The organism is Novosphingobium sp. GW835-FHT14H07, assembly GCF_058793515.1.
Genome location: NZ_JBXAFX010000002.1, coordinates 280,895 through 329,152 on the forward strand (window position 1 = coordinate 280,895; position 48,258 = coordinate 329,152).

The following is a 48,258-nucleotide window of genomic DNA, read 5'->3' on the forward strand; positions in this document are numbered from 1 at the left end:
TGACGTGGGATCGCGAGGCGGATGTTGTCGTGCTCGGTTCGGGCGGTGCAGCACTGACGGCGGCGATTGCGGCGCATGACCACGGCGCGAAGGAGGTGGTGATCCTCGAGCGCTCCGGAATGGTCGGTGGCACCACTGCGATGTCCGGTGGTATGCTGTGGATTCCGGGCAATCATCACCAGCTCGCCGCAGGGATCGAAGAGTCGGACGAGGACGTCGTTGCCTACCTTGACGGTCTTGCGCCGGGGGCGCTTGACCCCGAAACCCTATGGGCATTCATGCAGGGCGGGCCTGAGATGTTGCGCTATCTGGAAGAGAATACGCCAGTGCGGATGTGTTCCTTTTCAGACTTCCCGGACTATCAGCCCTATTCCCCGGGCGCGAAGCCCGACGGCGGGCGCTCGCTCGACAACGAGGCATTCAGCTTTGCCCGGCTGGGCAAGTGGGCAGCACGGGTGAACCCCAGCAAGATGGCCTACCCCTTGCGCGGCAGCCTGATCGAGGCGACGCGCGGCACGCTGGACGAGGCTACCCTGGCCGAGCGCGAGGCGGGTGACTATCGCGGGCTGGGGCAGGCGTTGGTCGGTTCGCTGTTCCTTGGCGTGATCGAACGGGGCATTCCGGTGGAATTCGAGAAGCGCGCGCGCAAGCTGGTCAAGGATGGTGAGCGGGTAATCGGCGTCGTGGCCGAGGACGCGAACGGCAAGGACTTTCGCGTGCGGGCGCGGCGCGGCGTGGTCATCGCCACTGGCGGGTTCGAATGGAACGAGACGCTGGTGAAGGCCTTCATTCGCGGACCGCTGACCGGCCCGGTGAGCGTGCCCGAAAACGAAGGCGATGGGCTGCTCATGGCAATCGAAGCCGGGGCGCAGCTTGGCAACATGCAGAACGCCTTCTGGATGCAAAGCGCGCTGGAATTCAAGCCACAGCACCGCAATGCCAAGCCGAATTACATGCTGGGATCCGATGAGCGCGCACGCCCCGGGGCGATCCTCGTCAACCGCAAGGGCAAGCGCTTTGTCAACGAGGCGGCGAATTACAACGCGCTGGGCAAGTCGCTCCATGCCTTCGTGGGCGGCACGCATGAGTATGCCAACCTGCCTTACTGGCTGATCATCGACCAGCGTTACCGCGACAAGTACCCGCTGTTCAATTCGCAGCCGGGAAGCCCGACACCGAGCTACGCCATCAAGGCGGCAACGCTGGCCGAACTGGCGGAGAAGGCCGGCATCGATCCGGCAGGGCTGGAGGCCGAAGTTGCGCGCTTCAATCAGATGGTTCGCAACGGTCATGACGACGATTTCAACCGCGGCGATACCACCTATGACAACTTCTACATGTGGGGCGACATGGCGTTCGACCCTCCCTACCGCACGCTCGGGGTGATCGATCAGGGACCGTTCTATGCGGTGAAGATGGAGGCGGGAGCCTTGGGTACGGCAGGCGGCCCGAAGACCAACGCCGATGCGCAAGTGTTGGACTGGAGCGGCAATCCCATTCCCGGACTATACGCGGCGGGCAATGCCATGGCGGCCGTGCTGGGCGAGGTCTACGGCGGTGCCGGCGGTACGCTGGGGCCGGGGCTGACCTTCGGCTATCTGGCGGGCAAGCATCTCGGTTCGCACATCTCCAACCATTGATCCATGTTGGCTTGCGGCGTGCTTGCCAGCATGGCCATCGCACAGGGTGACCGCTTGGTCCTTCGGGGCGGAACTGGTGGATGAACAGAAGCTTCTCTCGGCTCAAACCCTGAGGAGAGACAGCAATGCCCGCATCCGCCATTTTCGACAACCACGCACAAGCGGAACGCGCCGTCGGAGATCTCCGCGGCCTTGGCGTGCGCGACAGCCAGATGTCAGTCATCGCGCACCACGGAGGCACGACCACGACACGCTCTGGCGATGGCGAGGTGACGGACGAACATCACCGCAATGTGTTGCGCGGCATAATCGGCGGCGGCGCATTGGGCGCAGGGTTAGGCGTTGCAGCCTTGGCGATACCCGGCGTCGGACCCTTGGCTGCGGCTGGCGCGATCGCGGCTTCGGCGGTACCCGAGGCTATCGGCATCGGCGCGGCGCTTGGCGCGATTGGCGGTTCGTTGAACGAGGTGCTGACCAAGCACGGCATCGATGAGGCCGACGCGACCTACTACAACGACCACATGAAGGATGGAGCCGTTCTTGTGACGGTCGAGGACGACTTCGCCGACAGTAATCAAGTAACGGAAATCCTGCACCGCAATGGCGGCCACAACGCGACACGCCACGGATGATCTGACCTTAACGCAGCGCCGTACGCGGAATGCTGATGGCGCAGAATACACCTTCGGGGCGGAACTGGTAATCCAGTTTCCCCCCGATGCCGTGGGAGACCGACCGTTCTATCAGCCTTGTACCAAAGCCTTTTGCGGAAGGCTCTGCAACGGCGGGGCCGCCCGCTTCTGCCCATCTCAGCACCAGCGCCGCGTCGTCCTCGGACGAACTGCTGCAGGTAACCTCGACGCTGCCCTCGGTCGAGAGCGCGCCATACTTCGCCGAGTTCGTCGCCAATTCGTGCAGAACCATGCCCAGCGCCTGGGCCGTGGCAGACGTCAGAATGAGGTTGGAGGTTTCGTCCCCAAGTGCAAACTCAATTCCGTAAGGCGTCAGTTCGTCTGAGATGAGCGCCTGCAATGGCACGCCGTTCCAGCGGTTTTCCGACAGGTGACTGTGGGCGCGGCTGATGGCGGAAATGCGACCGATCAGGGCATCCTTGAATTCGCTGACTGTGCCCTGCGCTTTCATCATCTGGACGATCGACTGGACCACGGCGAGCAGGTTCTTGGCGCGGTGATCGACTTCACGCGTGAGCAGATCCTCACGTTCGCGCGCTTGCTTGAGGTCGGTGATCTCGACGCAGAAAATACCTACGCCCCGCCGAAATCCGTCCGGGCCGTGAACGGGGTAGAACACTTCCGACCAAGTGCGCTTCACGCCTGGCTTTGCCGGTGTCTCGCCGGTGATCTCCACCCCGCGCAGCACTTCGCCGCTTTCCAGGACCTTGCGCAAGAGCGGTTCCGCCGAGGAGCGCAAGTCGGGGAGAAGATCCCACACGCTTTGCCCTAGATGATCCTCGGCTGAAAACCCGTTCATATCCGCAAGTGCCGCGTTGATGCGCGCGAATTTGAGATCGCCATCGAGCAGGCCAAGGCCGACAGGAGCCTCGTCATAGATTGCCTGCAACTCGTCGATCACGCCAAGAAGATGGGCTTTCTGTTCGGCCTGATCGCGGCCTTCGCGTTCAAGCGCCTCTTTTGCCGCGATGAGGTTCATCGCGCTGGTGCAGAGCGAGTAGACGACTTCGAGCACGATTATGGTGCTGGGAATATAGACCAGCATGGCCACCGGCGCGCCCGGCTGCATGCCAATGCCCGTCCCGGAATTCAGGAACAGATAGCCAGCGCATATCCATGCCAGTGTCGCCGCGATATAGCCTGGTAAGCGGCCTCCGAGAAAAGTCGCGATGACAATTGGCGGATAGAAGGGCAGAAGCGGCGCAGGTGGCGGCGTGCCCATGGCGAGCCGAACCACGAGAGCGAATGCGATCAGGCCGATGGCGGACAGTACGCCAGGAACGGGGCGGCCGAGAAAAACATGGCACAGTGAGAACGGCCATCGACCAAACAGGTGCGCTTCACCTTGCTGGCGACCCGATTGCATCCCCCATCACCCTTTCGGCAGGTGCACGCGCAGCCGGATGACTGCGTATGCCCATCTTGCCCGAGTTTGCCTGCGTGGCAATCCCTGCGCGATGCTGAACCCTTGAAAAAGCGTCAATTATGGCAAAGTGAAACGCGGCTGGCGCGCATGTCACAACATAGGTTAGCGAACCTGCGATAAGACGCGACAGGTCATGGCTTGGCCGCGGTCGCCAATCCGTTTGCAGGCCACCAAGACAGCGTGTGCACATCGTGCGCCGAGGTCCAGATGCCCTTGGGCGTATAACGCAGTGCGCCGCTGCCCGCTCGCTTTCCACCACGCTGGGCGACGGTCATGGTCACCGGGTCGATCGCCGCCCAGACCTGATCGTCGGTGGTGCGCAGCCAGACCTTGCCGCCGCCGGTGTCGATGTCGCCCCACTTCAGGTTGGCCCCGACCTTGACCCGCCCGACGACCTGGCCCGTGGCCGGATCGGCGCGAACGAGCGTGCCGTCACCCTGTTCCTGCACCCACACGCCACCTTCGCCCGCAGCGAGGAAGCCCGGCATCGTGCCGAGCGCGGCGCGGGCGACGACGGTGTTGGTGGCGGGATCGATCTTCTGCAGCGTCTGCTTGGTAGCGCTGACCGCCCAGACGGCGTCATAACCGAAGGTCACGTACCAGGTATCGGGATCGACCGGGATGGAGGCGACGACGGTGTTGGTCTCGGGATCGACACGAGCGACCGCGCCTTCGGGCTTGCTCGCCAGCCAGATCGAGCCGGCACCATTGGCGACGATCAGCTCGCCCTGCTTCTGGTTGGCAATTCCGGTGGGGATCGTGGCGGTGATCTTCGCGGTTTCGAGATCGATCCGCACCAGCGAGCCATCGGCGCAGTTGGCGACCCACAGTGAACCGAACGCCACGGTCAGCGCACCGCAGGGGCGGGCGACGGCAACTTCCGCAAGTTTGCCGGTGCGTGACCACTTTTCGACCTTGCCGCGATTGGTCGCCCACACAGCGTCGCCATCGACGGCGAGGAAATCGGCGAAACCGGGAACGGTCTGCGCCTGTTCGACCTGCGCATGGGCGAGGGTGGGGACGAGGGCGGCGGCGGCGAGAAGCAGTTTGCGAAGCATCTGTTTTCTTCCTGACAGCTCCGGAAACCCTCCCCGCTGCGACTAATTTCGCCTTTGGCTCAATAAGTCTCGCTCCCCTCCCTCAAGGGAGGGGTGGGGGTGGGTTTACGACGCCTGTTTTGGCAAACGACGTGGACTTTGGGGCTTAGCTACGCGAGGCGATATAGGCGCGCCATCCGCCAAGGTGCGTAATGTCTTCGGCTCCGGTAAGGGCGCGCGGTTCGGCGACGAAGCCCTTTACGCTGCTGCCGTCCGCCAGCGTGACGGTGCCGATGGCGAGCGGCGGCGGAACCTCGACGGTGAAGCTGCCGAACTCGGCGACGCCCAACTCGTAGACCTCCAACTTGATTGCCGCCCCACCTTCATCGAATACTAGCGCGGGCTTCGGCGGCACGCTGTTGGCGATCGCGTAGAGCCTGTACGTCGGTGCGGTTTCAAAGGCGCCGACGAACTTCGCATTCCGGGAGGTCAACTGCCAGTGCAGCGGCATGCCTTCGAGGTGTGCGCCAACAACGGCCAGTTTCACGGTCTGCATCTTGCCCTCCAGATCGAGCGGGGGTGGGGGAGAAAGGTTGGCGGCAGCGAGCCACGCATCGGCGGCATCGAGCAGGGCGCGTTCTGTGGCGGCCGGGCCGATCAGGGTGATGCCAAAGCCGGTGCCGTTGTGGCGGGTGCCGGCCGGCACGGCGACGGCGGCCATGTCGAGCAGGTTCACGAAGTTGGTGTAGAACCCGAGGTTGCTGTTCAAGGCGACAGGGGCGACCGCCAGTTCGGCCACGCGATAGGTCGTGCCGGTCGTGGGGAAGGCCAACATATCGACGCTTTGCCACAACTGATCCGCATGGCGTTTCAGCTCGGCCATGCGGTACAAGCCGTTCCACAGTTCGACGGCGGTCTTGTCCCACCCTGCCTCGACCACGGTGCGCACGGTGGGGTCGACAGCTTCGGGGTTGTCCTTGAGAAGTGCGGCGATGGCAGCGGTGCGTTCGGCCACCCACGGTCCGCCATAGAGCAGTTGCGCGGCTTCGAGCAGCGGGGCGATATCGATTTCGACCACTTCTGCACCTTGCGCCAGCGTGGCGAGGGCCTGATCATAGAAGAACTCGGACTCGCCATCGCCAAAGAATGCCCGCTGATCGCGGCGAGGCACGCCGATGCGCCTGGGGTTGAGCGGGGCTTCGGTGAGTTGGCGCGACCATGGATCGCCAACGTCAAATCCGGCCAGCGCATGGTCGACGAGACGCGCGTCGATGGTGTCGCAGGCGAACACGGTGATGCAGTCGATCGAGCGGCAGGCCGGAACAAGGCCCCTGGTGCTCCAGCGGCCCTTGGTCGGCTTGAAGCCGATCAAGTGGTTGAACGCGGCGGGCACGCGGCCCGAACCTGCGGTATCGGTGCCAAGCGCGATGGGCACCAGGCCAGCGGCAACCGCGATGGCTGAGCCGGAGCTGGACCCACCGCTGACGTAGTCCCGGTTATAGGCATTGCGCGGAATGCCATAGGGGCTGCGCGTACCGACAAGGCCGGTAGCGAACTGATCGAGGTTGGTCTTGCCCACGCAGATCGCGCCTGCGGCCTTGAGCCTGGCAATGACCGTGGCGTTTTCCGCGGGCGCATAGGCGAAGGCCGGGCAGGCCGCGGTGGTCTGGAGCCCCGCCACGTCGATGTTGTCCTTTGCGGCATAGGGCACACCGGCGAGGGGGAGGACTTCGCCGGCTGCAATCCGGGCGTCGACTGCTCGGGCCTGCGCAAGCAAGTCCTCCGCCGTGGCGCGGCTGATCCACACTTGCGGCTGGATCGCATCGTAGGTGGCAATGCGGGCGAGCGTTTCCTCCATGACGGAGACGGCGGGCGTCGTGCCGGCATTGACGCCGGCAGCGATGGCTGCGGCGCTGCGGCGGTCGAGCACGGTCATGCGCTCCTCCGCAGGGCCAGCATCGGCGTGCCGGGCTGTAGCGGCTGTCGTTCCTTGATGTAGAGCGCAGCCACCGTGCCGGCGCCGGGGCTTTCGACCGGGCATTCCATCTTCATTGCCTCGATCACCGCGATGGTCTCGCCCGCCTGAACCGTGTCGCCGGGCTGAACGAGCAGCTTCCACACGCTGCCGCCGAAGGGTGCTTCGATCAGGTCCGCGCCCTCGGGCACGTCCACCGCGTTTTCTGCCGGAGCCTCGCTCTCGGCAAGCGCACTGACCCGGTCGAACTCGCCCCGGCGCTCCCACTCGGCGCGCTCGGCATCGAACGCGGCCGTGCGGCGCGCTTCGAACGCGGCGATGTCATCGGCGTTGTCGGACAGGAACTTGCGGTAGTCCGACAGGCGAAATTCCGACGGTTCGATCTTCAGGGAGCGCTTGCCGCTGGGGAAATCGCGGCGCCACTCGGCCAGTTCCTCGGCGCTGACCGGATAGAAGCGGATCTGGTCGAAGAAGCGCAGGAGCCAGGGCTTGCCCTCGATGAAGTCTGCCGTCTGCCGGTGCGTGTTCCATACCTGCACGGTGCGGCCGAACAACTGGTAGCCGCCGGGTCCCTCCATGCCATAGATGCACATGTAGGCGCCGCCGATGCCGACGACATTGGGCGGCGTCCAGGTGCGCGCGGGGTTGTACTTGGTGGTGACGAGGCGGTGGCGCGGATCGACCGGCGTGGCAACCGGCGCGCCGAGGTAGACATCGCCCAGCCCCATGACGAGATAGCTCGCCTCGAAGATCAGGTTCTCCACCGCCGCCACGTCGGGCAAGCCGTTGATGCGGCGGATGAACTCGATATTGTCCGGGCACCACGGCGCATCGTCGCGGACCGCGCTCATGTACTTCTCGATGGTCTCGATCGTGGCCGGATCGCGCCAGCTGAGCGGCAGGTGGACAATGCGCGAGGGGATGGCGAAGTCCTCGAGATCGCCGAGGCGCTCCTCTGCCGCCATGAGCGCGGAAAGGGCAGCGGCTTGCGTGAGACTGCGTCCATCGAAATGCAGCTGGAGCGAGCGGATGCCGGGCACGACGTCGATCACGCCGGGCAGGGCCATGCGCTCCAACTCCGTCATCAGCGCGTGGACGCGGATGCGCAGTTCCAGATCGAGGACGAGCGGCCCGTATTCGACGAGGATGTTGCGATCGCCCTGCTGGCGATAGACGACGCCGGGGCGTCCGGGCGCGGCCTCGATTGCCCCGAGGATCGGCGTCTGGGTGGCGGCATCGCAGGGGCGGCTGGAGGCGGGCTTGGCGCCAGTTGCGAGGTATTCCTGCTGGGCACGGTCGGCGGCGGTCGCCTCCTCCATTGTTACGGGCACGAAGCGCACCCGGTCGCCCGGAACGAACTGGCCGATCTTCCACCGATCAGCCGCGATCACCACGAAGGGGCAGACGAAGCCGCCAAGCGAGGGACCATCGGGGCCGAGGATGATCGGCATGTCGCCGGTAAAGTCCACCGCGCCAATGGCATAGGCGTTGTCGTGGATATTGGACGGGTGCAGGCCCGCTTCCCCCCCATCACGCCGCGCCCATTCGGGCTTGGGGCCGACAAGGCGCACGCCGGTGCGATTGGAATTGTAGTGCACCTGCCACTCGGCGGTGACCACCATGTCGATGTCGGCTTCGGTAAAGAAGTCCGGCGCGCCATGGGGACCGTAAAGCACGCGCACGCACCATTCATTGGGGAGAGCGGGGAGCGCGGCAGGAGCGAGAGGATTGCCAATCGGTTCATGAGCGAGGTGAAGGACGTCCCCGGCGACGAGGCGGCGCGCCGCGTGGCCGCCGAACTGGCCGAGTTCGAAGGTGCTGCGGCTGCCGAGGTAGGGGGCGATGTCGAGCCCTCCGGCGACGAGCAGGTAGCCGCGCATGCCGCCACCCTTTGCCCTGCCGACGACCAGCGTTTGCCCTGCCTTTGCCTCGAAGAGTTGCCCTGGAGTTACCGGTTTGCCCTCGAGAGTTGCGCCGAAGTCCGCACCGGTGAGGCACAGGGTTGCATCGGCGCCGAACTGGAGCGTGGGGCCGGTGACGGTCATCTCCAGCCCGGCGGTACCTTCAGGATTGCCGAGCAGGCGGTTGCCGAGGCGGAAGGACTGGTCGTCCATCGGGCCGGAGGGCGGTACACCCACGGCCCAGAGGTGCTGGCGGCCGGGCCAGTCCTGCACGGTGGTGGCCGTTCCGCCACTCAGCACGCGGATTGATTGGCTTTTGAAAACAACGTCTTCGAGTGCACGTGTTGAGACTTCACCTGAAGTGAAGGCAGGCGCGGCGACGACGCTGCGCAGCCAGCGCAGGTTGGTTTCGATGCCATCGACGCGGGACCGCGCCAGCGCCTCCTGCATCGCGGTGACGGCGAGATCGCGAGTGGGCGCGTGGACGATCAGCTTGGCAAGCATCGGATCGTACCAGGCGCTGACCTCGGTGCCCGCCATGACCCAGGTTTCGGCGCGGATGTCGGCTGGAAACTCGACACAGGTCAGGGTGCCCGAGGTGGGGCGGTAATCGAGCGCGGGGTCTTCGGCGTAGAGGCGGATTTGCACCGAATGGCCGCTGGGGGTGGTGGGGGCTCTATCGAGGAAGCTGTAGTCCCCGGCAGCGCCGCGGATCATCCATTCCACTAGATCGACACCCATGACCATTTCGGTCACGCCGTGTTCGACCTGCAGCCTGGTGTTCATTTCGAGGAAAAAGAATTCCTTGCGCTCGGAATCGTAGAGGAATTCTACGGTGCCCGCCGAACGATAGCGGGCTGCTTCGCCGAGGCGGATGGCGGCTGCGTAAAGCGCCTGACGGACCTCGTCGGGCAGGAGCGGGGCGGGGGCTTCCTCGACGACTTTCTGGTTGCGGCGCTGGAGCGAGCAGTCGCGCTCGCCCAAGGCGACAACGCGGCCCTCGCCATCGCCGAAGATCTGAACTTCGACATGGCGGGCGCGGCGGACGAAGCGTTCGAGGAAGACACCGGCGTCGCCAAAATTGCTTTGGCCGAGGCGGGCAACGGCGGCAAAGCCTTCGCGGATGTCGTTAGCGGTTTCGCACACGCGCATGCCGATGCCGCCACCGCCTGCCGTGGCCTTGAGCATGATCGGGAAACCGATGGCGTCTGCTGCGGCGAGCGCTTCCTCCTCGCTGGTCAGCAGGTTGCTGCCCGGCGCGAGGGGGACGCCATGGGCAGCGGCAAGCTCGCGGGCGCTGTGCTTTAGGCCGAAAGTGCGGATGTTGTCGGGCGTGGGGCCGATGAAGACGATGCCGGCTTCGGCACAGGCGGCGGCAAACTCGGTGTTTTCGGAGAGGAAGCCATAGCCCGGATGGATTGCACCGGCGCCGGTGCGCTTGGCCGCTTCGATGATCGCGGCGATATTGAGGTAGCTTTCCGAAGGCCGCGCAGCGCCAATGCCCACGGCTTCATCGGCCTGCGCAACGTGGAGAGAGGCTTCGTCGGCCTCGGAATAGACCGCGACCGAGCGCAGGCCCATCTTTTGCAAGGTGCGGATGATGCGTGTGGCGATGGCGCCGCGATTGGCGATCAGTACCGTGTCGAATGCGGGGGCCATGCTCATGCCGCGACGATCATGCGGACGGGGGTGGGGTTGAAGGCGTTGCAGGGGTTGTTGATCTGCGGGCAGTTGGAAACGACGACGATCACGTCCATCTCTGCGCGCAGGTCCACTGTGAGGCCAGGGGCGGAAATGCCGTCAACGATGCCAAGCGCCCCGTCAGCCTCGACCGGCACGTTCATGAAGAAGTTGATGTTGGAGACGATGTCGCGCTTGCCGCGGCCTTCCCAGAGGTTGGCCTCAAGAAAGTTCTCGACGCAGGCATGTTGCGACTTGGTGTGATGTCCATAGCGCAAGGTATTGGATTCGCACGAACACGCGCCGCCGATGGTGTCGTGATACTCGACCGCGCTGCCGGTGATGGTCATCAGCGGGCGGCCTTCGTTGGAAAGCAGCACGGTGCCTTCGCGCAGGAACAGGTTCCCCTGTGCGGCGACAGTATCCTGCGCGCTGTAGCGTTCGGAATCATCGGCGGCGCTGTAGATCAGGAAGTCGACCGCCTGGTTGCCTTCGAGATCGACGATGCGCAGCGTCTCGCCCTGCTTCACGTGGTGCGCCCACGGCGCGCGGGCGGGGACGATCTCGTCGTGGACGATCTTGCCGGAAAGGCCGGAGATGTGGGGATCGGTCATCGGTCCTGTCCTTTTCAGCGGCGGTAGTAGTCTTCGACATTGAGGAAGGCCCGCTGGCCCTCCGGCGTCGCGTTGCGGATGGGGTCGCTTTGGGTTGTCACAGGTCCGCGCCATGCGGTGAGGCGCAGCGGAGTGACACTGTATTCCGGCCTTGAATCAAGGACATGCGGGCAGTTCGTGACAACAACGATGATGTCCATCTCTGCGCGTAAAACCACGCTGCGTCCGGGCGCATAGGGGCCAACCTGCGGCGTGATCGTGCCGTCATCCTCAATGCGGATGCCCTTGAACAGGGTGACGCAGGGGTGAACATCACGGCGACCGAGGCCGTGCTTGGCAGCGCCCAGCAGGAAACGGTCGCGCCCGTTGGGATAGCTGCCGCTATTGCAGCCTTCGCCGTATTTGGCGGCATTGGTGGCGGCATTCGAGGTGCCGCAGAAGCAATCGTGCGTGCCGGCATCATCCGCCTCGATGCTCATCAGCACGCGGCCCATATCCGACAGGAGAAGCTTGCCGGTGCCAAGGTAGGCATTCCATTGGACCTTGACCGTATCGGCGAAGTTCAGCCGCTCCGTCGGCATTTCGGCGTTGAAGATGTTGAGCGAGGCGCAGGCATCGCCCTTTACGTCGACGAGGCGCAGCCGGGTGCCGCGGGCGATGCGGCGCGTGGCGTACCCGCCGGGGGCAACGGTTTCTTCCCAGAGCAGGTCATCGGCGTTGACGCCATCGGGAAGGTCTGCCGCGATTGGGGGAAGGATCGGCATGGCTTCCACGACCGTTCCCGCCATCGAGCGGGCGTGATCGCGGGCGGCGTTGGGGTTTGCCAGTGTGCTGGTTGGGGCGTCGGTCATGCGGCCGCTCCTTTCTTCGATCCGGGGCCAGCCTCGGACAGAGGCGGCAACAAGGCGGTGGTGGTGACAAGCTGGAGTTGCTGGACTCCGCGCACACGGCGCAGAGCGTCGGCAAGACCCTTGAGCCGGGCGGCGGGGCCTTGCACCAGCAGGACTTCCAGCGACTGGTCGTCCTTCAGAAAGACGTGCTGGGTGGAGATCACTTCGGTCTGAAAATCGGCCTGCGTGCTTGCGAGTTGCTGGCGCACGCGGCCCCGGTCGCCACGGTAGACGAGGGTGATGGTGCCGGCGAGGATCTCGTCCGGGCGAGTCAGTGCCTCGTGCGCTGCAAGGGCGTGGCGGATCAGCTCCGCAATCAGCTGCGAGCGCGAGGGGAGCTGGCGTTCCTCGACCATCATGTCGAGCTTGCGGAACAGGTCTGCCGGCAGGCTCATGCTGAGGCGGGCGAGGCTGGCGGGTTCGGTGGACATCACGCCGCTTCCGGTTCTGGTTCAGGCGCAGGCTCGTCCTTGCGCAGTTTCAGATCGTAGACTGCCGTTGCGCCAAAGCGGTGCGGGGCGTGGGGATCGTGGCGGCGCTTGTCGAGCGCGAGAACGCGGGTGCCGAGCGAGAAGGCTTCCTTGATGTCGTGCGTGACCATGATGACGGTCAAGCCGAAGTCCTTCCAGAGCTGGCGGATCAGCACGTGCATGTCGGCACGGATGCCGGGATCGAGCGCGCCGAAGGGTTCATCGAGCAGGAGGATGCGCGGGCGCATGATCAGGGCCTGCGCGATGGCCAGGCGTTGTTGCATGCCGCCCGACATCTGGCTGGGGTAAAGGTTCAGGCTGTCGCCGAGGCCGACCGCCTGCAGCATCGCCGTGGCTTCGTCGGCGGCACGCTTCTTCGCATCGCGGAACAGGCGCGCAAGCAGCGGAGCCTTGGTGCATTCGAGGCCGAACATCACGTTCTGAAGGACGGTGAGGTGCGGGAAGACCGAGTAGCGCTGAAACACCACGCCGCGATCTGGGCCGCATTCGCGGGCGAGCGGCTGGCCGTCGAGGGTGATCGTGCCGGAAGTGGGCACTTCCTGGCCGAGAACGACGCGCAGGAACGTGCTCTTGCCCGCGCCCGAAGGGCCGACGACCGAAACGAACGATCCTTCTGCGACGTCGAGATCGACCTTTTCGAGGACGACACGGTCACCGTATTCGACCCAGACGTTGCGGAGGGAAAGGAGCGCGCTCAATGGCTTGCTCCGTGTGCCCAGGGGAACGCCCTCTGGCTCAGGTTCTTGAGGCCCCAGTCCATGGCGATCGCGAGCAGGGCAATCCACGCGACGTAGGGAATGATCACGTCCATCGCGAGGTATCGGCGGACGAGGAAGATGCGGTAGCCAAGGCCGACATCGGACGCGATGGCCTCTGCCGAGATGAGGAATACCCAAGCCGGGCCGAGCGCGAGGCGCAGGGCGAGGATCAGGCGCGGCATGGCCTGAGGCAGGGCAACGCGGATGAGGATCTGCCATGAGCCCGCCCCAAGCGTCTGCGCCTTGGCCAGCATTTCGCGCGGGAGGGTGCCGACATGGCCGGCGACGTCGCGGATCATGACCGGCGCGATGCCGATGACGATCAGGGCGACCTTGGCCGTTTCACCGAGGCCAAGCGCGACGAACAGGATGGGCAGGAGCGCGATCGGCGGGATCACCGCAATACCTGTTACGAGTGGTCCGAAGGTGGCGCGCACCGGGGGCAGCGCGCCCAGGACAAGGCCGACCAGCAGCGCCATCAGTGTGGCGATGGCAAGGCCAAGGCCCAGACGCTGGAGGCTGGCGAGGGTATCGGCCCAGAACACCACGCTGCCCGTTAGCACGTCGACCTTGGTCATCTGCGCCCAGAGCGCCGTCGCCATGCCCGAAGGCAGCGGCAGGATCTTGTCTGCCGGGTTCCCCGCATGCCGGCCATAGGCAGCGAAGAGGTAGACGATGACCAGCAGCAGGATCGGCACGGCGCCGAGCGCGAGGCGCTGTTTGCGGTCCGGTTCGCGGTTTACCCAGCGCATGAGGAGTTGTCCCGAAGTATCTAGGAGATCAGAGCTTTCCGTCGGCGGCAAGCTTCATGAAGCTGTCATCGAAGCGCAGGGTGACGTGGGCTGGATCGCCCAGCGTCTTGCCGCCGGGGAAGGCCATGCCCACTGCATCGGCGGAGGATGCGCCGGGGAACAGGCCCTTGGAGAAGCTGAAGTCGCGCACGCGGGTCATCGTCTCGATGAGCTTTGCGTCCTGCGTGGCGGCTACCGCGTCCTTGGGCTGGGCGTAGAGGTAGGTGGTCTTGAGCTGGGCTTCGAAGACGTCCGGTGTCGTCCCGGCGAGCTTTGCCATCGCGGCGCGGGCCTGCCTGCCCTGCTCGTCCTGCGCAGTCATCACCTTCATCGTATCGTACCAGATGCCGGCGAGGGCCTTGCCGAGATCGGGGTTGGCCTTGAGCGTTGCGGTATCCACGACGAGGAGGTCGAGGATCTCACCCGGGATGTCCGCCGAGGTGAAGACCTTCGACACGCCGGGCTGCGCGGCCATGACCGAGAGTTGCGGGTTCCAGGCGACAGCGGCCGTTGCATCGGGCGAAGCGAAGGCGGCAACGATGTCCGCATCGGACGTGTTGATTGTCTTGACGTCGGTCAGCGCCATGCCGTTTTTGCCGAGCGCGCGGGCGAGCAGGTAATGCGAGACCGAGAGTTCGGCGAGGTAGACCTGGCGGCCCTTGATCGCGGCCAGAGCGTTTGCGCCTTTGAGCAGGATGCCGTCATTGCCGTTGGAGTAATCGCCGACGATGATCGCGCTGGTGTCCTTGCCGCCGGCGGCGGGGATGGTGAGTGCATCCATGTTGGCAACCGTCACGCCGTCGAACTTGCCGGCCGTGTACTGGTTCACAGACTCGACGTAGTCGTTCACCTGCACCACGTTGATCTTGATGTGGTACTTGTCGGCCCACTTCTTCACGATGCCGGCCTGCTGGGCATAGGGCCATGGCATCCAGCCCGCATAGATCGACCAGCCGATGCTGAATTCGGTGCGCTTTTCGGCGGCCTTCTCACCGCCCGAGCACGAGGCGAGGGCGAGTGCCGCACCGATCAGCGCGGTCTTGCCGACTTTTCCGATATGAGTCCGCAAGCGCGTCGCGAAGGCATGTAGCACCAGCCATTCCCCTTGATGGAGTGAAGCGTTGTCGCAGCCCCGGACCGGCTGGTCCCTGGTATTACGATTAGCTGCTTTGGTAATACCCGCCCGGCCGAAAGTGCGGATACGTCGATTGACGTAGCGCCCGGTTTGGCGGGTTGGGCCTAAGTGCGTTATATCTGCTTCGTTCAGGGGTTTTGCGGGCAAGCGACATGAACATCAGGAAATTTGCAGTCGATATGCTGCCGCCGGTGACGCTGGCGATTGTCGTTTCCTTCTGGGGACTTGCTCCGAAAGCCTGGGTGGAAAACACCTGGACCGCAATCATCATGACCGCGCTTGTGACGACATGGGTGCTGGGACTCGAGATGGTGTTCGAGCGTCATGCCGGGTGGCGGATGAATCGCCAGGAGTTCTTCACCGACCTGTTCTACATGGTGTTGAACGCGACGCTGATATCGAAGGTTTCACAGCTTGTTGGGGAAGCCCCGCTCATGGCTTTCAAGAAGGCAGCGGGCATCGAGACGCCTTGGGCGGCAGAGATGCCGTTTCTGGCGCAAGTGGCGCTGATCTTGTTCGTCTATGAGTTTGGCCAGTACTGGATGCATCGCCTAATGCACAATTCGACGCCGTTCTGGCTGACCCATGCGCCGCATCACCACATCACGCAACTCAACGCGATGAAAGGCGCGGTGGGCAACCCGATCGAACTGGTGCTGATCAGCCTGAGCATCGTCGTGCTGTTTGACGTATCGCAGGCAGCAGTGCTGGGCGCATTCGGCGCAACCAACGTGATCTCGACCTTTGCGCACGCCAATGTCCGGTCGGACCCGCCGAAGTTCTATTCTTTCTTCTTCACCACGATCCGCCACCACAGCTTGCACCACTCGGTGCCCTACGAGGATACGCGCTGCAACTACGGCAATTCGCTGATCCTGTGCGACCGGATCTTCGGCACCTACAAGGAGGGCGAGGCCAGTGTGGTCGGGCAGGACGATCGCAGGCGGCTGTCTATCCGCGAGCAGTGGGTCTTCCCCTTCGTGCCGCTGTTCAAGGCGTGGCAGTCACGGCGCGCCAATGCGCAAACGGGCAGCAATGGAGTGGTTTAGCGACGTCGGCGCCGGTCGGAGGAGCGCAGCCACAAGGGCTGGAAAAAATCCTGCTTACCCGGTTGACCGGACAGGCAGCCACAGCTAGAGGCCCGACCTGCCCAGCGGACTTCAGTTTCGCGCACCGGGGCGGAGTAGCTCAGCAGGTTAGAGCAGCGGAATCATAATCCGCGTGTCGGGGGTTCGAGTCCCTCCTCCGCTACCATCCCGGATTGTCCACCGGTGGCCCACTGAGGCCACTGGCAGACATTTTTCGAGGAAAATCAAATATTTTTCGCGTCCCGTTGCGTACGCCGGCGTCCCGGTGCGACCCGCTGCGGCCACCCACGGCGATTTGGATTGGGGGTATTTTGGGGGTATTTTTCGGCTGTCCCCAAAACAGGCGATACCCCCAGATGGCTTTGAAAGAACTTGAGGTCAAATACGCCACCAAGCGGCAGCGCCCCTACAAGCTGTCCGATGGAGAAGGCCTGCACCTGCTCGTCCAGCCGAACGGATCGAAGCTCTGGCGCCTGAAATACCGCTTCGACGGCAAGGAAAAACTGCTGAGCTTCGGCAAATATCCGACCGTCACGCTGGCGATCGCCCGCGAGAAGCGGACCGAAGCCAAGCGGCTGCTCGATCAGGGTGAGGACCCCGCCGAGGCCAGGAAGCGGGCGAAGAAGCAGAGGGCCGCGCTCAAGCTGTTCGAAGAGATTGCGCGGGCCTGGCACGCCAATCGTATTGAAGGGCTGGACTCGGCCCATGCCCTGCGCGTCATCAACCGGATGGAGCGCGACGTCTTTCCGGTCATCGGGAAGCGTCCGATCACGGAAATCGACCCGCCCGAGATTCTCGAGATGATCCGCGCGGTCGAAGCGCGCGGCGCCCTCGATATCGCCCGTCGCCTCAAGCAGAACGTCAGCCAGATCTATCGCTTCGCGATCGCGAGCGGCTGGGCGACCATCGATCCGACGCTCGGCCTCAACGATGCGCTCAAGCCCAAGCCGCCCGTCAGGCACATGGCGCGCGTGCCGCTCGCGGAGTTTCCGAAGCTGGTGCGGGCGATCTTCGCCTATGACGGCGAGGACACGCCGCGCCGCCGCGAGATCACCCGTGACGCGCTGCTGTTCACCTTGCTCACATGGGTCCGAACCAGCGAAACCCGCTTCGCGGCCAGGGACGAGTTCGAGGATCTCTATGGACCGAACCCGCTATGGCGTCTGTCGCCGGAGCGCATGAAGATGGAACGTGAGCATCTTGTTCCGCTGTCCCGCCAGGCCGCAATGATCGTTCAGCGCCGCTTGCAGGCGACGAACGATGCGTTCCTCTTTCCCGGAGCCAAGCCTGGAAAGCCTATTTCCGAGAACACCATGATCTATGCCTGCTACCGCATGGGCTATCTTGGCCGGCAGACGGTGCATGGGTTTCGGGGGCTCGGCTCGACCTGGGCGAACGAAGCCGAACGCTACAAGCCCGACTGGATCGAGATGGCGCTCGCCCACGAGGATGAGGACGAAGTGCGCGGCGCCTATAACAGCGCGCTCTATCTCACCCCGCGAAGGCGGATGCTGCAAGATTGGGCCGACGTGATCGACGCGGCAACCGCAGTGTCGGATGTCGAGAAGGATCCTATCGAGTTCTCACAGCTCACGGGCTGTTCTGCGCCCATCCAGCGCTTGCCGCCGAGCGACCGGAGACAGCCGTATTGGCAGCGCCCTCGTTGGGCGGCTTCGCGATAAGCGTCACGGCTCGGAACCGCTGATTAAGAGCGCGGCTTTCCACCATAATTATTATAAACGTCAGTTACTTAGATGCATCCGTGAATAGTGGGACTGAACAATAAGAAGCAGTATCGTATCATATCCTACCATGCCCTACGTCACAAATTCACCTACGTCGGAAGAGCGCCCTCATGGCGGACATTCGTTCAATCAAGCAGGCAATCACGGTGAGCGGCATCAACCATCGAGCTTGCCAATGCCCTGTACCCTAAGACACGATAACAATCCCCCCACGCAAAAGTCCTCCATGGCCTTCAGGGTCACCGAGATGTTCCGTGAAGAAAGTCGCCCACCCGACATGTGATCGATCCGGCGATTGTCGGCGAATGTGTACAGCGTACAGCTCAGAATAAACTGATAGGCCTGCAAGGCATCATCGCGCGATGACTTTGGTTTGATAGATATCATCGCCTCGACATATCGGCGAGATATTTCATCAAATAGCGGTGCAACTATTTCGTCCATCCAGAGTTGCACGCCTGCTATCTGTGAGATGAGGCGACAATAATTCATCCACCCCGGCTCACCGGATTCAAAACGGCTCAAGAGGGGGCCGTAAAATGCGCGGATGAGAAGTCGAGCCGATGCTTCCGGGCGATCTGGATCGAGGTCCAGCTCCGCAAGCCTTCGCAGCCGCTCTTCGTTCAACCACGCGCTGCGGCGTTCTATGACTTCCGTGAACAGCGCTTCCTTGGTTCCAAAATGATAATTCACAGCGGCGAGCCGTGTGGACGCTGCATCCGTTATTTCTCGCACCGAAACGCCGAAATAGCCCCGGTCCGCGAACAGCGACTCGGCGGCGTCCAGGATCTGCTCGCGCAGATCCGGTCGTTCCGTTTGCGGCTTGGAGATTGCCTTTTTTGGCTTAATATCTGGTAATTTCAATCATCTTCTCCCCCAAAAGCGCCCCGAATTGACATGTGAGTGGAACGTTCGTATCACTCGATCAAGGACGCGCAGCCTACGCTGGCTTCCGTCACAAAAATAGATGGTAGGGGAACGAAACTGTGAGACCGATCCTGATCCGTAACGGCTATGTCATCACCGGCGATCCTGCGATCGGCGACGTGCCCAGTGGGGATGTTTTGATCGTGAACGGACGCATCGCTGAGATCGGTCAAAACCTTCACCATGATGAGGCAGAGGAGATCGACGCGACCGGCACGATTGTAATGCCAGGCATGGTCGATACGCATCGGCATACTTGGCAGACTCAGCTACGCGCGATTTGCGCCGACATGAGCCTCATGCAGTATATGCGCTGCATCCGCTTCAACATCTCGCCCGTCTATACGCCAGAAGATGTCTATGTGGGCAATTATATCGGCGCCCTAGAAGCTCTGAACGCCGGGATCACGACGCTCTATGACTTCTCACATACGTCGCACAGTCCGGAACATGCCGATGAGGCCATCCGCGGCCTGCGGGACGCCCGGATTGCTGGCCTCTATGCCTACGGCTTCTATCCAGCACCGGTCGACCGGCCTTATTTTACGAGCGTCGACCAACGCATCGCCGATGCGGAACGGATAAGGACGCAGCATTTTTCGTCGGACGATCAGCGGCTGGGCATGGCGGTCGCGATCACCGAGGTCGGGATGTATCCGTTCGATTCGACGCGTAAGGAGATCATGACAGGCCGCCGACTTGGCGTGCAGCAAACAATTCACACGAACTGTTTCTGGGGCTCCGCTTTTTGCAGCGGTATAGAGGAACTCGCGGCGGCCGGACTCCTTGGACCCGACCAGGTCCATGTGCATTGCAATTCCGTGACAGACAACGAACTTCGCCTGCTCGCCGATAATGGCGCCAAGGTTTCATGCACGCCCGATACGGAACTGCAGATGGGCATGGGCCACCCCTTGATCGGCCGCGCCCACGATGTCGGCATCAAGCCTACACTTGGGGCCGACGTTATCTCCTGCAACGGTGGCGACCTACTCACGCAGGCACGCCTCGGTCTTCAAGACGCGCGCGTCCTGGCCAACGATCCGGTCAATGCGCAAGGTCGGATGCCTGAGGATATCCCATTCAAGGTACGTGACGCGATCGCGTGGATGACGATCAACGGCGCGGAAGCGATGGGTCTTGATCATCGCACGGGATCGCTCACGCCGGGCAAGGATGGCGATATCGTTCTCATCGCGCCCAACGACTTCAACCTCATGCCGCTGAACGACATGGTGGGCGCGGTCGTGCTGCAGGCTAACGTTTCCAACATCGATACGGTGGTCCTGCGCGGCGAGGTCGTGAAGCGCCACGGTCGCTTGACTGGCGTCGACTTCAAGCAGTTGCTCCGCATGGCGGAGGGCTCGCGCGAGCGGATCATGGAGCAGGCCCTGCGTCGCGGTCCGCTCGTTCCGCCGCCCAACACCACGGCAATGGCAGAGATGGAGGAGACCGCGCGCCAGAACCTGGCCGCATAGCGGGGTAGGAAACCAAAGGCGCCGCATGAACCGCGTCGGCGTCCAACGAGGAGGGGATTACGAAATGGATAAGCTTTGGCCGCGCGCCGCGCGGATCGGACTTCTTTTGCCTGCGGTCGTTGGCACAAGCGCTTACGCACAGACTGAGCCGGCTTCATCGGCTGCGAGCACTCCGCAGCCGGAGGCCGTATCGACGCCCGCCGCACAGGATCAGGGCGCCGGTCTTCAGGACATCATCGTGACTGCGCAGAAGCGCAGCGAGTCGGTGCAGAAAATTCCTCTCGCGGTGACGGCCCTATCCGGCAATGACCTCGCGAAGGCGGGCATCAACAGCATCGAGGGTCTGCAGGCCGCCGTCCCCAATCTCAACCTCGGCCAGCAGCTCGGCGTCGCGAGAATCTCGCTGCGCGGCATCGGCCTCGACAACCTCAGCACCGGCGCCGAGGGAAGTATCGCTTTCCACCTCAACAGCGCGTTCATTTCGCGCGGCGCCGCAGCGCTCAGCGCATTCTACGACGTCGATCGCGTGGAAGTTCTGCGCGGGCCACAGGGCACGCTCTATGGCCGCAACGCGACCGGCGGCTCAATCAACCTCATAACGCGCCAGCCCACCGACACGTTTTCGGGTTATGGCGATGTCACGGTCGGCAACTATGGTCGTTTGGCGTTCGACGGCGCCGTCAGCGGCCCGATTGTCTCTGATAAAGTGCTCGCGCGGATCGCTTTCTCGACGGACGACCGCAACGGCTATGGCCGAAACATCACGACCGGCACTAGGATCGACGACACCAATGCCCGTTCGATCCGTGGTACGCTGAAGCTTTTACCCGCCGACGATCTCACCATCACTCTGATCGCCGACTATCATCGAGAAAATGACAACGCGAACGGCTATCATTATTTCGGACCCGCGGGCCAGACTGCCAGCGGCCAGACAATCACACCTTTCGGCATTCAGTTCGGCGGCGTCACCGCAAGCAATCCGCGCGATATCGCAAACGAAGCCGATCCGTTCAACCGGCGCACGATCTGGGGTGTCAGCAGCGAGATTGCATATCGATTCGGCGGCGTCACAGCCAAGTCGATCACGGCCTATCGCAGCACGAAATACATTACCGGATCGGACCTCGATTCCACCAGTTTTCGTCTCGCGCCGATCTTCCAGAACGAAGACGACAAACAGTTCAGCCAGGAGTTTCAGCTCTCGTCCGAATCCGACCGGTTCCGATGGCTGCTGGGGGCATTTTATTTCCACGAAAATGACGCCGGCGCGATCATCATTCCCTACAATGATATTGGCTTCGGCGGTCCCGGCGTCATCCGCCAGGGCTATTATGCCGGCGGGCGTCTCGAGACTGATGCCGGCGCCATCTTCGGGCAAGCGACCTACAATCTGACCCCGGAGATTCACCTCGTCGTCGGTGGCCGTTACAGCATCGAGCGAAAAGGCATTTCCGAACAGCTTCAGTTCGACCTCGCGCGACCCTATTCGCCCGCCAATCCCGTCGCGCCGCTCGCCCAGTGCGGAGCCGATATCCCATCGGTCCCGACCTGCCAACCGCACAAGACCTTCCGATCCTTCACGCCGAAAGTGGCGCTCGAGTATCAAATCACGCCCGACGCTTTGCTCTACGCCTCGGTTTCGCGAGGCTTCAAAAGCGGCACCTACAATGTCGGCGGCGTGCAGCCGCCCGTGAAGCCGGAGAAGGTCACGGCCTATGAAGGGGGCCTGAAATCGGAATTCCTCGATCGGCGGCTCCGCATAAATCTTGCCGGCTTTTATTATGATTACAAGGATCTCCAGGTCGGCAAGGTGGTCAACGCGTCACTCGCGCTGGAGAATGCGGCGACAGCGACGATCTACGGTGCCGAGCTCGAGTTGCGCGCGCGCCCCACGCCCGACTTAGAACTGGGTCTGACCGGCTCCTATCTCAACGCCAAGTTCGACAGTTTCATCAGTATCGATCCCGCGCGACCCGGAGGTGACGGGCGCACCGTCGACCCGGCGACCGGCGCACCGGCTTTCAACAACGCCGGCAACCGCCTGCCGCAAGCCCCCAAATGGACGGTCGACGCCATGGCACAATATACCGTGCGCTCGGACCATGGATCCTTTGCCCTTCGCGGAGAGGTCTTGTGGGTCGATAAGGTCTATTTCAGTGCCTTCAACGTTCCGCAGGTGTCGCAGCCGGCAAAGACCAAGCTCAATGCCTCGCTGATCTACACCGATCCGGGCGATCGCTGGAGCGTGACCGTCTACGGCAAGAATCTCGCCAACAAGACGTACATCTCAAACGCCTTTGTCAGCTCCAGCATCGTGGGATTTGGCGTCAACGGCTTCCTCGAGGAGCCGCGAACCTATGGCGTGACCATCGGGTATAAGTTCTAGCCGGGAATATATTCTCATGATCACGATTCCCACCGCCGAGTCCATCATCGACATTTCGATGCCCATCGAGAATGATATCGTATCGGATCCGGCGGCCTTTCGTCCACGGGTCCGATATTTCGGGCACGATGATACACGAGAACAGATGCTGGCCTTCTTCCCCGGAATGACGGCCAGCGACCTGCCCGATGGCGAGGCCTGGGCGATCGAGCATGTCGAGCTGATCACGCACAACGGCACGCATCTCGACGCACCTTACCATTTTCATTCGACGATGGATGGGGGCAAGCGGGCGATCACGATCGACGAGGTTCCGCTCCACTGGTGCTGCCAACCAGGCGTCAAGCTCGATTTCCGGCATTTCCCCGATGGCTATGTGGTGACCGCCGAGGATGTTCGGGCTGAACTCGATCGGATCGGCGTCAAGCTCAGCCCGCTGACCATCGTGGTCATCAACACGCGGGCCGGTTCGGCCTACGGCACGGATGACTATGTCAACGCGGGGTGTGGAATGGGCCGCGAAGCCACGCTTCACCTGCTTGAGCGCGGTGTCCGGGTGACAGGGACCGATGCATGGTCATGGGACGCGCCGTTCACTTACACGGCGCAGAAATATGCCGAAACCGGGAATGCCGACCTGATCTGGGAGGGGCACAAAGCGGGTCGGGAAATCGGCTATTGCCATCTGGAGAAGCTGCATAATCTCGAAGCGCTTCCATCCTCCGGATTCACCGTGATGTGTTTCCCGACCAAGATCAAAGGCGCTTCGGCAGGCTGGACCCGCGCGGTCGCCGTCCTCGACGATTGAATGGAGTCTGGCCATGAGCAACAAGGTCATCATCAGCTGCGCGGTGACGGGATCGGCGCACACGCCGACGATGTCGGACGCGCTCCCGGTCACGCCCGAGGAGATCGCCGAGCAGTCGATCGCCGCCGCCGAAGCGGGCGCGGCGATCCTGCATCTCCATGCCCGCATCCCCGAGGACGGTAGGCCGACCGGCGATCCCGAGGTCTATGCCCGCTTCCTGCCCGTGATCCGGCAGCGCACCGACGCCGTCATCAACATCACGACGGGCGGTGCGGCCACCATGCCGGTCGCCGAGCGCCTCGCCGCCTCTGCGCGTTTCAAGCCCGAGCTTTGCTCGCTCAACATGGGCTCGCTCAATTTCGCCTTCTTCCCCGCCGCGAAGCGCATCGCCGACTGGAAATACGCGTGGGAGAAGGACTATGTCACCGGCTCCGACGACTATATCTTCCGCAACACCTTCCGCGATATCGAGACGATCCTCACGACGATGGCGGAGGCGGGTACCAAATTTGAGCATGAATGCTATGACGTCGGCCATCTCTACAATCTCGCCCATTTCGTCGATCGCGGCCTGGTGAAGCCACCCTTCTTCGTCCAGATGATCTTCGGCATATTGGGCGGCATCGGTGCCGATCTCGAAAATCTTCATTATATGAAGGAAACCGCCGATCGCCTCTTCGGACGCGGCAATTACCGCTGGTCGGTGCTCGCCGCGGGTAGGCACCAGATGCCCTTTCTGACGCAGGCGGCGTTGCTCGGCGGCTATGTCCGCGTCGGGCTCGAGGACAGCCTTTTCATCGAACGCGGCGTCCTTGCGGCTTCGAATGCCCAGCAGGTCGAGAAGATCAAGCGCATCCTCGCCGAAATGGGTCACGAACCCGCGAGCCCCGCCGAAGCGAGGGAAATCCTCGGTCTCAAGGGCAGTGACCGCGTCGCCTTCTGAGCCGTGCACAGGAAGCAAGCGAATGAGGGCTTCGGTCATCGACCGATTCGGCCGTCCAGACACGGCCCTTTGGCGTGCCTGAGAATCCGTATCGCCAGATGAATTCGTACCTCATCTTCATGATCCAACAACGGCACAATGCACAGCCCGTATACGCGGATGTCGACGGGGCTGCTTTCAAGGCGCGCTGTCGCCGCTCACGGCGACAGAGATGGTGCATTCACGGTCACCCGAATAGCTGATTTCCTTTGCTACTCGGCAAGGGAAAACCGTTGGCACCGCCGATTACACCGATACACCGTTTGGAAAAGCTGGATTGGAACGCCTCGCGCGCGCGCATCCGTCCCGCTGGGCGCGCTCAGCGTGACTATTCCAATGAAGTGTATGGGGTCATTTGCTCCGCCACGAGACGTCGCCGGTGCAGGCTCAACAATCCTCAATCAATGAGTGGAAGGAATAGTTCGCCAACAAATTGAATTGGACGATGAGCCCCAAGGCGCGGCAAATGGCGCCAAATCAAAAAATGCCGTGGGGAGGACAGTCATGGTCACAGCCTTTAGGACAAATTTGCTTTGTGCCACCGCGCTATCGATCGCGTGTGCGCTTGCAGTGCCGGCACATGCCCAGGACGCTGCATCGCAGGGCGAAAAGCCCGAGGCGCAGGAAGGTGGCCTTGAGACAATCGTCGTCACGGCGCAGAAGCGCGAACAGAATTTGCAGGATGTTCCGGCCGCCGTTTCCGCCATAGGCGGCGAGACGCTGCGCACGCGCGGCATCACGGAGACCTCAGACTTGATGGGCGCGATCCCCAGCCTGCAAGTCACCACTCCCTATGGTCGCACCCAACCGAATTTCTCGCTGCGCGGGATTTCAGTGGCGAACGAATTTTCCGCCTCCACTGCGTCGCCGGTTGGCGTCTATGTCGATGAAGTCTATCAGAGCTTCCGGGCGAGCCATGGCCTGCAACTCTATGACATCGACCGGGTCGAGGTACTGCGCGGACCGCAAGGAACACTCTACGGTCGCAACACCACGGGTGGCGCGATCAGCTTCTTCACGCGCAAGCCGGATCTGGGAGAGGCCAATGGCTATCTGACCGCCGGCTATGCCAATTACGACACTTTCACGGTGCAGGGCGCCGCTGAAGCGACGCTGGTTCCCGACATCTTGGGCGTCCGCGTCGCCGGTACTTTTGCAAAAGGGGATGGTTGGCAGCGCAATGTACTGCCTGGGAATGAGCGCGACCTAGGGACCACCGATACGATCGGCGGTCGCATCTCGATCCGCTTCCGGCCCGATCCCGATCTCGACATCAATTTGAAGCTCTATGCCGCGAAGGACGATCCATGGGGCACCGCGCCCTATGCAGGTGGTCAACTCGCGGGCGGGCAGGATGCGCTCGGCTATTCGCGTTACGATCCGCAACCTTTCCTAGGCGGGCGGTTGCTGCGTGACAATGAGGTCGCAGTTGATCGGGTAGGTAAGAACATCAGCAAGTCGAAAGGGATAGCCCTCAACATCAAATGGGATGTCAGCGACCAATTCTCCGTCACCTCGATTACCGGCTACGACACCGGCGACTATATCAACAATCCTGATGATTGCGATGGCGGCCCAGCCGATCTCTGCTCGATCGGCCTCACGTCGACGAGCAAGAATTTCAACCAGGATCTGCGTTTCAGCTATTCGAACGACCGCCTCGATATCATTGCCGGCCTTTATTATGGCAGGGACAAGGTCAAGTCGGTCAACTACCCGGACTTTTTCGGGGCGCTGAGGCCGCTGCTGCTTGGCGCCGGTCTTCCGGGCAGCTACAATAACGCCGCAATCGGAACGCCCGACGCGATCCGCTATATCCCAGCCTTTGCCGCCAATCCGGCGTTGGGGCCTGGCGATGCCGGATTCTGCGACGCGATCGAGATCAATCCCAACGGCTTCCTTGATGCACGCTCGCTGATTGCACTCCAGACCGACATCGCGATCAATAATACGGGCAATGGCGGCATGGGGGGTAGCTTTTCGGCGGGCTGCGCCGGGGCAGGCGCGCCTCCGTTCACCCCGATCCTCGGCGAACAGCGTTTTGACGTGTCGCGCCCCTCGAAGGCGATCTACGGCGACGTAACCTGGAAAACGACCGAGCGGCTGACCGTGGCGGTGGGTGCACGCTACACCCAGGATAAGGTCAATTACCTTAACGGCAGCACTTTCCTCTATGCGCTCGACGGTACGACGCCGGTTGTCAACCTGATCCCCTACAGCAATCCATACAACCCCAATCTCGCGCCGCTTGAGCAGCGCGAAAAGGCAAACAGGCTAACCGGCCGTATCAATGTCAGCTATGAGTTCGCCGATGATATCATGGGCTATCTCCAGTACAGTCGCGGTTACCGCAGCGGCAGCTTCAACGGGCTTGCCTATCAGGGCGTCAATCAAGTCTATTATATCCAGCCTGAAAAGGTGAATGCATATGAGGCGGGGCTCAAAACCCGGCTGTTCGATCGCCGCGTCCAACTTAACCTCGCGGGCTTCTACTACGAGTATTCGAATCACCAAGTAACGCAGGTGGTTGGCGCTACAACCTTCACGCGCAGCGCCAATGGTCGCCTGTTCGGTGGCGAGGCCGAACTCGCCTGGCAGGTGGCCGATACGTTGCGTTTCGATGCTTCGCTGGGCTATCTCAACAGCAAGTACAAAGGCAATGTGATCGATCCGGCAAACCCGGCAAGCCCGACATTGAACGTCAACGGCAATCCCTTCCCGAACGCGCCGGAGGTTACGTTCCAGGCCGGATTCGACTGGGATATGATCGATGACGGCACCAACAAGCTGACCTTGCGCGGTGATGCGTCCTACATGGGCAAGTACTATTTTGATCCGTTCAAGAATTATGGGCAGACACCGTGCGATACACCCCCAGCGGGATCGAACATAACGCTCGCGGGTAAGGCGATTACATGCGCAAATCCGGGCTACTGGCTCGCCAATGCGCGATTAACCTATGCGCACGACAATATGTCGGTTAGCTTGTGGGCGAAGAATCTGTTCGACAAATATTACTACACCTACGGCCTCAACATGAACGTGTTCGGCTACGATTATCTGAACCGCGGCATGCCGCGCACTTATGGCGTCGAAGCGACAGTCAAGTTCTGATCGCTGCTGCGACGGGGGCGGCGGGCATCCTCTCCCGCCCGCTGCCCCCGATTTTTCGACCTGACTTTCAGACCGAGGAGTATCCATGATGCGTTCCACCGGCAACGGTCCCTCATTCATCGGCACGGCGTACAGAATCGAGCGCGCTGCGATCACTGAGATCGGCGCAGCTGAAAGCACCGCCCAGGCGAGCAGCGCCGAGCGGCCGGCGCGCCTCCGGACGATTTAACGTGGATGCGTCTTGGAACAGAACTGAGCTGGAACGAATTTTCGCGACCCAACGCGAAGGGACGCGTGAGCAGGTTTCGCGCAGCTACGAAGAACGCATGGACCTGCTCGGGCGCCTTGGCCGGATATTTGAGCAGCACAGAGACGAATTGGTCGATGCCGTTGCCGCCGATTTCGGCATTCGATCCCGCTACGAGACTATCCTGCTCGACCTGATGCTTGGCATATCGGAAATTAAATTTGCGCGCCGCAATCTGAAGACGTGGCTGAGGCCGCGGCGGGTGAAGACTGACATCTTCGGCCTTCCCGGTTCATCGCGCCTGGTCCCCCAGCCCCTAGGTGTGGTGGGCGTTCTCGGCACGTGGAACTATCCGCTCGGCACCATATTCGTTGGCGCGGCCGGTGCATTGGCGGCCGGCAACCGCGTGATCGCAAAGCCGAGCGAAGTTTCCGCCAACGCCGCCGAAGCCAGCGAGCGGCTTGTGCGCCGGTATTTCGCCGAAGAGGAATTCGCGATTGTCCAGGGCGGGCCCGACATGGCACAGGCGATGACGGCCCTACCTTTCGACCATATTCTCTTCACCGGTTCACCCGCGGTTGGCCGCAAAGTCTATGAAGCGGCGGCTGCCAACCTTACACCTGTTACTCTGGAACTTGGCGGCAAATGCCCTGCCATCGTGGGCAAGGGTGCATCGCTTGCACAAGTCTGTGAAAGCTTAGTGTTCGGCAAGCTGCTCAACGCCGGCCAGACCTGCATCGCCGCTGACTATGCCTTCGTCCATGTCGATCAGATGGAAAGCTTCGTCGCCGCACTCCGCGCTCAGGTTGCCAAATGCTACCCCAACGCGGCAAGCAACCCCGATTTCACCAGTATCATCAATGACCGACAGTTCGCGCGGCTCCAAGGTTTGCTCGATGATGCCGAAGCCAAGGGCGCGACGGTGCTCAACCTCTCGGACAACGGCGATGGAACGCTTCCTGAACGGCATCGGATCGTGCCGTTGGCGGTTCTCGACGTTACCGATGACATGGCGATGATGCAGGAGGAGATTTTCGGACCGATCCTGCCGATCATGCCATATCGCTCCGAAGACGATCTCATTCGCTACGTAAACCGGCATGAGCGCCCGCTGGCGCTCTATTATTTTGGCGACGAAAGTGAGGAACGGCGCAAGATCATTTCCGAAACGCACGCTGGCGGCGTGACTCTCAACGGCACGGTCATGCACGTCTTCCAGCGCCGGCTGCCTTTCGGTGGCATCGGACAGAGCGGCATCGGTGCCTATACCGGCGTCGCCAGTTTCGAGCGCTTCACTCATTACAAGCCGGTGTTCTCTCAGCCGAAACTCAGCCTGCTTGGTCAACTTCTGCCACCCTATTCGAGCAAGACCGAAGGACTACTCAACATCTTCGAAAAGATCCTCTGACGTGGCTGCGGCGGTTGATGCTGGCATGTTGCATGACGCCGGGTCGCCAGCATGGGTCGAATGACAAGGGAAGCAAATGGCTGACTATGTAATTATTGGAGGTGGGTCGTCGGGCGGCGTTATCGCCAGCCGGTTGTCCGAGGACCCCGATGTCACCGTTTGCCTGCTCGAGGCAGGCGGCCCAGGCACCTCGCCGCTTGTGTCCACGCCCGGCGCTTTTGCGGCGCTGATCCAAGACTATCGGATCAATACGCTCAACTGGCGGTTCAACACCGACCCTTCAAAGGCGCTCAACGACCGCCGCCTCTACAATCCGCGCGGGAAGATGCTGGGTGGATCGAGCGGTATGAACGGGATGGTCTATATCCGCGGCGACCGGTCGGATTTCGACCACTGGGCCGAACTCGGCAACGACGGCTGGGGTTACAACGATGTCCTGCCCTATTTCCGCAAGGCTGAGAATAATGAGCGCGGTGAGGATGAGTTTCACGGCTCGTCGGGACCGCTTCACGTATCCAACGGCAAGCGCGAATTCGATGTCTATGATGCTTTCATCGAGGCGGCGACTGGACTGGACCATCAAGCCAATCCGGACTTCAATGGGGCCAGCCAGGAAGGTGTCGGCATCTATCAGTTTACCGTGAAGGACGGGAAGCGCGCCAGCGTGAAGGCGTGTTACCTTGATCCGGTGATGGGCAGGCGCGGCAACCTCCGCGTCGAAGTACATGCCCGCGTCCATCGTATCAGGTTTGAGGGCAACCGCGCGGTGGCAGTCGAGTATTCCCAGGACGGGCAGTTGAAGACGATCCCGTGCGAAAAGGAAGTCATTGTCAGCGGCGGCGCCTATAATTCGCCCCAACTGTTGATGCTTTCCGGTATCGGACCGCGTGATGAGTTGGAGAAGCATGGAATCGAAGTGATTCATGATATTCCCGGTGTCGGCCAGAATCTTCACGACCATCCTGACCTGATGCTGGTCTACCAGTCGAAGAAGCGGCTCGGGATCGCACTCAATGTCGTTGGCGCGATCAAGACCGTGCGAGACCTATTCCAGTATCTCACGCAAAGGAAAAGCTGGCTGGCATCGCCGCCCACGGCTGCAGGCGGTTTCTTGCGATCCGCGCCGGGGCAGAACCGGGCGGATTGCCAGGTCCATGTCGTGCCGCTCGCCTATCGCGACCATGCGCGCGACTACAAGCTGATGACGAAATGGGGCTATACGATCATTCTCAATATTGGGCGCCCAAAGAGCCGCGGCTGGGTTGCCTTACATGACTCAAACCCCGAATCCGATCCCAAGATGGACCTCAATCTCTTGAGTCATCCCGACGACCTCAAGACGTTGCGCAATGCCTTCCGTGTCGTGCAGGAGATCCTGCATTCGGATCGCATGAAGGCGATGATGAAACGGCCTCTCTATCCTGACCGCTACCTTGAAACTGATGAAGAGATCGACGCCTATATCCGGGCAGAAGCCAATCATGCTTATCATCCGGTGGGAACATGCAAGATGGGCACCGACGAGATGGCGGTGGTCGACAACCGCCTGCGCGTTCACGGCCTCGCAAATATCCGCGTGGCCGATGCCTCGATCATGCCATCAGTCGTCAACGGCAACACCAATGCAACCTGCATCATGATCGGCGAGAAAGCCGCCGACATGATCCGGCACGATAATATGAGCAGCAAGAATAGCATCGCAGAATATTGAATTGGACGATTGGATCAATGCTGCAGACACAGATGCTTACGAAAAGAAGTCCGGAGAGGCCTATCGCATGTCAGTTTATTATGTGTCGACTGCGCCATTGTGGGCGAGCGCCTTAGAGGAGCGCGGCTGATGGACGTCCGTACGCAAATACGTCGCGCCGCACGTTATTTCGCCCAGCAAGAGGCTCTCGTTCACGGCCACAGGCGGTTGACTTTCTCGGAAGCCTGGTTGCGCGGCGTGAAGCTCGCAAATGCTCTTGCGGAGTGCGGCCTTCAACCGGGTGACCGGATTGCTACGCTGGAGAAGAACTCCATCGAGGCCGCCGACATCATACTGGCGGCTGCCATTGGAAACTATACGCGTGTTCCTCTCTATGCGCGCAACCGATGTGAAGCGCACGCCCATATGATCGCGAGTACCGGATCTCGGTTGGCGCTGGTCGATGAGGCATTGGCTTCGGAGTTGGCGGGGCTGGATGCCCAAGCTCCGACGCTTGAGCGGATCATTATCCGCGATCACAACTATGAGAATTGGTTGGCGACAGCCTCGGACCGGGATCCCGATCCCGTCGTCGCGCCGGAGGACTATTGTGTCATCCGCCACACCGGCGGCACGACGGGCAAACCCAAGGGCGTTGCCTATCGGCACCGTTCATGGATGACGATCTCCGCCGCATTTTTCAGCATCGGCCCCCAAGTGGCTCCAGGGGATGCCATTCTGCATGTCGGCCCGTTGTCCCATGCATCGGGCTTCCTGTTCGTGCCGGCCTGGTATTGCGGCGCCCGCAACGTGATGATGGACGGCTTCGATCCAGCGTCCTTTCTTGACACTCTCGAGCAGGAACGGATCAGCCATGCCTTTGTAGCCCCCACCATGCTCAATGCCATAGTGCATCACGACGGGGCATATGGCCGCCACTTTCCGAATTTGAAGTTTCTGCTGAGTGCTTCAGCGCCGATCTCCGAGCCGACGCTTCGCAAGTCGTGCCAGATATTCGGGAATCATGTTCTTCATTCGGGCTATGGACAGACCGAAATCCTGCCCATCGCGTCTATGGGGCCCAACGAGTGGTTCGGCGAATTTGAAGGTTCTGCCCCAATTCGGGCGGTCGGACGTCCCATGAGCGGCGCCGATATCGAAATCCGTAACGAGGACGGAAAGGTGCTGGGACCAAACGAGCCCGGCGAGATCGTCGCACGGTTCGAAAATGGCCAGATGGAGGAATTCTGGAACGATCCGGAGGAAACCGCCCGGCGCATGGAAGATGGCTGGGTCAAAACCGGCGATGTCGGCATGATCGACACAAACGGATTTTTGTATCTGCTCGATCGCAACAACGACATGATCGTGTCAGGCGGCTTCAATATCTATCCCACCGAAATCGAAAACGTAATTGCCGACCATCCCGGTGTACTCGAGGTCGCGGTCTTTGGCGTGCCCCATGAAAAATGGGGTGAAACGCCGCTTGCAATGGTGCGTGTCAAGCCCGGAGCACAAATCACGGAGACCGAGATAATAGATTTGGTGCGCCAGCGTCTGGGCTCCGCAAAAAAGCCAAGCAAGGTCGTTTTTACCGCCGAGCCACTGCCGTTGAGCAATGTCGGAAAGGTGCTTCGTTCAAAGCTTCGAGAGCCCTATTGGGCGGGCCAGGACCGGCGCATTTCGGGGGCATGACCGACGCAGCCATCCTAGCCACATCCTCTATTCCGGTGACCGCCTGCCGGCGCGCGGGAGACTGCAATGGATTATGAATACATCCTGGTTGAGCAACGCGGCCCAGCGCTTTGGGTGACCCTCAACCGGCCGGCAGCGTTGAACAGTCTGTCGTTGGCTTTGGCCGAGGAACTAGCCGCAGCGATCGAGGCAGCGGAAGCAGATGCGACGGTGCGCGCTTGCATTCTTACCGGCGCCGGACGGGCGTTTTGCGCTGGCGCGGATCTGCTCGCAATTGGCGATGGAACAGGCGGACAAACTCTCGCCGAACGCTTAAATCTGTTTCTGCCGCGGCTCGGTCAGGCTTTTAACAGGATCGAGACGTCGCGCCTTCCGATAATTGCGGCGGTCAACGGCCTTACGCTCGCCGGCGGCTTGGAACTGGTGTTGTGTTGTGATCTCGTCATTGCCGCGCACCCGGCCAGATTTGGCGACGCCCATGCAAATTACGGCCTGTTGCCCGGCGGTGGAGGGTCGGTTCGACTCCCTAGGAAGATCGGCGAAGCGCGTGCGAAACATCTGATGATGACCGGCGGGACCATCTCGGCTGCCGAGATGAAGGAAGCCGGACTCGTGACCCAACTGGTTGCTCCCGAGGATCTCATTGCGGCAGCGCAAGCGCTGGTAGAATCTCTTGCAGAAAAGAGCCGGCCAGGGCTCGCCTACATGAAGCAGCTAGTCCGCGCTGCGCAGGATAGCTCGCTCGAAGTCGGGCTGCGTCAGGAACTCGAAGCCATGGCTGCTTACGCCTTGTCCAACGACATTGTCGAAGGACTGGCGGCATTCCGGGAGAAGCGGAAGCCCGATTTTTCCGACCGGTGAGACCTGATCGGATGCGGAACACATTGGAAGAATGGATCAACGAATGACCGACATATTCGTCATGGGGGTTGGGATGACCCCGTTCGGAAAACAGTTCGACAAGAGCCTGAAAATGCTCTGCGCCGAAGCTTCGTCGCAGGCCTTTTCCGACGCAGGATGCACCGCCGGCGATGTCGAAGCCATCTTCTTCGGCAATTGCGTCCAGGGGCATATGGAGGGCCAGGACATGATCCGCGGCGAAATCGTGGCGCGAGCGATGGGCATCTCAAGCGTTCCCGTGGTGAATGTCGAAAACGCATGTGCGACGGCTTCCACGGCCTTGCACATGGCCGCCGCCTATGTTCGATCGGGGGCAGCGGATGTCGTACTCGCGCTCGGCGCGGAGAAGATGTACTCGCCCGACAAGGCGCTCATGTTCAGTGCATTCGATGGCGCTTGGGACGTGCATGAAACCGAGTCGGGCCGCGCGCAGCTGCTGGCCATGGGCAATGGCGTCGATGTTCCGGAAGGAACGACATCGAGTCAGCCTTACAGCGTTTTCATGGATGTATACGCCGCGATGGCACGCGCGCACATGAAGACCTACGGCTCGACGCAAGCGCAAATCGCGGCCGTCTCGGCGAAAAATCACATGCATTCGACGCGCAATCTGCTTGCCCAGTATCGCCTCCCATATACCGTCGAAAGTGTACTCGCTGCGCCTCCGATCGTTTACCCGTTCACACTGCCGATGTGCTCTCCGATCAGCGACGGCGCCGCCGCTGCGATCATCTGCAGCGAAGCCGGTCGGCGCAAACTGTCGGCAGCCCCGGACAGGGCGCTAAGAATCCTGGCGTCTGTGCTGCAAACCGGCGCCGCGCGCGATCCCTTTGATTATGACCACCATGTCAGCCGCCTTGCGGCGAACCGGGCCTATGCGATGGCCGGCGTGGGGCCAGAAGATATTGGCGTCGCGGAGGTGCATGACGCCACGGCGGTTGGCGAGATCATTGAAATCGAGGCGCTCGGCCTGACGCCGCCTGGCGAGGGCGGACTCGCGGCAGAGCGCGGTGAGACGGCGCTGGGTGGGCGTATTCCGGTAAACACGTCGGGCGGGCTTGAATGCAAGGGACATCCGATCGGCGCCACCGGGCTCGGCCAAATCTACGAGCTTGCGCTGCAATTGCGCGGCGAGGCGGAAGATCGACAGGTTCCGAATGCCCGGTTCGCGATCGCGCAGAACGGCGGAGGTGTCATCGGGGTGGAAGAGGCGGTGGTCGCCGTCACGATCCTGGGCCGGTAGTTGTCAGAGCGCGCCTAGGGAAACACGGGGTCACGATATGAACTTTGAGCTGTCCGATGAACAACGCATGGCGGTGGAAACCGTCCGCCGCTTTCTCGACAACAAGCTTGAGCCGGAAATCCGCCGGCATGGGGAGCGGTTCATCCCCAAACCGCTCATGAAGGAATGGACTCAAGCACTGACCGGCTATGGCCATATTACCGCACCGCATCAGGAGCAATGGGGCGGGCTTGATATGGGATGGCTCACTCATCTGCTCATTTTCGAGGAGATCGCCTATTCCTCGCTCGATGTGGCCATACCCGGCTTCATCAACGCGGTTGGCGCAGAACTCATCCGCCGCTTCGCCCCGGAGACGATCAAGCAACGCTATCTTGCCGACCTCGTCGCGGCCGAGAAGTTCGTTTCGCTCGGCATCTCGGAGCCCGATGTCGGCTCGGACGTCGCCGCCATCAAGACACGCGCCGTACGAGACGGCGATTTCTGGGTCATCAATGGCGAAAAGACCTGGATCACCAACGGAGCCTACTCGGACATCTTCATCTGTACGTGCAAGACTGGCGAAAATGAAGTCACTCACATCCTGGTCGATCGTGACGAGAGTGAGTATGAGGTGCGCGATATCCAGAAGATGGCGCTCAACGGCCAATCGACTGCACAGATATTCCTGACCGAATGCCGCGTACCGGTGGCAAACACGATCGGCCGGGTCGGCGATGGATTGCGCAATACGTTGCAAGTGTTCGAGATTGCCCGCTGCCATATGGCGATGTGGAGTATCGGCATCGCACGGCGAGCAATGGATGAGGCGATCGCGTACGCTCGCGATCGCGCGCAGCATGGCAAGAAGATCGCCGGCCATCAGCTGATCGCCGACAAGATCGCCATCATGGCGACCAAGATCGACGCAGCCCGTCTGTTGACGCACCGGGCAATATCCCTCGTCCAGGCGGGCACGCGCGCAGAGACGGAATGCTCGATGGCCAAGTGGTACGCCACCGAAATGGCGATCGAAGCGACGCGCGATGCGCTTCAGATCCATGGCGGCAACGGCGTCACCCGCGAATTCATCGTCGAGCGGCTGGTGCGTGAGGCGATCATTTGCCCCATCCCCGATGGCACGACGGAGATTCAAAAGCTTGTTGTTTCGCGCGCCCTGACCGGCATTCAAGCCTTTCGGTAAGGCTCAGACGAAAACGACAGCGTCGACGGAAATGGAGCCGCGTGCCTGACTCGCACAGGATCAAATGCGCAGATGCGTCGCTCAGGTAAAAGAGGCAGACAAGCGATGGACGAAGAGCTTCGTTTCGATGGCAGGGTAGTGGTTGTGACCGGAGCCGGAGGCGGACTTGGGCGCCAGTACGCGCTGATGTTTGGCGGGCGCGGAGCCAAGGTGGTGGTGAATGATCTGGGTGGCGACGAGAAAGGGAGCGGCAGCTGCTCCACAGCCGCTGACAATGTGGTCGACGAAATTCGAGCCACGGGCGGTCAGGCGGTGGCAAATTATGCGTCGGTCGAGGAGGGCGCGCTGATCATCCAAGCCGCGCTTGACAACTTCGGAACCGTTGACGTCGTCATCAACAATGCCGGCATCCTGCGCGATGTGAGCTTCCACAAAATGACCGACGAAGACTGGACACTGCTTCAGCGGGTCCATCTGAATGGGACGCGGGCAGTGACGCAGGCAGCATGGCCGATACTGCGCGACAAGGGCTATGGCCGCATCGTCATGACCACGTCTGCAGCCGCAATCTACGGCAACTTCGGTCAGGCCAACTATGCCGCAGCCAAGCTCGGAATATTGGGGCTTGCGAACGCGCTGGCGGAGGAGGGGCGGTCCAGAAACATCCAGGTTAATACGATCGCCCCAATCGCCGCATCGCGTATGACCGCGACCGCCTTTCCACAAGAGTTTCTCGCCAATCTCAGAGCGGAAGCGATCAGTCCATTGGTCGGTTGGCTTGCGCACGAGAATTGCAGCGAAACCAAAGGGCTTTTTGAAGTTGGAGCCGGCTATATCGCCAAGCTTAGGTGGGAGCGCGCGCTTGGGCACGCCTTCGGAGCGGACAGGGCGTTCACGCTCGATGATGTCGCCCGGCACTGGGGTAGAATTGTCGACTTCACGGATGCCGAGCACCCGCTCGGGCTGAATGACAGCCTTGAGGCGGTAGAACGGGCGCTGAGAGCGTAATCAACCCAATGAATTACCATGATATTTTTGAGCGGCCGTCGGGCTGCCGATGGCGTCGTGCCGCCGCCAGATATCGATGAGCAGCAGGAATAGTTCTGCAGCGAATTGAATTGGACGACGGCCCTCAAATGCCGCCAAACGGCATGAACTACACAATATCTCCTGGGAAGAGAGGATCAGCCATGAGAGGATGTCTATTGGCGTCTGCCGCGTTGTTGTGCTCGGGAACAGCATTTGCCCAGGAAGCAACGCCCCAGGCGAACGACCAAACCGGGAGCGCCACGGAAGCGCTGGCTGAGGACATTGTCGTTACCGCCACCAAAAAGGGCTATGGCGAAAGCGTGCAGAAAGTACCGATGGCGGTCACGGCTTTTGGTGAAGCGCAGTTGGATGCCAAGTTCGTCCAGAATCTTCAAAGTCTGAGCTACGACGTTCCCAACGTCCAGCTCGAGGATGTGGGTACGGCACCGGGCTATGCCAATTTCACTATCCGGGGCCTCGGCATCAACAGCACGATCCCATCGATCGACCCCACCGTAGGCGTTTTCACTGACGGTATTTACCTCGGCATCAACGCTGGTGTCGTGCTGGACAACTTCGACCTTGAGGGGATCGAAGTTCTGCGTGGACCGCAAGGCTTGCTTTTCGGTCGCAACGTTACCGGCGGTGCCGTGGTTGTGCGGACCACACGGCCCAGCTTCGATTTTGGAGCCAAAGCCAAGCTATCCATTGAAACGGGACTGAAGAAGACCGTAAGCGGCACGGTTACCGGACCTATCGTCGATGACGTTTTGGCTGCCAAATTGGCCGTCTACTACAGCGACGACAATGGCTGGTTTCGCAACCGCTTCGACAATCGCAGCTTCGGTAAATCACATGACCTTATCATTCGCCCGGCACTTTCGCTCAAGGGTGGCGACCGCTTCCGAATGGATCTCCGCTATGAGCATGGCGATGTCGAAAGCGATGGAGCCCCTGTCCAGAGTCACGCGCTGTTTCCCCGCGACAGCTTCAGGTTTTCGATCAATTTCCCAGGTTTCTATGATGCCAAATGGGACCAGGCGATCGTGGAAACCAACATCGATGTCGGTCTGGGCGGAGGCGTCTTCACCAACATCGCTGGCTATCGGAAATTCCGATCCTCCGCGGGCGCTGATATCGATGGAACACCACAGTCCTTCTTTCATGCCTTTTTCGAAATCGACCAGGATCAGCTCAGCGACGAACTTCGTTATGCCGGAAGGTTCGGTGACGTCGAATTGACAACCGGTCTATACTATTTTTCCCAGGATCTTCGTTACGCCTAGCTGCGGAATCTTTTGGGCGGTGCTCGGATCGTTTCCGGTGGGGGTACGCAAGACCAGACAACATGGGGCATTTTTGCTTCGACCGACTGGCATTTCACCGATACGCTGACCTTGAATCTCGGCGCGCGGTATAGCTGGGAACGCAAAGCCGTTCGGGTCTCGGCCTTGCGCGCAAATGGTTGCAATCTAGACACGCTGATCTGTGCAACCAATTTCGCCGACGCGGCAAAATGGCGAGGGTTTACGCCGAAAATCGGCCTTCAGTGGAAGCCGGATGACGACACGCAGATTTATGGCCTTTACACGCGCGGGTTCCGCAGCGGCGGATATAATTTGCGCAACACCGATCCCGCTGTGCCGCCGGGGCCATTCAATCAAGAGACCCAGGACAGTTTCGAACTCGGCGCCAAGAAGCAATTCGGGCGCCACCGGATCAACCTGGCGGCCTTCTACAATCGCATGAAGGACCTGCAGCGCGAGATCAACCTGCCCGGACCGCTTGGCGTCAGCCAGGTCATACGGAACACCGCCGACGCCACAATCAAAGGCGTCGAGGCCGAGGGGCAGTTTTTTCTTTTGTCCAACCTCGTGATTTCGGGTCAGCTCGGCTACGTGAATGGCCAGTATCGCAACGTCCAGTTCGACCTCAGCGGTGATGGCGTCATCAACGATGTGGATCGTGCGCTCAAATTGCCAAGGCTGTCGCCATGGACCTATGGCGTGGGGCTGACTTATGATCAGCAGCTTGGCGAATTGGGGACAGCAACGGCGCGTGTCAGCTTCACGCATCGCGACAAGGCGGCATTCACCGACAACAACGTCGGCTTCCTTCAGGGCGCCGATATGCTCGATGCGAGCCTCACATTGGCGACCGACAACAAGCACTGGCGCTTCTCCATCTATGGCCGAAACCTCCTGAATGAGGTGACGATTGGCGGCGATACACCTTTGCCGGCGGCCTTCGGGGGCACGGGTGCAAGCCTTTCACCGCTAAACAGGGGGCGCGTCATCGGCGGAGAAGTGGCGATTAGCTTCTAGGCCATTTTCGAGGCGAGTGGAATCACCCGCCAACTCGGAAAATGCCCAAGATCAATTTGCTAGAGCATTTCCTGCCGGAAAGCCGGTTCCCACTTCTGCGCGAAATGCTCTAGCTGATCGCGACGGATGCAGCGGATTTCCGATCGCACCCCGCCCCCTTGCCGTTAATCCGATGGTGCGGTGCGCCATGCCTGACGAACAAGGCTGACGAGCGCACGGCCAGCCGGTTTTACCTGCCAGCGGCTACGCACAGCATAACAAAGCGTCAATGGATCGAATAAACCGATTCCCTCCAAGGCCACGAAATTGGCGCGAAACCATGAGTTCTCGGTGAACTGTTTTGCAACCATCCCGATAGCATCGGATGTGGCAACGATCCGTCGAACCAATTGAAAATAGTCTGTCATGTGGATCCAGTCAGCGGGACGCTTACCGCTTTTTTCGTACATCTGCTGAATGATCGATGTGTAGGGTTCGGAAGATGAGGGCACTACGAATTCGAACTGGACCAGCGGCTCCTTGCTGGTCGGGTTTATCCCCAGAATGGGATGATTGTTCCGCACAAAAGGCAGTATTTCGATCGAGGCGACCCGCTCGCACTTGAATTCCGGCCAGCGTGCAAAGGCCGCTTCAAGTCCAAAGGCGACATCGATATCGCCGCGCGACAGGAGTCGCACGCCCCTTTCGCTGTTGCCCGAAACGACTTCGACGCGCACTGCCGGATGGCGCCGCAGCAAAGAAACCAGAGGTTGGGTGAGCAACCAGTCGATTGACCCTGGGAACAGTCCGATTCGAAGCGGGCCCGCATAGGCGTCGGCGCGGCGGGCTGTATCTCCGAGTAGTTCAGCTGCGTCGGCAAGCAAGCGCGCTGCGCGATCGATAAATTCGCGTCCCTCCTCTGTCGGCATCGCGCCCCGTGAGGTCCGATGGAAAAGGGAATAGCCAAGATACCGTTCGAGTTCAGCGACACTCTTGGTCACCGCCGACTGCGTGACACCAACCGCATCCGCTGCCCTGGAGAAGGAACGAAGCTGACCAACCGCGACGGCATGCTTGAGGCGAGAATCGAGCATGGACATGCCCCACAGGAATAATTGCTCCAGAGAATGAATTAGGCGAATCAAGGTCATTTTGCCAATCTTACTTTCGACACTGCCGCCCAGCACGACTGCAACCCGTCTCGAAATCTGGAGCGGCGAAACGGCCTGGATCAAAGCGCCAAGGTCTCAGACGCAGGTATGCCTGAATGACGAAAACTGGTCCGCTTGCAGGCCTCAAAATACTCGAAATTGCGGGCATCGGCCCGGCGCCGTTTTGCGGAATGCTGTTGGCCGACCTTGGCGCCGATGTCGTCGTCATTGAACGCGTAAGCCCTAACTCCGAAAATATCGATCTTGGCAGCGGCGCCATTGTGAACCGCGGGAAACGTGTAATTGCCTTGGATCTGAAGTCCCCCGAAGGCGTCGCGCATGTCCTGGATCTCGTCCAAAGGGGCGATGTACTGATCGAAGGCATGCGGCCTGGGGTGATGGAGAGGCTCGGCCTTGGTCCCGAGGTTTGCCTAGCGCGTAACCCCCGCCTTGTATTCGGTCGCATGACGGGTTGGGGGCAGCAGGGACCTCTCGCCCAAGCGGCCGGCCATGACATCAACTATATCGCGCTGTCAGGAGCCCTTTGGTATGCTGGGCATCCTGGTGAACCGCCAATGGCGCCGCCAAGCCTGGTAGGCGATATTGGGGGTGGAGCGCTTTATTTGGCCATCGGCGTCCTCGCAGCGGCAATGCACGCCCGGGATACCGGGAATGGGCAAGTGGTTGACGCCGCGATCGTCGATGGGAGCGCTCACATGATGAACTTGCTCCTGAGCCTGAAGGCCGCCGGCCAGGTTGCCAGCATACGCGGCTGCAGCATCCTTGACGGCCCTCACTGGTACTCGACCTATCGGTGCGCCGACGGGAATTTCATCTCAGTCGGATCACTCGAGCCCAAGTTCTATGCGCTGCTTTGCAAAAAGCTGGGGTTGGCCGGCGATAGCAGTTTTGACGACGGCTATGATCGTGATGCCTGGCCCGAGCTCAAGCAGCGTTTTAGCGAGATATTCGCCATGCGGACACGGGAAGAATGGCGCGCACTGCTGGAAGGCAGCGATGCCTGCTTTGCCCCCGTGCTTGATCCGGACGAAGCGGCGCGCCATCCTCATATGGCAGCGCGAGGCGTCTATCGGGAGATCGACAATATCCTTCAGGCAATGCCGGCGCCACGTTTTTCGGGCTCGTCACTACCGATCCCCGGACCGATCCCGCTGCATCATGAAGATCCGAGTACAATTCGGCGGGGCTGGAGCAAACCGGACCGCTGCGGGATTACCGCCAGAACCGACTGTTGCGAGTAGTCGGTTGGCATGGTGGGCGGCCAGCGGCCCGACACGAACGGTGATTTCATAACTATGAACCAATGCGACGCTCCGCTTCGCTGCATTCAAATCAAAGGAGACAACGACACACAGGCACGTCAAACTATCCGATGATTCCTGTACGCCACGCCGGAACGGCGATTGCGGACGTGTCCACGGGACGTTGTTCGCATCGTGATTCGCTCGGCGCTTGAAATCAATGCTCGCCCCGGATGTGACGACGCCGATGGGATTTCCACTGCGGCGGCCACGGCCAATGTCCTGGCGTGAGGGCTTCGGTCATCGACCGATTCGACCGTCCGAATGCGGTCTTTTGGCGCGCCTGAGAATCCGCATCAGAGTTGAGTGCGCGTTGTTCGGGAATCTCATTTAAATATTTGTAAAAACGTAATAATATAGATAATAACTCCAACCTGTATCCAGTGTGGAGTAATGGTCGCAGGGCGTGAACTTACGCCCTTATGGATGCGTCGAAGTCCTTCAGTTTGAATCTCAGGAAATTGCGGCTTGCGATGCGCATCACGCAAGAAGCGCTCGCCCATGATGCGGGCACGAGCAGCTCTTATCTGAGTGCGATCGAAAATGGCCGGTCGAGCCCGACGCTGAAAGCAATGGAGCGGCTCGCGAAGGCACTCGGCGTCAATGCCGTCTATCTCTTGTCCGGCCGGATATCGATCTCGATCGTTTCGGACGACGAACTGGAAATCGGCGCGATACTGGCGCGCCCGGCGGTGACGCTCCGGCGCCATCCGCACAAGCCGACGGGGCGGCCGAGCAAGACCAAGTAAATCATCGGGGGCTGCACGCGCGTGGGCTGGAACCACGCGCCCGATAGACGCGCCCGCAACGCGCGCGTCGAAAGGAGTGCCCCTCGGTGCCGTTTCGCGACCTCGATGCCTATATTAAGCAGGCCAGGCGCGCGAACAGTGATCGCGAGCTGTTCAGTTGCAGCGAGGCCGCCGCACGCCAGCTCGGCCTCCCATGGCTCGCGATCGTCCAGAGCATGGCCTTCTTTCAGCCCGGTGGGCGATATTTCCGCATGGACAATTTCCAGAGCTGGGGCGACGTTTTCGTCGCCGAAGGCTATTACCGCGACGATCCCGCCTTGCTCGCGGCGCGCTCGACAAGCCGGGCGTTCGGCTGGCACGAAATGGAGCGACTGCTGGGCGGCTTCACGCGGCGGCAGGCGCGCATCGTGCGCGAAGCCGCGCGTCATGGCCTGCGCAACGGCCTCACCGTTCCGATTGGCGTCGCCGGCGAGCCGCCCGGATGCTGTACGTTCGCAACGCGCGACGGGCAATTGCCGCCATCGCATATCTGCCGGATCGCGACGCTGATGGCGAGCGAGGCTTTTACCGAGGCGCGGCGCTTGCACGGCTTTCCGGCGCGCCGCCTGGAATTGCCCCATCTCAGCCCAAAGCGGCTCGAATGCTTTCGCTTGGCGGCGATGGGCAAGAGCGACGTCGAGATCGGGATCATGATGCACATCGCGCCAACGACCGTGCGCACCTACATGCGCGACCTGCGCGAGCATTTCGGCATCTATTCCCGCGCGCAGCTCCCGGCGATCGCGCTCGCCTGCGGGATCGTCTGCATCGAGGAGATCGTCCCGCGCTTCTGAGTAGGATCGCCGCATCCTCAATATTGACGACTGTTTGAACTCCGCATCTCTGCTCCTTTTGCGACCGTTCACGTTGAACGGGAGCTACTGCTATGATCCATATTGTCCAAGGGTGCTCGCTTACCGATGCGCGCGCCGCCTCGATGTTCGAGGACCGCAAGACCCTGTTCGTCGATCTGCTGGGCTGGGATGTTCCGGTCGTCGGCGGCCGCTATGAAATCGACAGCTATGACGGCGACAAGGCGGTCTATCTGATCGCCACCGACGATGGCTGCATTCACCAGGGGTCGATGCGGCTGCTATCGACAGAGGGCGCGCATCTGCTCGCCGATCGTTTCGCGTCGCTCTGCGAGTGCGATGCGCCCCGGGGGGAGCAGGTTCGCGAGATTACGCGACTTTGCCTGCCGCAACGATTGGGCGCCCCCGGACGCCTGCGTGTCCGCAACCGGCTCATCTCGGCGATGGTCGATCATGCGCTCGGCAGCGGAATCACCATGCTAACCGGCGTCGTGACCGCTGCTTTTCGCGAGGAGGTTTTGGCGATGGGCTGGCGCGCAGCGCCGCTCGGCCCCGCGCGCCGCATCGATGGCGCGTTCCTTGGAGCGTTCCGCATCGAGATCTGCGCCGGTACGCCTGCGCTGCTGGCGTCGAACGGCATCTATGTGCCGGGTGCGATCACTCCCGATGCGGCGGCAAGAGCCGCGTGAAGGGAATGGCGATGCACGACCCCGCCCGCCTAGCCGCGATGCTGCTCGCCGACGGTTATGTCATTGTCGATAACGCCGTGCCGACCGAGCTAATCACCGCGCTCGAAGCCGAACTCGCACCGCGCTTCGTCGCCACGCCCTTTTGCGAAGGCGGATTCTACGGAGCCCGCACCAAGCGCTTTGGCGCGTTGTTGCGGCGTTCACGGCATATCGCCGGCCTTGTGCTGCACCCGATCATCTGCGGTATCGCCGAAACGGTGCTCGGGGAATGGTGCGATCGTATCGTTCTCAACCTCACCCAGGCGATCGAAATCCATCCCGGCGCGCTCGCGCAGGTGCCGCACCGCGACCAGGATCTCTGGGGCGGCGTCAAGACCGGGATGCACTATCAGATCAACGTCATCTGGCCGATCGATCCGTTCACGCTGGAGAGTGGCGCGACGCTGGTCTGGCCGGGCAGCCATCACGATGCGGCATCGCAACCGGGCGATGCACGTCCGGTCGCCGCCGAAATGCCACCCGGCTCCGCGCTGCTGTTCCTCGGATCGATCCTGCATGGTGCCGGCGCTAACCAGTCCGATCATGTGCGCCGCGCGGTCATCACCTCCTATTGCCTCGGATGGCTGCGGACGTTCGAGAATCAGTATCTCGTCTACCCGCCCGCCATCGCTCGAGCGTTCGATCCCGATCTGGCCGCGCTCATCGGCTATGCCCAGCATCGCCCCAATCTCGGTAATGTCGAAGGCCAGTGCCCATCGGTGCTGCTTTACCGCGACGATATTGACGGCCTCCCGGCGATCGACGCGCTGCTTCCCGGTCAGGCGGACATGTTGGACGCCTACGTCGCGGATCAGGAAGCGGCGCGTGCGGGCCTGATCGGCGGGTAACGCGGGTTCGTCGGACTAGACGCTGCATCCATGACACACGATCCGAACGACAAAGCAGGCGGCGGCGCACGAACACCGACCGAGGTGGCGCCGCCCGCTGTGAACGGTGGAGCTGTATCTTCGACCGCGGAGCGCGCCCGGCGGGCACGCGAACATTGCCCGTTCCTGACAACCAAGCAGGCCGCGTTCCATCTCGGCCTCGCAGCGGACACGCTCAAGAAGATGCGCCGCGAGCGGCGCGGTCCGTGCTGCCGGAAACACGGCACCGTCTGGCGCTACCATATCGACGATATCGAGGCCTGGTCGCGCGCGAACATGCGGGATGGCGGAAATGGCTAGGCTGTTACCCTCCCGTCTGCCGGTTCGGGCCTCCGTGCTGATCAGTGTTGGCGTCGCCGCGCTGACGGCGACGATCGCGCTGCCCCCGACGCCGCGGCTGGTCTGGAACGTGTCGGCCAGCGCGCCGATCGGCCTCTATGCCGTTGGCGGCCGTCACGACATCGCGGCTGGCGACATGGTGCTGGCCCGCGTGCCCGACCGCTGGCGCCGGCTCGCCGCCGAGCGGCGCTACATTCCGATCAACGTCCCTTTGGTGAAGCGCGTCGCGGCCGTGCCCGGCGACCGCGTTTGCGCCCGTGGTCGCGATATCTCCGTAAATGGCCGCCCAGTCACTGATCGCCGCGAAGCTGACGGCCGCGGGCGGCCGATGCCGCGGTGGAGCGGATGTGTGACACTGAGAACCGGTGCGCTGTTCCTCCTGATGGACAGCCCGGATTCGTTCGACGGGCGTTATTTCGGACCGACATCGCGCGGCGACGTCATCGGCGAGGCGCGGCTGTTGTGGCTGGGCTGAGGGTCGCCATCACCGCCTTGGCGCTGCTAGCGGCGGCGCCGGCTGGCGCGCAGTCGGTCGTTCACTGGCGGCCTTATATCGAGGCAGCCTCGGCGCGTTTCGGCGTGCCGGTAGAATGGATCGAGCGCGTCATGCGCGCCGAGAGCGGCGGACGCACGATGCTGGACGGTCGCCCGATCACCAGCCACGCCGGCGCGATGGGGCTGATGCAGCTCATGCCCGGCACCTGGTCCGAAATGCGCGCGCGGCTCGGGCTCGGGTCCGATCCACATAGCCCGCGCGACAACATATTGGCGGGGACGCTCTATCTTCGCCTGATGTATGACCGCTTCGGCTATCCCGGTCTGTTCGCAGCCTATAATGCGGGACCGGCACGCTATGCCGAGCACGTGCGGACCGGCCGCGCGCTGCCCGGCGAGACCCGCGCCTATCTCGCGAGCGTCGCCGGAGTGCCCGTCAATTCCCAGTCGGCTGTCGCGGCCGCCAGTGCAACGCCGCGTACCGCCAATGCCATCTTCTTCGCGATCGGCGACCGGCCCCCTGCCGGCCGGAGCGAAGCCGGCGCGGCCACGCTGTTCGTCGTGCTACGCGCAGGGCCGCCCGAGACGGCTGCGCCAGGCCGTCCGTAGTGAGCACCGATCCGGGCTTCATGCGGATTCGTGTTTCTGCTATGTTCCGAGGCTATGGAGTTGGTCGTCATGCTGCTCGGTCTGATCCTTTCCGCCACCGGCATCGTCCTCTTCGCCTGGGCGATGTTCCGGCTCGCCGTCTTCGCGCTCCCGGTCGGGCTGGGTGCGGCCACCTTTCTGTGGGCGGCGGGTGGCGAGCTGGGGCTGTTGCTCGGCCTGCTTCTCGGCCTCGTCGTCGGCGTCGCGGCCTTGCTGATCGGACGCATGCTCATCGCGTCACGGTTGCCGGTTCCAGTTCGCGGGGCGGTCGCTTTTCTCTTCGCTGTGCCCGCCGGGATCGCCGGCCACAGCGTCGTCTCCGGCCTGATGCATCTCGGCGGCGCGCGGCCGACCGCGACCGGCATCGCCGCGGCGGTCGGCGCGATCATCATCGCCAGTGCCGCCATGATGAGCCTGTTGCCCGCGATGACCGCTCGCACCGGTTCGCACGGATCCCCGCTGCACGGTTGATCCGCGGCGGGTCAGTCGGCCGAGTGCTCGCCTCCGCGTCACCGTCGCGTAAGGCGACCATGGCGAGAGTGCGTCAAGACGGCAGGGTCTGACCTGACGCATCCGGGTTTTTGGGCGCCTCGCGCCTGCGGCGCGACCGCCGCTCTATTCCGCTAGGCTCACATCCGTTCGCCAAGCTCCACCGGGCCACGCTTCGCGCGTCCCGGCCAAAGGTGATGATCGGACTGGCGGGATGCCGGAGCCTTGCTCCGGCCTGTCGTCGCCGCGCCTGACCGGCGCGGCGGCGTTTTTCGTTGGGCCTTCCCCTCGTCGCACGGGTGGACGGCGCTCCCTTCTGGGCCCGGCCCGGCGTCCCGCAAGCCGGCCCTCGACTGCGCTCGGGCTCGGCTCCTCCATTGCATTGCGGCCCTGCGGGTGCGGACCGCCTTCTGGCCGCGCCCGGCAGGTCGCAGTTCGCCGCCCACCCCCGCTCCGGGGGAGGCCCTGGGGTTTTTGGGGCGGTGCAGGAGGATAGCCATGCGCCAGAGCGGCAAGCATCGCGCGCGCGGAGAAGCTGGCAGGAGCCAGCCCCCGGCAGAGCGCGCCAATCTTTACGACGAGGTGACGAACCGGATCGTTGCCGAACTTGAGGCGGGCCGCGTTCCTTGGGTCCAGCCTTGGGGCCGCCCCAATGGTCAAGGCTTCTCCGCCGCCCCCGGCCTTCCGCGCAATGCGCTCACCAGCCGCAATTACAGCGGCGTCAACGTGCTCATTCTCTGGGGCGCGGTTATCGAGTGCGGTTATCCTTCGCAATCGTGGCTGACCTTCCGCCAAGCCCTTGAAGCAGGCGGCAACGTCCGCAAGGGCGAGCGCGGGACCACCGTTGTCTATGCCGACCGCTTCACCCCCGAGGCCGAGAAGGAACGCGCACGCCTGACCGGCGACGAGGCCCGCGCCGTGCCCTTCCTCAAACGCTTCACCGTGTTCAACGTCGCGCAATGCGAAGGCTTGCGCCCCGGCCTTGCCGCCGGCCCCGCGCCGCTCCCCGAACGCCAGATCGTGCCCGTCGCCGAAGCGGTTATTGCCGCATCGGGCGTCGATTTCCGCATCGGCGGCAACCGTGCCTTCTATGTACCCGCGCATGATTATGTGCAGGTTCCGCCGCAACCCGCGTTCTTCGAGCAGATCAACTATTATCGCACCGCGCTGCACGAACTGACCCATTCGACCGGCCACGCCTCGCGCCTCGACCGCAAGATTCTCAACCCGTTCGGCAGCAAGGACTACGCCCGCGAGGAACTGGTCGCCTTATCTGGACAGTCTGCGCCGCCCGCAACATTGCAGTAAGGTCGGCGATGGACGCCCACGGTAGGCAGTTA

40 protein-coding genes, 1 tRNA gene and 1 pseudogene (1 of these 42 running past the window's edge) are annotated in these 48,258 nt (G+C 61.9%); 30 read left to right on the plus strand and 12 right to left on the minus strand.

The annotated features are described in order from the left end of the window. Both AC1Q5P_RS03400 and AC1Q5P_RS03405 read left to right on the plus strand, forming a co-directional pair. On the plus strand, nt 1-1,640 hold the 3' portion of the coding sequence (locus AC1Q5P_RS03400) for an FAD-dependent oxidoreductase (protein ID WP_492518137.1). Its footprint begins 16 nt before the window's first position; the window shows 1,640 of its 1,656 coding nt (coding positions 17-1,656); the start codon falls outside the window, past its left edge; it ends in the stop codon at nt 1,638-1,640. A 125-nt stretch (nt 1,641-1,765) separates the two neighbouring features. Beyond that, nucleotides 1,766-2,272, plus strand: a complete 507-nt coding sequence (locus tag AC1Q5P_RS03405; protein WP_492518138.1) for a hypothetical protein — start codon at nt 1,766-1,768, stop codon at nt 2,270-2,272. A 7-nt stretch (nt 2,273-2,279) separates the two neighbouring features. On the opposite strand, the gene AC1Q5P_RS03410 is transcribed toward AC1Q5P_RS03405, so the two are convergent. The 10 genes from AC1Q5P_RS03410 to AC1Q5P_RS03455 form a co-directional block, all read right to left on the minus strand. Further along, complete coding sequence (locus tag AC1Q5P_RS03410; RefSeq protein WP_492518139.1) at nt 2,280-3,698, minus strand: sensor histidine kinase; 1,419 nt, start codon at nt 3,696-3,698, stop codon at nt 2,280-2,282. A gap of 191 nt (nt 3,699-3,889) precedes the next feature. Then, the gene (locus AC1Q5P_RS03415) at nt 3,890-4,816 is read right to left on the minus strand and encodes a Vgb family protein (protein ID WP_492518140.1); all 927 of its coding nucleotides are present in this window, start codon (nt 4,814-4,816) and stop codon (nt 3,890-3,892) included. A gap of 145 nt (nt 4,817-4,961) precedes the next feature. Continuing rightward, nucleotides 4,962-6,731 carry an allophanate hydrolase gene (atzF, locus tag AC1Q5P_RS03420; RefSeq protein ID WP_492518141.1) on the minus strand — a complete coding sequence of 590 codons (1,770 nt, stop codon included), beginning with the start codon at nt 6,729-6,731 and terminating at the stop codon, nt 4,962-4,964. Continuing rightward, nucleotides 6,728-10,336, minus strand: a complete 3,609-nt coding sequence (uca, locus tag AC1Q5P_RS03425) for an urea carboxylase (protein WP_492518142.1) — start codon at nt 10,334-10,336, stop codon at nt 6,728-6,730. Before uca ends, atzF begins: the two co-directional genes overlap by 4 nt. Further along, nucleotides 10,333-10,965 (minus strand): urea amidolyase associated protein UAAP2, encoded by a 633-nt coding sequence (locus AC1Q5P_RS03430; RefSeq protein ID WP_062347451.1) that lies wholly within the window; start codon nt 10,963-10,965, stop codon nt 10,333-10,335. The genes uca and AC1Q5P_RS03430 overlap by 4 nt, the downstream gene beginning before the upstream one ends. A gap of 14 nt (nt 10,966-10,979) precedes the next feature. Next, nucleotides 10,980-11,816 carry an urea amidolyase associated protein UAAP1 gene (locus AC1Q5P_RS03435; RefSeq protein WP_492518143.1) on the minus strand — a complete coding sequence of 279 codons (837 nt, stop codon included), beginning with the start codon at nt 11,814-11,816 and terminating at the stop codon, nt 10,980-10,982. Next, a complete protein-coding gene (locus tag AC1Q5P_RS03440; protein ID WP_193826826.1) occupies nt 11,813-12,286 on the minus strand; it encodes a CopG family ribbon-helix-helix protein in 474 nt (157 codons plus the stop codon). The genes AC1Q5P_RS03435 and AC1Q5P_RS03440 overlap by 4 nt, the downstream gene beginning before the upstream one ends. Further along, a complete protein-coding gene (locus tag AC1Q5P_RS03445; protein WP_492518144.1) occupies nt 12,286-13,044 on the minus strand; it encodes an ABC transporter ATP-binding protein in 759 nt (252 codons plus the stop codon). The genes AC1Q5P_RS03440 and AC1Q5P_RS03445 overlap by 1 nt, the downstream gene beginning before the upstream one ends. Continuing rightward, the gene (locus AC1Q5P_RS03450; RefSeq protein WP_039334906.1) at nt 13,041-13,856 is read right to left on the minus strand and encodes an ABC transporter permease; all 816 of its coding nucleotides are present in this window, start codon (nt 13,854-13,856) and stop codon (nt 13,041-13,043) included. Before AC1Q5P_RS03450 ends, AC1Q5P_RS03445 begins: the two co-directional genes overlap by 4 nt. Nucleotides 13,857-13,884: 28 nt before the next feature. After that, the gene (locus tag AC1Q5P_RS03455) at nt 13,885-14,964 is read right to left on the minus strand and encodes a putative urea ABC transporter substrate-binding protein (RefSeq protein ID WP_492518153.1); all 1,080 of its coding nucleotides are present in this window, start codon (nt 14,962-14,964) and stop codon (nt 13,885-13,887) included. A gap of 218 nt (nt 14,965-15,182) precedes the next feature. Between AC1Q5P_RS03455 and AC1Q5P_RS03460 the strand changes: the two genes are divergently transcribed. The 3 genes from AC1Q5P_RS03460 to AC1Q5P_RS03470 all read left to right on the plus strand — a co-directional run bounded on the left by AC1Q5P_RS03460 (nt 15,183) and on the right by AC1Q5P_RS03470 (nt 17,800). Beyond that, nucleotides 15,183-16,079: a sterol desaturase family protein gene (locus AC1Q5P_RS03460; protein WP_039334908.1), complete on the plus strand. Its 897-nt coding sequence runs from the start codon at nt 15,183-15,185 to the stop codon at nt 16,077-16,079. Nucleotides 16,080-16,207: 128 nt separating this feature from the next. Continuing rightward, nucleotides 16,208-16,284, plus strand: a tRNA-Met gene (locus AC1Q5P_RS03465). 79 nt (nt 16,285-16,363) lie between these two features. Further along, entirely contained in the window at nt 16,364-17,800 is a 1,437-nt protein-coding gene (locus AC1Q5P_RS03470; RefSeq protein ID WP_269433210.1) for a tyrosine-type recombinase/integrase, read from the plus strand. A 219-nt stretch (nt 17,801-18,019) separates the two neighbouring features. On the opposite strand, the gene AC1Q5P_RS03475 is transcribed toward AC1Q5P_RS03470, so the two are convergent. Then, nucleotides 18,020-18,727: a TetR/AcrR family transcriptional regulator gene (locus tag AC1Q5P_RS03475; protein WP_058454906.1), complete on the minus strand. Its 708-nt coding sequence runs from the start codon at nt 18,725-18,727 to the stop codon at nt 18,020-18,022. A gap of 122 nt (nt 18,728-18,849) precedes the next feature. Here AC1Q5P_RS03475 and AC1Q5P_RS03480 point away from each other — a divergent pair, with 122 nt between their 5' ends. The 15 genes from AC1Q5P_RS03480 (at nt 18,850) to AC1Q5P_RS03550 (ending at nt 39,280) form a co-directional block, all read left to right on the plus strand. Next, nucleotides 18,850-20,268 (plus strand): amidohydrolase family protein, encoded by a 1,419-nt coding sequence (locus AC1Q5P_RS03480; RefSeq protein ID WP_058454905.1) that lies wholly within the window; start codon nt 18,850-18,852, stop codon nt 20,266-20,268. A gap of 25 nt (nt 20,269-20,293) precedes the next feature. Then, nucleotides 20,294-22,657, plus strand: a complete 2,364-nt coding sequence (locus tag AC1Q5P_RS03485; RefSeq protein ID WP_231726127.1) for a TonB-dependent receptor — start codon at nt 20,294-20,296, stop codon at nt 22,655-22,657. A gap of 16 nt (nt 22,658-22,673) precedes the next feature. After that, on the plus strand, nt 22,674-23,465 hold the full coding sequence (locus AC1Q5P_RS03490) for a cyclase family protein (protein WP_011415055.1): 792 nt from the start codon (nt 22,674-22,676) through the stop codon (nt 23,463-23,465). Between the two features lie 13 nt (nt 23,466-23,478). Next, nucleotides 23,479-24,408 (plus strand): 3,5-dioxohexanoate:acetyl-CoA acetone transferase, encoded by a 930-nt coding sequence (gene kce, locus AC1Q5P_RS03495; protein WP_011415056.1) that lies wholly within the window; start codon nt 23,479-23,481, stop codon nt 24,406-24,408. A gap of 609 nt (nt 24,409-25,017) precedes the next feature. Next, nucleotides 25,018-27,561, plus strand: coding sequence for a TonB-dependent receptor (locus AC1Q5P_RS03500; protein WP_058811980.1), 2,544 nt, complete (start codon nt 25,018-25,020; stop codon nt 27,559-27,561). A gap of 85 nt (nt 27,562-27,646) precedes the next feature. Then, nucleotides 27,647-27,790: a hypothetical protein gene (locus tag AC1Q5P_RS03505; RefSeq protein ID WP_011415058.1), complete on the plus strand. Its 144-nt coding sequence runs from the start codon at nt 27,647-27,649 to the stop codon at nt 27,788-27,790. A gap of 1 nt (nt 27,791) precedes the next feature. After that, the gene (locus AC1Q5P_RS03510) at nt 27,792-29,216 is read left to right on the plus strand and encodes an aldehyde dehydrogenase family protein (protein ID WP_067678632.1); all 1,425 of its coding nucleotides are present in this window, start codon (nt 27,792-27,794) and stop codon (nt 29,214-29,216) included. A gap of 76 nt (nt 29,217-29,292) precedes the next feature. Then, nucleotides 29,293-30,927 carry a GMC family oxidoreductase gene (locus AC1Q5P_RS03515; RefSeq protein WP_082657348.1) on the plus strand — a complete coding sequence of 545 codons (1,635 nt, stop codon included), beginning with the start codon at nt 29,293-29,295 and terminating at the stop codon, nt 30,925-30,927. Between the two features lie 129 nt (nt 30,928-31,056). Next, a complete protein-coding gene (locus tag AC1Q5P_RS03520) occupies nt 31,057-32,601 on the plus strand; it encodes a class I adenylate-forming enzyme family protein (RefSeq protein ID WP_026108915.1) in 1,545 nt (514 codons plus the stop codon). Nucleotides 32,602-32,667: 66 nt separating this feature from the next. After that, nucleotides 32,668-33,462, plus strand: a complete 795-nt coding sequence (locus tag AC1Q5P_RS03525) for an enoyl-CoA hydratase/isomerase family protein (RefSeq protein WP_054525391.1) — start codon at nt 32,668-32,670, stop codon at nt 33,460-33,462. Between the two features lie 43 nt (nt 33,463-33,505). Further along, nucleotides 33,506-34,744 (plus strand): thiolase family protein, encoded by a 1,239-nt coding sequence (locus AC1Q5P_RS03530; protein WP_011415063.1) that lies wholly within the window; start codon nt 33,506-33,508, stop codon nt 34,742-34,744. A 37-nt stretch (nt 34,745-34,781) separates the two neighbouring features. After that, complete coding sequence (locus tag AC1Q5P_RS03535) at nt 34,782-35,927, plus strand: acyl-CoA dehydrogenase family protein (RefSeq protein WP_011415064.1); 1,146 nt, start codon at nt 34,782-34,784, stop codon at nt 35,925-35,927. Nucleotides 35,928-36,032: 105 nt separating this feature from the next. Beyond that, a complete protein-coding gene (locus AC1Q5P_RS03540) occupies nt 36,033-36,935 on the plus strand; it encodes an SDR family oxidoreductase (RefSeq protein ID WP_054525393.1) in 903 nt (300 codons plus the stop codon). A 197-nt stretch (nt 36,936-37,132) separates the two neighbouring features. Next, nucleotides 37,133-38,242, plus strand: coding sequence for a TonB-dependent receptor plug domain-containing protein (locus AC1Q5P_RS03545; protein ID WP_492518145.1), 1,110 nt, complete (start codon nt 37,133-37,135; stop codon nt 38,240-38,242). 12 nt (nt 38,243-38,254) lie between these two features. Next, a complete protein-coding gene (locus AC1Q5P_RS03550) occupies nt 38,255-39,280 on the plus strand; it encodes a TonB-dependent receptor (protein ID WP_230959507.1) in 1,026 nt (341 codons plus the stop codon). 164 nt (nt 39,281-39,444) lie between these two features. On the opposite strand, the gene AC1Q5P_RS03555 is transcribed toward AC1Q5P_RS03550, so the two are convergent. After that, the gene (locus tag AC1Q5P_RS03555) at nt 39,445-40,494 is read right to left on the minus strand and encodes a LysR family transcriptional regulator (protein ID WP_011415069.1); all 1,050 of its coding nucleotides are present in this window, start codon (nt 40,492-40,494) and stop codon (nt 39,445-39,447) included. Between the two features lie 32 nt (nt 40,495-40,526). On the opposite strand from AC1Q5P_RS03555, the gene AC1Q5P_RS03560 reads away from it, so the two are divergent. The 10 genes and pseudogenes from AC1Q5P_RS03560 to AC1Q5P_RS03605 form a co-directional block, all read left to right on the plus strand. Next, nucleotides 40,527-41,672, plus strand: coding sequence for a CaiB/BaiF CoA transferase family protein (locus tag AC1Q5P_RS03560; protein WP_041685272.1), 1,146 nt, complete (start codon nt 40,527-40,529; stop codon nt 41,670-41,672). Between the two features lie 482 nt (nt 41,673-42,154). Next, nucleotides 42,155-42,481, plus strand: coding sequence for a helix-turn-helix domain-containing protein (locus AC1Q5P_RS03565; RefSeq protein ID WP_017499963.1), 327 nt, complete (start codon nt 42,155-42,157; stop codon nt 42,479-42,481). 86 nt (nt 42,482-42,567) lie between these two features. After that, complete coding sequence (locus tag AC1Q5P_RS03570) at nt 42,568-43,314, plus strand: LuxR family transcriptional regulator (protein ID WP_066113774.1); 747 nt, start codon at nt 42,568-42,570, stop codon at nt 43,312-43,314. Nucleotides 43,315-43,406: 92 nt separating this feature from the next. Further along, the gene (locus AC1Q5P_RS03575) at nt 43,407-44,021 is read left to right on the plus strand and encodes an acyl-homoserine-lactone synthase (RefSeq protein WP_058454899.1); all 615 of its coding nucleotides are present in this window, start codon (nt 43,407-43,409) and stop codon (nt 44,019-44,021) included. 5 nt (nt 44,022-44,026) lie between these two features. Further along, nucleotides 44,027-44,908: a phytanoyl-CoA dioxygenase family protein gene (locus AC1Q5P_RS03580; protein ID WP_082731460.1), complete on the plus strand. Its 882-nt coding sequence runs from the start codon at nt 44,027-44,029 to the stop codon at nt 44,906-44,908. Nucleotides 44,909-44,938: 30 nt separating this feature from the next. Next, nucleotides 44,939-45,247: a helix-turn-helix domain-containing protein gene (locus AC1Q5P_RS03585; protein ID WP_082657684.1), complete on the plus strand. Its 309-nt coding sequence runs from the start codon at nt 44,939-44,941 to the stop codon at nt 45,245-45,247. Next, a complete protein-coding gene (locus AC1Q5P_RS03590) occupies nt 45,240-45,761 on the plus strand; it encodes a S26 family signal peptidase (RefSeq protein WP_058454897.1) in 522 nt (173 codons plus the stop codon). Before AC1Q5P_RS03585 ends, AC1Q5P_RS03590 begins: the two co-directional genes overlap by 8 nt. Beyond that, entirely contained in the window at nt 45,749-46,390 is a 642-nt protein-coding gene (locus tag AC1Q5P_RS03595; RefSeq protein ID WP_058454896.1) for a lytic transglycosylase domain-containing protein, read from the plus strand. Before AC1Q5P_RS03590 ends, AC1Q5P_RS03595 begins: the two co-directional genes overlap by 13 nt. Before the next feature lie 69 nt (nt 46,391-46,459). After that, nucleotides 46,460-46,900, plus strand: a complete 441-nt coding sequence (locus tag AC1Q5P_RS03600; RefSeq protein ID WP_137775485.1) for a hypothetical protein — start codon at nt 46,460-46,462, stop codon at nt 46,898-46,900. Nucleotides 46,901-47,416: 516 nt separating this feature from the next. Further along, nucleotides 47,417-48,202: pseudogene (locus AC1Q5P_RS03605) on the plus strand (ArdC family protein); the annotation flags it as partial. Nucleotides 48,203-48,258: the final 56 nt, after the last annotated feature.

Excerpts from the sequence above, each read along its gene's own strand:
- AC1Q5P_RS03405 (WP_492518138.1), top strand. The coding sequence starts at position 1,766 with ATGCCCGCATCCGCCATTTTCGACAACCACGCACAAGCGGAACGCGCC.
- AC1Q5P_RS03410 (WP_492518139.1), bottom strand. The coding sequence starts at position 3,698 with ATGCAATCGGGTCGCCAGCAAGGTGAAGCGCACCTGTTTGGTCGATGG.
- AC1Q5P_RS03415 (WP_492518140.1), bottom strand. The coding sequence starts at position 4,816 with ATGCTTCGCAAACTGCTTCTCGCCGCCGCCGCCCTCGTCCCCACCCTC.
- atzF (WP_492518141.1), bottom strand. The coding sequence starts at position 6,731 with ATGACCGTGCTCGACCGCCGCAGCGCCGCAGCCATCGCTGCCGGCGTC.
- uca (WP_492518142.1), bottom strand. The coding sequence starts at position 10,336 with ATGAGCATGGCCCCCGCATTCGACACGGTACTGATCGCCAATCGCGGC.
- AC1Q5P_RS03430 (WP_062347451.1), bottom strand. The coding sequence starts at position 10,965 with ATGACCGATCCCCACATCTCCGGCCTTTCCGGCAAGATCGTCCACGAC.
- AC1Q5P_RS03435 (WP_492518143.1), bottom strand. The coding sequence starts at position 11,816 with ATGACCGACGCCCCAACCAGCACACTGGCAAACCCCAACGCCGCCCGC.
- AC1Q5P_RS03440 (WP_193826826.1), bottom strand. The coding sequence starts at position 12,286 with ATGTCCACCGAACCCGCCAGCCTCGCCCGCCTCAGCATGAGCCTGCCG.
- AC1Q5P_RS03450 (WP_039334906.1), bottom strand. The coding sequence starts at position 13,856 with ATGCGCTGGGTAAACCGCGAACCGGACCGCAAACAGCGCCTCGCGCTC.
- AC1Q5P_RS03460 (WP_039334908.1), top strand. The coding sequence starts at position 15,183 with ATGAACATCAGGAAATTTGCAGTCGATATGCTGCCGCCGGTGACGCTG.
- AC1Q5P_RS03485 (WP_231726127.1), top strand. The coding sequence starts at position 20,294 with ATGAACCGCGTCGGCGTCCAACGAGGAGGGGATTACGAAATGGATAAG.
- AC1Q5P_RS03490 (WP_011415055.1), top strand. The coding sequence starts at position 22,674 with ATGATCACGATTCCCACCGCCGAGTCCATCATCGACATTTCGATGCCC.
- kce (WP_011415056.1), top strand. The coding sequence starts at position 23,479 with ATGAGCAACAAGGTCATCATCAGCTGCGCGGTGACGGGATCGGCGCAC.
- AC1Q5P_RS03505 (WP_011415058.1), top strand. The coding sequence starts at position 27,647 with ATGATGCGTTCCACCGGCAACGGTCCCTCATTCATCGGCACGGCGTAC.
- AC1Q5P_RS03515 (WP_082657348.1), top strand. The coding sequence starts at position 29,293 with ATGGCTGACTATGTAATTATTGGAGGTGGGTCGTCGGGCGGCGTTATC.
- AC1Q5P_RS03520 (WP_026108915.1), top strand. The coding sequence starts at position 31,057 with ATGGACGTCCGTACGCAAATACGTCGCGCCGCACGTTATTTCGCCCAG.
- AC1Q5P_RS03525 (WP_054525391.1), top strand. The coding sequence starts at position 32,668 with ATGGATTATGAATACATCCTGGTTGAGCAACGCGGCCCAGCGCTTTGG.
- AC1Q5P_RS03530 (WP_011415063.1), top strand. The coding sequence starts at position 33,506 with ATGACCGACATATTCGTCATGGGGGTTGGGATGACCCCGTTCGGAAAA.
- AC1Q5P_RS03535 (WP_011415064.1), top strand. The coding sequence starts at position 34,782 with ATGAACTTTGAGCTGTCCGATGAACAACGCATGGCGGTGGAAACCGTC.
- AC1Q5P_RS03540 (WP_054525393.1), top strand. The coding sequence starts at position 36,033 with ATGGACGAAGAGCTTCGTTTCGATGGCAGGGTAGTGGTTGTGACCGGA.
- AC1Q5P_RS03560 (WP_041685272.1), top strand. The coding sequence starts at position 40,527 with ATGACGAAAACTGGTCCGCTTGCAGGCCTCAAAATACTCGAAATTGCG.
- AC1Q5P_RS03565 (WP_017499963.1), top strand. The coding sequence starts at position 42,155 with ATGGATGCGTCGAAGTCCTTCAGTTTGAATCTCAGGAAATTGCGGCTT.
- AC1Q5P_RS03575 (WP_058454899.1), top strand. The coding sequence starts at position 43,407 with ATGATCCATATTGTCCAAGGGTGCTCGCTTACCGATGCGCGCGCCGCC.
- AC1Q5P_RS03580 (WP_082731460.1), top strand. The coding sequence starts at position 44,027 with ATGGCGATGCACGACCCCGCCCGCCTAGCCGCGATGCTGCTCGCCGAC.
- AC1Q5P_RS03585 (WP_082657684.1), top strand. The coding sequence starts at position 44,939 with ATGACACACGATCCGAACGACAAAGCAGGCGGCGGCGCACGAACACCG.
- AC1Q5P_RS03590 (WP_058454897.1), top strand. The coding sequence starts at position 45,240 with ATGGCTAGGCTGTTACCCTCCCGTCTGCCGGTTCGGGCCTCCGTGCTG.
- AC1Q5P_RS03600 (WP_137775485.1), top strand. The coding sequence starts at position 46,460 with ATGCTGCTCGGTCTGATCCTTTCCGCCACCGGCATCGTCCTCTTCGCC.